The organism is Oceanobacillus sp. MO10714A (assembly GCF_037072045.1).
Taxonomy (GTDB): domain Bacteria; phylum Bacillota; class Bacilli; order Bacillales; family Amphibacillaceae; genus Oceanobacillus; species Oceanobacillus indicireducens.
In genome coordinates this window covers 1-57,671 of the sequence record NZ_JAXHDC010000012.1, presented here as the reverse complement: position 1 = coordinate 57,671, position 57,671 = coordinate 1, and the positions used below count along the sequence as shown (strand labels likewise).

Here is a 57,671-nt window from a genome sequence, read left to right as displayed (position 1 = left end):
CCAATCCCGTATAATCTCCGAGTGAGTGAAGAAGAAAAGATTTATGAAAAGATGATCATGGAAAGCGATATAGCAGATGTTCATATTGCTCCGCACGCATTAAGGGTTGCAGCCATTTTTTCCATACTGACTCGTTTGAAGGATTCGAAAAAGCAGGGAATCGATCTCGTGAAGAAAATGCGTCTTTATGATGGAGAAAATGTTGAAGGATTTAACCAAGTTGATATTGAAGAGCTCGGGCGTGAGCATCAAGATGAAGGGATGTCCGGAATTGATCCGCGCTATGTAATCAACAGAATCTCTTCTGCCATCATCCGTAAAGAAGTTCCGTCAATTAATGCGTTAGATGTACTTCGTTCCTTGAAAGATGGGCTTGATCAACATCCAGCGATTTCGAGGGAAGATGCGGAGAAATATATGAATTACATTGCTGTCGCCAGGAAGGAATACGATGAAATCGCAAAAAATGAAGTCCAAAAAGCATTTGTCTATTCTTATGAAGAATCAGCGAAATCTTTGCTTGATAACTATCTCGATAATGTCGAGGCCTATTGTAACAAGAATAAGCTGCGTGACCCATTGACAGGAGAAGAGATGAACCCAGATGAAAAGCTCATGCGATCGATTGAGGAGCAGATTGGAATTTCGGAAAATGCGAAGAAAGCCTTCCGTGAAGAAATTTTAATTCGTTTATCTGCCTATGCACGTAAAGGAAAACGATTTGATTATAGTTCGCATGAACGGCTCCGGGAAGCGATTCAGAAAAAATTGTTCGCAGATTTAAAAGACGTCGTGAAAATAACAACAACCTCCCAGACACCGGATGAAAATCAGCTGAAAAAAGTGAATGAAGTCATCGCGAGACTCATTGATGAATACGGCTATAACTCTACCTCTGCCAACGAACTGCTCCGATATGTCGGGAGCCTACTGAACCGTTAAGATTAAACTCTCATTCAGCATAAGTGTTTTAAACGTTCAATTATTCCGAAACTCTAATCGCCGTTCAGTTTCCCGGCGAACGGATGCTTTCCGTGGGCACGGCCTTAACCTCGACGCACAAGACGTGCTAATGCAGACGTTGCTACAGGACGTGGCGATCTAAGTCTGCCTCGGAAAAAGTTCGCTTCCTGCGGGGTCTTCGGACACGTGCTATTCCCGCAGGAGTCACCGTGCGCCGGTGCGAGAGGTGTCTGGACTGCGGACCTCCAGTTGAAAGCTGCACTTACGCTGAATGAGAGTGATATTTTTTGGATATGAAAGTTGGGTTATGGGGGGAAGCAATTGATCCTGAAGATGAATAGGATATAACAAGCAGTATTCATTTTGAAAGGGATATGAAGGAGGAGAAAGATGGGAGAAAAGCCAAATAAGCAGCAATTTATCGTTTCCAAGGAAAATTGGTCTCTCCATCGTAAAGGCAATCAGGATCAGCAACGTCATTTAGAAAAGGTCCGGGAAGCTATAAAAAACAACCTACCCGATTTAATCAGTCAGGAGAACATTATTCTTTCTGATGGTAAGAAGGTTGTAAAAATTCCAATCCGCTCCCTGGATGAATATAAAATCCGTTATAACCATGATAAAACAAAACATGTCGGCCAAGGGGATGGAGAGAGTCAGGTCGGTGATGTGATCGCCCGCTCAGGAAGTGAGGATGGAAAAGGCGGCGGGGAGAAACCAGGTGATCAGCCGGGAGAAGATTTTTATGAGATGGAGGTCTCCCTCGCTGATATTGAAGCTGCATTATTAAAAGAGCTGGAACTGCCGAACTTAGCGGAAAAAGAAACGGGAGAAATGGTAACGGAGAATATTGAGTTCAATGATATTCGAAAAAAAGGTCTCATGGGGAATATTGATAAGAAACGGACGATTTTATCTGCTTTGAAGCGGAATGCAACAGAAGGCGAGGCAAGTATCACGCCGATTCATCCGGATGATTTACGTTTTAAAACATGGTATGAAGAAGTGAAGCATGAATCGAAAGCGGTAGTCCTTGCGATGATGGATACAAGTGCGTCTATGGGAACATTTGAAAAGTATATGGCGCGTAGTTTCTTTTTCTGGATGAACCGCTTTTTAATTAAAAAATATCAGACGGTTGAATTTGAATTCATTGCGCACCATACGATGGCAAAAGTTGTGTCAAAGGATGACTTTTTCTCCAAGGGGGAGAGCGGTGGGACGATTTGTTCCTCCGCCTATATAAAAGCACTGGAATTGATTGAAGAGAAGTATCCGCCGTCCCGTTATAATATTTATCCGATTCATTTTTCGGACGGGGAGAATATCACATCAGATAATGTAAAGTGTCTGCAATTAGTTGATGAGTTACTGGATGTGTCGCAAATGTTCGGTTACGGGGAGGTAAATAGCTATAACCGTTATTCAACATTGATGAACACGTACCAGACGATAAAACATCCTAACTTCCGCTATTACCAGCTTCGGGAGAAACAAGATGTGTATCCCGCACTAAAAACCTTTTTCTCACGGGTGAAGACGAGGGAGGGGTCTCGTTGATAGAGAGTAAGGAATTGGAATATGCAATCCAGGAGATTACGGAAATTGCAGAAGGTTTCGGACTCGATTTTTACCCGATGCGTTATGAAGTTTGTCCGGCAGATATTATATATACCTTTGGCGCTTATGGGATGCCGACTCGTTTTAGTCACTGGAGTTTTGGTAAACAGTTTCATAAAATGAAGCTCCAATATGACCTCGGTTTAAGTAAAATTTATGAGCTTGTTATCAATTCTGATCCTTGTTATGCTTTTTTACTTGATACAAACTCACTTGTACAAAATAAAATGATAATTGCTCATGTTCTCGCCCACTGCGACTTTTTCAAGAACAATGTCAGGTTCTCTAATACACGCCGGGACATGGTGGAGAGTATGACTACGACAGCAGAGCGAATCGCAGCTTACGAGATGCGGTACGGCAAAAAAGAGGTCGAGGATTTCCTCGACCGGGTGCTCGCCATTCAGGAGCATATCGACCCGTCCTTGATGCGTGGGGAACAAGATTATGAAGAGGTAGAAACAAAACCAGAGCGAAAGCCTATACCCTATGATGATTTATGGGGACTAGATGAAGTAGAAAAAGAAAAGCCTATTGTTAGAAGGGAACGGAAGAAATTTCCGCCACAGCCTGAAAAGGATTTACTTTATTTTATCGAACAGCATAGCCGGGAACTCGATGATTGGCAGCGTGATATTTTAACGATGCTCCGGGAAGAGATGCTCTATTTCTGGCCGCAGCTTGAGACGAAAATCATGAATGAGGGCTGGGCATCGTATTGGCATCAGCGCATCATGCGCGAGCTTGACTTAACGAGCGCCGATACGATTGAATATGCAACATTAAATGCGGGAGTCCTGCAACCTTCTCGCACATCGATCAACCCGTATTATTTAGGAGTCAAAATGTTTGAAGATATTGAGGAAAGGTACAACAACCCGACGGAGAAGATGCTTGCCCGCGGTGTGAAACCTGGAAGCGGACGGGAGAAAATCTTTGAAGTTCGTGAAATAGAATCAGATATTTCCTTCATCCGCAATTATTTAACAAAGGAAATTGTGGAGCGCGAGGATATGTATCTGTTTGAGAAAAAGGGAAGGGATTACCGGGTTTCTACAAAGGAATATGAACAAGTCCGCAATCAACTTGTTTCTATGCGGGTCAATGGTGGATTTCCATATATCACAGTAGTGGATGGCGACTATAGCCGGAACGGAGAGCTATACCTTATGCACCACTACGAGGGAACCGAACTTGACCTACCTTATCTTGAACATGTATTACCTTATATTTATGAACTTTGGGGCAGACCTGTCCATCTTGAAACGATTGTAGAAGACCGTGATATCCGCTTCAGTTGTCACGGCGAAGATGTTAAAAAGAAATTTTTATAATGTTATTGTCAGTCAAGCCGGATTGCGAGATATGCAATTTCCGGCTTTGACTGTTCTGTTTTTGTGGTATAAGAAACTATAAAATAAAATGCTATGATTACTTAGGTATCCGGGGCTAGCCACGTCCGCTCTGCACCCAGCAACTAGCAGATCTTTTGGCGGGGCGAGAAGTGCGCAGTCCCAAACTTCACACTCCTCCAATCGATCATCTTACTTTAAAGGGAAAACAACTGGGTTTATTTTCCCATCAGCATGTTCATCTTACTTTAAAGGGAAAACAACTAGGGTTTATTCTCCCATCAGCATGTTCACCTTACTTCAAAGGGAAAACAACTAAGGTTTATTCTCCCATCATCACGTTCACCTTACTTTAATGGGAAAACAACTGAGTTTTATTCTCCCATCAGCATGTTCACCTTACATCAAAGGGAAAACAACTAAGGTTTATTCTCCCATCATCACGTTCACCTTACTTCAATCGGAAAACAACTGGGGTTAATTTTCCCATTAGCATATTCTTCTTACTTTAATAGGAAAACAACTAGGGAACTATTTTCCCATTAGGGCGCTTGCGCCTTTGTGTGGTATAATAATCCCCAACATTTAGGCAGGGGGGAGAAGGCAATGCGAGTTCAAGATATATATAATAATTTACCTACATTGGAAACAGAACGGCTTCGGTTAAGAAAAGTAAGATCAACGGACTTGCAAGCGATGAATGCTTACGGCGGTGATGCAGAAGTGAGCAAGTTTGTAACGTGGGAACGACATGAATCCCTTCAAGATACAGAGGCTTTTTTAAATTTTGTACTAGGGAGGTATGAAAAAGGGGAAATTGCTCCGTGGGCGATTGAATATAAGCCAAATAGCGAAATGATTGGTACCATCGACTTTGTTAATTGGAAACCGGCTAGCAGAGTAGCTGAAATCGGCTATGTGCTCCATCGTGATTATTGGGGGAAAGGGCTTATGACCGAAGCTGTGAAGCGTGTCATTCAATTCGGTTTCGAACAAATGAATCTCGTCCGTATCGAAGCAGTCTGCTTGCCGGAAAATGTCGGCTCCTACCGTGTTATGGAAAAGGCGGGATTACAATACGAAGGGACACTCCGGAAAGCACGAGTAATCAAGGGGAGAAATCGAGATATTAAAATGTATGCTATCATTCGTTAACTGTTTCAAGTGGAAAAAGAACTGGAGGCTGGGACATAAATCCATTAAGGCTAGTCCCAGCTACATTATAATTCCTTTAAGTACCAGCAATCACATGCATTATGTTCTGAGCCAGAGAGCGGTTTTTTAAGCTTCACAAAACCAAACTTTTCATATAAATGGTTTGCTGCGGAAAGGGATTTGAATGTCTCCAAATAGCATTGGGTGTAATGTTTGCTAGCAAATTCTAGCGCTGTTTGCATCAGTTTTTTTGCGAAACCTCGTCCTTGTGCAACTGGTGCAAGATAGAGCTTCTGAAGTTCCGCCACACCAACGTGGTTGCCAAAGGGGCCAATACCAATGCCGCCAAGTACCTCATCGTTTTCATCAACAACAACCCAATAATTTGCATTTGGCTCCGTTTGATAAAATTGGTAAAGCTCACCAAGGTGAGGGTCAAAATAAGCGGTTCCCGGAATATTTAAGTTCTCGGACTCGAGTGATTGCTTAATGATTGCTTCAATTTTTTTATTGTCTTTTGCCTGGATGGTGCGAATCTGCATAATTAACTCCTTTGCTTTTTTTCTTTAAAGAAATCATACAATGATCGAAGTGTCTTCGCATCAAGTTCCATATCATTTTCATAGGCATACTTTACAGCATATCCTAGGGCGAGTGTCATTCCGCCGGCAATACTTCCGCCAGCAACAGAGCCTGCACCTGGTACGAATTTAACGACTTGTCGGAACAATGTTTTTCCGATATTCCCGGTAATTGTCGCTAAGATTAATTCCTTTGCTTTCGCTTTTGATAGAGGCTTTTCATATAATGTAGCAAGCCTTACCATCAGTCCAACCTGGATACCAGTTAAAGGTACAAAGTCAGAACCAGGAATCGGCGCAGCTCCAACAGCTGTTGCTGAACCGGCTGCTGTGAGAATCCATTTATTTGCTGTTGACGCTTTTTCCTTGATTAGCCGCGCAAATTGGACTTCTTTATGCTTTTTTTGCAGGATATCCAAAATCTCATTACGCAGTTTGTCGATATTCTCTCCAGTCCTTGAGGAAATAGGCACCACCTTGGACCGGGAACCCGTATGCTTTTTAATATAGTTGACGAGTTCTGGAATATCGTCTGCTGCATCAATTTTATTTAGGACGAAAAGGATGTCTTTATTTGCTTTTCGAATGATTTCAAAGGATCGTAATTCCCCTTCAGAGAGGACCGTTCCTGCTGCGTTTAGAAAAAAGAGCACGACATCCGCTTCTTTATAAAATTTTAATGTTTCTTCCGAGTGCTTTGCTTCAATATCATCTAAACCAGGGGTATCGACAAAGATGATTTTATCACGGTATACATAGCGGTCGATTCCTGTTGTTTCGCCAGGTCTTGCGCCGACCTCGGCAACTTCATCACCAATCAGCTGATTAATGGTGGATGACTTACCCGTGTTTACATCACCGATCATTGCAAACAAAATCTCTTTCTCAAGTTCTGCATTGACCTTTTTTGTTTCATGTTCAAATGCTTGGTTAAAATCTTTTTCATTGTATTGCTGCAAGCAAATCACACTCCTTTGTATTATTTTATCACGTATTAACGGTCTGTAATACCCCTTCCTCTAAACATGAGGGAAACCCAATATGTGAAGGTGGGGGGATATACAGTCCGTGAATCCCTGATTCTGTTTAACTAACATTAAGTGGGGAGGTAAGGGAACCCACTGATGAAGTTTCACTTTATCAGACAATTAACTTTTTTGATAGAAAATAACTTTTCTTGTCGAATGCTCTATTCAGGTTTAAACTGGATGTACTATCGTTGAGAGGAGAGTAATAGTGAAAATTATCGATACCCATTGTGATGCCCTATTAAAATTGCAACATACGAAAAGACGTATTGATTGTGATACACCGCTTAACTTTCGCACATCTCCAGAACTGGAAACAAATATGCTGCGCTTAAAAAAGGGTGGAGTACGTGTACAATTTTTCGCTATATTTATTTACCCTGATATACCAACTGATGAACAATGGCAGCATGCGCTGGAACAGGCTGATATGTTCCATTCAGAAATTATCGGGAAAAATCCCGAAATGAAGCATATTAGAAGTTTTACCGAAATTGATAATTTAAAACCAGGGGAAATTGGTGCCGTTCTTACACTCGAAGGTGCTGAGTGCATCGGGAATGATTTGACGAAGCTGAGAACGCTTTACCGGCTTGGAGTATTATCCGTTGGACTAACATGGAATTATGCCAACCTTTGTGCTGATGGGGCAGGGGAAGTGCGCGGGGCTGGGCTGACTGCATTTGGAAAAGAGGTTGTTGCACTTAATAATGAGAACCGGATACTAACGGATGTTTCCCATTTATCTGATCAAGCTTTCTGGGATGTGTTGGAACATGCCGATTATCCATTTGCGAGCCATTCCAATGCCAGATCAATCTGTAATCATCCACGTAATCTTCCGGATGAAGCGATACAAGCGCTGATTGGAAAAGGCGGTTTTATCCATATAGTTTTCAATCCGCCATTTATCCGGGAAAATAGTGAAGAAGCATCAATCTTGGACTTGATCAGGCATATTGATCATATCTGCTCCCTTGGTGGTGAGAAATATCTTGGCTTTGGCTCGGATTTTGATGGAATAAGCAGCTTTGTCGATCGTCTCTCTCATGCTGGTGAATACCAGAATTTAATCAACGAACTACTTAAATCCTACCCGGAAGAAATCGTTAAGGGATTTGCCTATGATAACTTCATGAATCATACTAAAAAAATAGAAGCTCATGGGTAATCCCCTCGAGCTTCTATAATTTTTGTCCATAATATTTATCAATGGAAAAGCCGCGTCCAAGAATTTCAGAAGCATTCAGGAAGATGACAAATGCATTCGGTGTTTCTTTTTGCAAGATTTTCTTTAATTCGACAGCCTCATGTTGTTCTGTCACACAAAGCAGCATTGTTTTATCCTCGTTAGAATAACCGCCGACTGTACGGACTTTTGTTAGCCCCCGGTCAATTTCCTCTCTAATGATTTGCTGAATCTTTTCTTCTTCCTCACTAATGATAAGGATAAGCTTCGTTGCAGATGTACGCAGTTGTACAAAGTCGATTGCCTTGCTTGATATGAAAATTGTCATCAAAGCGAACAATGTTAGTTCGAGACTGAAGACGAATATGGAAGTAGTGACAACGAGACCATCAACGATTAATTGAGCATAGCCATCCGACAGATTCGTGAAGCGTTTCATAATTTGCGCGAGAGCAGCCGTCCCACCGGTAGAGCCATTTCCTTTATAAACAATTCCCAACCCAACGCCGAGAAGGAGCCCGCCATAAATGGCACCAAGTAAAGGGTTAGTAACCGTAATCGCGATATCTTGAGTCAAATAGATGATAAAAGGGACCCAAAATGTTCCGACCAACGTTTTTAACCCGAAGTCACTTCCCATCGTAAGCCAGCCAATCAGGAAAATTGGGATGTTGATTGCAAATTGGGTCAGGCCAGGACTGAGTTCGTACATTTCAAAAAGTAAAGTAGCTACCCCAGAAATTCCTCCGGCGGCAAGCTTTGCGGGTAGTAAGAACATATTGTACGTTACCCCGACAATAGTTGCCCCGAAAATAATATAGAAATACTGAATAAGTTGATTTTGATTTTGCATCAAAGTGTTTCCTTTCTAAATTATTATGACCGTATCTACTTTACCATTCACAGGCTAAGGCGTAAATAGTTGAAGGAAAGAAATAAAAAATCTCCAGCACAAAGGCGGCTGAAGAGTATATATCTTATTGATTTACTTTTGCTTTTTGTGTTACTGGTATGTTCCAGTTGAATGGATCTTCAAGTTTACCGTACTGGATTCCAGTTATCGTATCATATATTTTCTTAGAGAGTTCACCGGTTTCTCCGTTGTTGATAGGATAATCTTTACCATCCCAGCAAAGCAAACCAATCGGTGAAATAACTGCGGCTGTTCCAGAGCCAAATGCTTCTTCCAACGTTCCATCCGCGTGGGCATCTGCAAGTTCCTGCATGCTCACTCTTCGTTCAGATACTGGGATGTTCCAATGTTGGAGCAATTGAAGAACAGAATCACGGGTAACTCCAGGTAAAATACTGCCATTTAACGCAGGTGTGATGACTTCACCATTAATTTTGAAGAAGACGTTCATACTGCCGACTTCCTCAATATATTTCCTGTCAACCCCATCAAGCCAAAGTACCTGGGAATAGCCGTCTTTTGCTACATCCTCCTGACCTTTTAGCCCTGCTGCATAGTTTCCACCTGTCTTAGCCTCACCTGTTCCGCCTTTAACAGCACGGACAAATTTACTTTCAACTGCGATTTTCACGGGATTGATACCTTCTTTGTAATAGGAACCAACTGGTGAAAGAATGATGATGAATTTATAATTTCGGGATGGTGCGACACCTAGAAATGGTTCTGTTGCAATGATAAACGGGCGAATATAGAGGGAAGTACCATCTGCACCCGGCACCCAATCCTTATCGATTTCAACTAGTTTTATTAATGCATGCAAGACAAATTCTTCGTCAATTTCTGGAATAACAAGCCGTTCATTAGATTTATTCATGCGTTCAAAGTTTTTTGTAGGTCGGAACAGCTGGACCTCACCTGATTCGGTACGGAATGCTTTTAATCCTTCAAATACGGACTGGCCGTAATGGAATATCATTGCAGAAGGATCAATCGAAAGCGGCTGATATGGTTGAATTTTAGCATTATGCCATCCAAGCTCATCGGAATAATCCATTACAAACATGTGATCCGTAAAGGCTCTGCCAAATTCTAATTGATCAGTCATAGGTTTTTCCTTAGGTGCTGTATTTTTCTCGACTTGTATTGACTGTACTTCCATATCTCTATCTCCTTATTCAACAAAGTTTCCCTTAATGATAAGCGATTTTTCTGATTTTAGCAAGAGAATTTTTTGATTCTTTATTTTTTTGTGTTAACGTGGAAGTGTTATTTAGGCGTTCAATCGCAGTTTATATTTATTCGATAAAAAAATCACTGTTTTATCATCATCCAGTTGAACACATAACTCCCTGAATAAAGTTGCGTTTTATGCTAAAGTAAGGTTATCCAACCTTCGTAGCATGAAACAGTGGATTACTATCAATCAGCGTAAGTGCAACTTTCTTCTGGAAGTCCGCAGTCAGACACCCCTAGCTTTCCGCAGGCTGCCGGGTTACTCCTCGCACGCTTTGCATGCTGCGGGGTCTCACCTAGGCCTATCCTCCTGCTGGAGTCTCGAGGTGTCTGGACTGCTCCGGGGAAAGGCCAAATTTGGAGCACTATTTTTCATTTTAGTAAGAGGACACTATCATGGTGGGATATTTTCCATTAATAATAATTCTCTCTACCAGTTCAGTTGCCCGGTGGACGGTGACTTCAGCGGGAATAGCACGAATCCGGAGACCCCTTAGTTCTCAGCCCAAGGCAGACTAAGTTCGCTCTCGTATGTGGCAACGTCTGACATTAACGTCCTGTGCGTCGAGGCTTCGGCTGTGCCTTAGGATAGGATGCGCATCCGTCCACCGGGCAACTGAACGGCGATTAGAACGCCATAATTAGTTAACAAACCAGACACTTACGCTGAATGAAAGTAATTGGCAGGTTTGTAATTTGATTTTTAAGGTGTGAAAGTTGATTAAGATTAGCTTATTGATTTGAAGGGAGAACGAATGGTGATTAAGACGATTATATTTGACTTGGATGATACCTTACTCTGGGATGAGAAGAGTGTGCAAGATGCATTTGAAGCAACATGTAAGATGGCACAGGAAAAATATGACCTGGACTCCCTGGAATTGGAGAAACGTGTTCGGGCAAATGCACGAGAAATTTATGCATCTTATCCTACATATGAATTTACCCAAATGATTGGGATTAACCCATTTGAAGGCTTATGGGGGGAGTTTCCGGATGAAGGCGGCATGTTCCCGGAACTTTATAAGCTAGTCCCGGGGTACCGGAAAGAAGCCTGGACAAGAGGATTGAGCGACCTTGGAATTGATGACGCAAAACTTGGAGCAGAACTTGGTGAAGCATTCCCTGCCAACAGAAAGAAAACGGCAGCCCTCTATGACGATACATTACAGTTACTCGATGCTTTAAAAGGGAAATACCAACTTGTTTTATTAACAAATGGTTCGCCAGCTCTGCAAAATATTAAACTTGATTTGACACCGGTTCTTGTGCCGTATTTTGAACAGATTGTAATTTCCGGAGCGTTTGGCAAAGGAAAGCCGGATGTGGCAATATTTGAGCATGTATTGGAGCTTGTGCAGAAAGAGAAAGAAGAGGTTATCATGGTTGGTGATAACTTGAACACGGATATACTCGGTGCGTTACAAACGGGGATCACATCCATCTGGATCAACCGCAAAGATACGAAACCCGGTCAAGTTCAACCAGATCACGAAATCAACGCACTTATGGACCTTGTTCCGCTATTGGAGAAATTAAATAAATAAACGTTCACACATCAGCTTGGATATAACTATAATGGACTAGTTGTATCCTTGCTTTTTTATTTCTGAAAAATGTTTACAGAATTGTCGAAAATGTTAAGTTGTCCGCATTTTATGACTCTTTTCTATACATAAAAACAAATTTATACATTGAACTATTTGAAAGTTAGTCATATAATTATTCGAAAATGAAAGGTGGAGAGGGAATGTCAAAGGATCTAAGAATTAAAAGTCAGGCATTTGATGGAAAAACGCGTGCACCGAACCGGGCGATGCTTCGTGCGGTAGGTTTAACCGATGAAGATTTTAAAAAACCGATGGTCGGGGTTGCTGATACAGAAAGTGATGTCACACCATGTAACGTACACCTCGGAGCATTAGCTAAAGAAGCAAGAGAGGGTGTTCGGGAAGCAGGAGCAGTTCCGTTCTTATTCCATACGATTACCGTTTCAGACGGAATATCCATGGGAACACAAGGGATGCGCTACTCGCTTCCAAGCCGGGAAATTATTGCAGACTCGATTGAAACAGTTGTAGGAGCGGAAAATATGGACGGACTTGTCGCGTTTGGAGGATGTGATAAGAACATTCCAGGATGTATGATCGCAATAGCAAATGCGGAAATCCCATCTGTTTTCGTGTATGGAGGTACGATTGCACCGGGTAATCTGAACGGAAAAGACATTGACCTCGTATCTGTTTTTGAAGGTGTTGGAAAAAATAATAAAGGGGATGTCAGTGACGAGGAGCTAAAACAGATTGAATGTGCTGCTTGTCCGGGAGCCGGTTCCTGTGGCGGAATGTATACTGCCAACACGATGGCATCAGCAGTTGAAGCGCTCGGTATGAGTTTACCAGGTAGCTCTTCCCATCCTGCAGTATCTAAAGAGAAAGGAATCGACTCGAAGGAAGCAGGACGAGCTGTATATAATTTGATTGAAAAACGGATTTACCCGAAAGACATTATGACGAAAGAAGCATTCGAAAATGCAATTACAATCGTTATGGCACTTGGTGGCTCAACGAACGCAATTCTCCACTTACTTGCGATTGCTCATGCGATTGAAGTTGACCTTACGATTGATGACTTCGCACGTATTCAGAAAAAAGTACCTCATCTTGCCGACTTGAAACCGAGCGGAAGATTTGTATTTCAGGATTTATATAACGTGGGCGGTGTACAGGCAGTAATGAAGTTGCTTCTTGAAAATGGTTATCTGCACGGAGATTGTCTCACCGTAACTGGAAAAACATTAGCGGAAAACTTAAAAGATGTTCCAGATTTGTCAGAAGGACAAGAAGTTATTATGCCACTAGACAATCCAAAGCGAAAAGACGGACCATTAGTCGTCCTAAAAGGGAATCTCTCTCCAGAAGGTTCGGTTGCGAAATTGTCAGGAGTTAAAGTAAAACAACATACTGGTCCAGCACGTGTATTTAACACGGAAGAAGAGGCAACTCAAGCCGTAATGGACGATAAAATTAAAGAAGGTGACGTACTAATTATCCGTTATGTCGGACCAAAAGGCGGTCCAGGAATGCCGGAGATGCTATCGCTATCTAGTATTCTAGTTGGGAAAGGCCTCGGTGAAAAAGTTGCCCTCTTAACGGATGGACGTTTCTCAGGAGGTACTCATGGGCTTGTAGTTGGTCACATTGCGCCAGAAGCACAAGTTGGTGGACCAATTGCGCTAGTTGAAGAAGGCGATTCCGTTACAGTTGATACGGTGAACATGGAGCTTACGTTCGAAGTGAGCGAAGAAGAACTCGAGGCCCGTCGCAGCAAGTGGGTTGCACCGCCTCTTTACAAAAAAGGTGCACTAGGGAAATACGCACATAATGTTACAAGTGCCTCTCGAGGTGCCGTTACCGATTACCTAAATAGATAACCCACCTGAAAAGATAACCCACCTGAAAATGATCCGGGAATTCCCGGATCATTTTTTTCGTATTGGGGGACAGAGGGTCGGAGCACTTGTCCTATGTGGGACAAGTGCTCTGACCCTCTGTCCCGTTTTAAATTTTTATCAGAAAAAAATAAAATATTTTTTAAAAATATAAAAGTTGATTGAATCAATAATGTAAGCGCAATCAAAATGTTTGATTTATCAAAAGTGTCGAATAACTTTACAAAAAGCTGTTGACCTTTTAAAAAATACGTTGTATGATAAACGGCAACATCATAAAGCACAACCGCTTAAGGCATGAAGCCGAGCGAAATGGAATTAATAGTGCACAATGAAATGCTAAATCTAATACTTAAAAATCGATGACGAGAATAAAGGAACATGGTCCTGGTACTCACAGAGATCTGGGGTTGCTGGAAGCCCAGAAGTACCAATTGTTCTGACATCATCTCCGAGTGCCCAGCCGAACGATCTTGCTTTAAAAGATTCATTAAGCTGTGCCAGGTGCATCCTATTGCACCTGTTATCCAATCAAGCTGCTATTAGCTTGATGAGACAGTATCCGTAAGGGTGCTGTGAATATGGGTGGTACCGTGAAGAGTAGACGCTTTTCTCCCCAGTATACATGCAAGTAGGCGTGTTGTGGGGTGAATAGCGTCTTTTTTAATATTAAAATATCTAATTCTTTAAAAAATAAGGGAGGTATACGAATGGCGGTTGAAGCTAGGCAGAAGACGGAAGCAGGAAAGGAGTTCGTGACGGGGGCTGATTTACTCATTGAAGCCCTAGTGGAAGCAAAAGTTGAAAAAGTTTTTGGGTATCCAGGTGGTGCAGTATTACCGATTTATGACGCGATGTTTCGCCACGAATTTCCCTTTGAACACGTACTCTGCCGCCATGAGCAAGGCTCCATCCATGCAGCAGAAGGGTATGCAAGAGTAACAGGAAAGCCGGGAGTAGTCGTTGCAACGTCAGGTCCTGGAGCGACTAACCTGATCACAGGAATTACGGATGCGATGATGGATTCCTTGCCACTAGTTATCATTACGGGGCAAGTCGCGCAAGGAGTGATTGGAACAGATGCTTTCCAAGAAGCAGATGTATTAGGTCTTACAACCCCAATTACGAAATACAATTATCAAATCCAGGATGCAAAGGAATTACCACGAGTCATCAATGAAGCATTCTACATTGCAACAACAGGACGTCCAGGGCCGGTTCTCATCGATATTCCGAAAAATATCTCAGCGGAACTGGCTGTCCGGAATGAGAGCAACGCGATTGAATTACCAGGCTACCAGCCGAATGTTAAACCGAATGCATTACAGCTGCAGAAGTTAGCAAGCTTGCTTGAAAAAGCGGAACGACCAGTCCTCTTGGCAGGAGCAGGCGTGTTACTTTCAGATGGAGCAACATATTTACAGGAATTTGTCGAAAAATATGAACTTCCAGTTGTAAATACCTTACTTGGACTTGGAAGTTTCCCTGGCGAACATGAGCTATTCCTTGGAATGGGCGGGATGCATGGAACATACACTGCGAACATGGCGATTTATGAAGCGGACTTTCTTATCAATATCGGAGCAAGGTTTGATGATCGTTTAACCGGAAAAGTCGCAAACTTTGCACCAGGGGCAAAAGTTGCACATATTGACATTGACCCGGCAGAAATTGGGAAAATTATCCGCACAGACGTACCGATTGTAGGTGACGCGAAAACAGCCTTACAAGCATTACTCGCTATGGATATTAAAAAACCGGAAACGACAGAGTGGGTAACGCGGCTGATGGAAAACAAAGTCAACTACCCATATTGGTATAACCGGAGCGAGAAGCAGGTTTCTCCGCAATGGCTGATTGAACAAATCTGTGAAAAGTCAAAAGGAGAAGCAATTGTCGCGACGGATGTTGGACAGCATCAAATGTGGGCCGCGCAGTTCTACGCTTTTAATAAGCCGCATAATTGGCTTACGTCCGGCGGGTTAGGGACGATGGGCTTCGGCTTACCAGCAGCAATCGGTGCACAACTTGGTAGACCAGATGATTTAGTTGTGGCGATTGTCGGTGACGGCGGCATTCAGATGACCATCCAGGAACTAGCTGTTATTCATGAACGTAATTTGCCGGTTAAAGTATTTATCGTGAATAATGAAGCACTTGGAATGGTAAGGCAGTGGCAGGAGGAGTTCCATGGCGAGCGTTATTCCAGTTCATTATTAACTCAAAATCCAGACTTTTTGAAAATAGCAGAAGGTTACGGTATCCGTAGCGTACTCGTCGATAAAGAAAAAGATGTGCCAGGTGTACTGGAAGAGGTTTTCGCCCATGACGGTCCAGTACTTGTTGATTTCAGAATTCATTGGAAAGAAAAAGTATTTCCAATGGTGGCACCTGGAAAAGGTATTAACGAAATGGTGGGGGTGAAGCCGTGAAGCGGATTATAAGTTGTACCGTTCAAAATCGCGGTGGAGTTTTAAATAGAATTACCGGAATGTTTTCAAAGCGACATTTCAATATCGAAAGCATTACCGTTGGCGAATCAGAAACAGAAGGAATGGCGAAAATGACTTTCGTCGTTAATGTGGAAGATGAGCATAAGCTTGAACAGCTGACGAAACAGCTTCACAAACAAATTGACGTTATTAAAGTATCCGATATTACAGAGAAATCTGTCGTTGCTCGCGAACTAGCATTAGTGAAAGTGACAGCGACCAGCCAATTGCGAGCTGAAATACAAGGACTGATTGATCCATTCCGTGGGACGGTTGTTGATATCAGTAAGGAAACGATGACCATCCAAGTAACTGGAAAAACAGATAAGATTGACGCGTTCATCTTGTTATTAAAACCATTCGGTATTAAAGAAATTGCTAGAACAGGAGTAACAGCATTACTTAGAGGCCAACAAGCGAAAGCCTATGTGGCTGAAGTAAGCTCACTTACAATATAAAAAAACAAATCAAATCAGGAGAGGGAGATTTAAAAATGGCAAAATTATTATACGAAAAGGACATCAATAATCAAGTATTAGAAGGGAAAAAAGTTGCAGTTGTAGGATACGGTTCCCAAGGTCATGCACATGCACAAAACTTACGTGACAGCGGATATGAAGTAGTGATTGGATTACGTAAAGGTAAATCCCAGGAGCAAGCAGAAGAAGATGGATTCAACGTATTCCCGGTTGAAGAAGCAGTAAAACAGGCAGACGTTGTTATGGTTTTACTTCCAGATGAAACGCAGCAAAAAGTATATGAAGCAAGCATTAAAGAAAACTTGAAACCCGGCAGCGCGTTAGCATTCGCTCATGGATTCAACATCCATTATTCACAAATCGTTCCACCACAAGACGTTGACGTGTTCCTAGTTGCTCCAAAAGGACCGGGTCACTTAGTTAGAAGAACATATGAAGAAGGTGCAGGTGTACCAGCATTATACGGAGTGTATCAGGACGTAACTGGTAAAGCGAAAGATGTTGCCCTTGCGTATGCACAAGGAATTGGAGCTGCTCGCGCTGGAGTACTAGAAACTTCCTTCCAAGAAGAAACAGAAACAGATCTATTTGGAGAACAGGCAGTTCTTTGCGGTGGGGTAACAAGCTTAATCAAAGCTGGATTTGAAACGCTAACGGAAGCGGGATACCAACCAGAAGTTGCGTACTTTGAGTGTCTCCATGAAATGAAACTAATCGTTGACTTGCTCTATGAAGGTGGACTCGAGAACATGCGTTATTCCATTTCTGACACAGCACAGTGGGGTGACTTCGTATCTGGAGAACGCGTCATCAATGACGAAACGAAAGAGCGTATGCAAGAAATCCTAAAAGAAGTTCAAAACGGTGCATTCGCTAAAGGCTGGATTCTTGAAAACCAGGCAGGACGCCCGCAGTTCAATGCAATCAACCGCGCGGAAAATAATCATCCGATTGAAAAAGTTGGAAGGGAGTTACGTAACCTAATGCCATTTGTTAAACAGCCTATTCAAGAAAAACAAAAGGATGTGAAAGAATATGTCCAGAATTAAAATATTTGATACAACACTACGAGACGGTGAACAGTCACCTGGAGTAAATCTAAATAAATTAGAAAAATTAGAGATCGCTAAACAACTTGAACGTCTTGGTGTAGACCGGATAGAAGCAGGATTTCCTGCTTCTTCCAAAGGTGAATTCGAGGCAGTGAAAGAAATTGCGGACACGATTGAAACAACATCTGTAATTGCCTTAGCAAGAACCGTAAAATCGGATATAGATGCGGCTTGGGAAGCTTTAAAAGGAGCTAAAAAGCCAGCAATTCATATGTTCTTGGCAACCTCACCAATCCATATGGAATATAAATTACGTAAAACCCCAGAAGAAGTAATCGAAACCTCGGTTGAAATGGTTCGCTATGCGAAGCGGAAATTTACGGAAGTGCAATGGTCAGCTGAAGACGCATCCCGTTCCGACTTGAATTTCTTAGCAAAAATCATTGAAAAAGTGATCGATGCTGGGGCAACGGTCGTAAATCTTCCAGATACGGTAGGCTATGCGACGCCAGAAGAATACGGAAAAATGTTCAAGTATATGAAGGATAACGTACCAAATATTGATCAAGTAAGCCTGTCTTGTCATTGTCATGATGATCTTGGAATGGCAGTAGCGAACTCGATTGCAGCGGTAGAGAATGGTGCAACCCAGGTGGAAGGTGCAATTAATGGTATCGGCGAACGGGCAGGAAACGCTGCACTGGAAGAAGTAGCTGTCGCACTGAAAGTCCGTTCTGACTTTTACCCTTATGAAACAAGACTTGTCTTAAATGAAATTAAACGGACGAGTGACCTTGTGGCGAAGTTAACTGGAATGCATGTTCAGGCAAATAAGGCAATTGTCGGACGAAATGCCTATAGTCATGAATCAGGCATCCACCAAGACGGTGTACTAAAAAATGTGGAAACATACGAAATCATCACGCCAGCAATGGTTGGAGTCCAAGAAGCGAATACGTTATTCCTTGGTAAACACTCCGGCAGACATGCATTTAAAGAGAAAATACAGGAGTTTGGTGTCGAATTATCGGATACAGAGCTACAACAGGCCTTCAAGAAGTTTAAAGCATTAACCGATCATAATAAAGAAGTGACGGATGATGATATTTACACGATTATTATGGAAATCAAAACAGACTCAGATGAAATGAATAAATACGAGATTGAAAGTTTCCAAGTGTACTATGGGACAGAAAATTCACCAACCGCAGTTGTGCGGTTGATATCACCGGATAAAGAACAATTTGAAGCGGCGTTAACAGGAAATGGGAGTGTGGAAGCACTTTACAAAGCGATTGAAAGTTTAATTGGAGAAGAATTGAAACTCATCGATTACCAATTAAATTCAGTTGGCGGCGGACAAGACGCATTGGCAGAAGCGTACGTCCAATTGAGTGTGAATGGTGAGGTAATGAATGGTCGCAGCTCAAATCAGGACGTATTAATGGCATCAGCCAACGCATATATTAATGCGGTAAACCGCTATTTCTTAAAACATAGCCCGGTGAATCAGAAACGAGCAGTCAGCCACTAAAGTAAGAAAAAAGAGTATGTAAACTACAGGAAGGGGAACCAATCATGAAAAAACAAATTACTTTGCTTCCAGGTGACGGTATCGGCCCAGAAATTATGGAGAGTGCGAAAGAAGTATTACAAGTCATTGCTGAAGAGTTCAATCATGACTTTATATTTCATGAACATGCCATTGGTGGAAATGCAGTTGACGCCTATGGTGAGCCCCTCCCGGAAGAGACATTGAAAGCTGCTGAAGAAGGCGATGCAATATTACTCGGTGCGGTAGGTGGCCCAAAATGGGAAAACCATCCGGTGTATCAGCGACCTGAACAGGGGCTGCTCAAAATCCGTAAGAGCTTGGGTTTATTTGCAAACTTACGCCCGATTAAATTAATCCCTGCGTTAATTCATGCCTCACCATTAAAAGAGGAGATTGTGGCAGCAAGTGATATTGTCATTATCCGTGAATTGACCGGGGGATTATATTTCGGAAAACCAAGTGAACGCCGGAATAACGGGAATTCTGTAGTAGATACTCTAAGCTATGAACGCTACGAAATGGAGCGGATTATTGAAAAAGGCTTCGAAACAGCAATGTCCCGCAGAAAGCATCTGACATCTGTTGATAAAGCCAATGTGCTTGAATCCAGTAGAATGTGGCGGGAAATTGTGGAAGAAAAGGCAAAAGATTATCCGGAAGTAACCGTTGAGCATGTCCTTGTCGATGCCGCGGCGATGAAGTTAATCACAAACCCAGCTTCCTTTGACACGATTGTGACGGAAAATTTATTTGGTGATATTTTAAGCGATGAAGCATCTGTCATTACTGGTTCATTAGGTATGTTGCCATCAGCAAGTGTCAGGGAAGATGGATTAGGGTTATATGAACCAATCCATGGTTCTGCACCTGATATTGCTGGTAAAGGAATTGCTAATCCATTAGGGATGATTTTGTCTGCAAGCTTTATGCTAAGAGATTCATTTGGACTTGAAGTGGAAGCAAATGCAATGGAACAAGCGGTGAATGAAGCTTTAGAGCAAGGCTATCATACAGCAGATCTGGACGTGAAAGATGGAACTTTAGTTTCAACGAGGGAAATGACGGATGTTGTAATAGGCAGTCTATCTGCACGAAGTATTTCAGACGATATTTGTTATATGTATGTGTAAGAGTGTATTCAAAAGGGAGGATAAAAAGGACCGAGGTCGGCTAAGCTCGCGATCATCTTTGCAACGCCGACACTAGCACGTCCTGTGCGTCGAAGTTCGAGGCGGCGAAAGTTCTCGGCACCGGAATGTACGTTTTAGGTACACGAGGAGCGGAAACGCGAGCAAACGAGCTTCTCGCGTGTGTGGTGAGTTCTACGTTGTCCACAGGACGTGGACGGTTTTAGTAGAACCTCCTCTTTCTCGGAGTGTCCTTTTTACCGGACTTTTTGAATATCCCCCTATAAGAGAAAACGTAAGAGGTGAGGAAGATGGGAAAGCCGAAAACAATTATTGAAAAAGTTTGGGAACAGCATGTCGTTCATCGAGAAGAAGGGAAGCCTGATCTTTTATATATTGACCAGCATTTAGTGCACGAGGTAACATCTCCTCAAGCTTTTGAAGGTCTGCGCCTTGCAAATCGCAAGGTCCGTAGACCAGATTTAACCTACGCGACGATGGACCATAACGTACCAACAAAAAATCGGGATGTCGTGAAAGATGAAATCTCCCGTAAGCAAATGGAAACACTACGCAAGAATTGCGAGGATTTCGGAATCAAGCTTGCGGATATGTTTCACCCGGATCAGGGAATTGTGCATGTCATCGGTCCACAACTTGGTCTAACGCAGCCAGGTAAAACAATTGTCTGCGGGGACAGTCATACATCTACGCACGGTGCCTTTGGAGCACTTGCTTTCGGAATTGGTACAAGTGAAGTGGAGCATGTTCTTGCAACACAAACAATCTGGCAAGACCGCCCGAAAACATTGAATGTAAAAGTTGAAGGCGATCTCGGGCCAGGTGTTACAGCAAAGGACCTTATTTTAGCGATTATTGCAAAATTTGGTGTCCGGTTCGGTACAGGTTATGTAATGGAATATACTGGTGAGGCAATACGTAAACTATCTATGGAAGAACGGATGACGATTTGTAATATGTCAATTGAAGGTGGTGCGAGAGCTGGTTTAATCAGTCCGGATGAGACAACTGTTGAATTCTTAAGAGGCAGAGAGTATGTTCCGAAAGATGAAGAGTTTGATAGAGTAAGTGAGGAATGGCTTGCCTTAGCAACCGACGAAGGAGCAGTTTACGACCATACGGTTACAATCAATGCAGCAGAAGTTGAACCACAGGTCACTTGGGGAACAAACCCAGGAATGGGGGTTCCAGTTAGTGGTGCAACCCCACGTGTTGCGGAATCGGATAACCCGTACGAGGTAGAACGTGCGCTAGAATATATGGGACTTGAAGAAAATCAGCCGATTACCTCCATTGAAATCGATCATGTCTTTATTGGTTCTTGTACGAACTCGCGCCTTAGCGATTTGAAGAAAGCGGCGGCGATTGTAGAAGGGAAACAAGTAAAAGACACGATTAAAGCAATTGTTGTTCCAGGATCCTTCAGCGTTAAGCTTCAAGCTGAAAAAGAAGGCATTGACAAAATATTCAAAGAGGCAGGTTTTGAATGGCGTGACTCCGGTTGTAGTATGTGTCTAGGAATGAACGATGATATCGTCCCGGTCGGTGGCCGTTGTGCATCCACTTCTAACCGTAACTTTGAAGGAAGACAGGGGAACGGCGCACGAACGCACCTTGTTAGTCCGGAGATGGCTGCAGCAGCTGCTATTGAAGGTCGTTTTGTCGATGTCCGTCATTTTGCAGGTGTAGCGCAATAGGAAGGGAGATATTATAATGGAAGCAATTGAACAGCATGAAGGATTGGTTTACCCACTAAACCGCGCCAATATTGACACCGATCAAATAATCCCAAAGCAATTTTTAAAGCGGATTGAACGAACAGGCTTTGGTCAATTCCTCTTTTATAATTGGCGTTTTAACGAAGATGGAAGCTTAAGAGAAGATTTTAGTATGAATGATCCGAAATATGAAGGAGCATCTATCTTACTTGCCGGAGAGAATTTCGGTTGTGGTTCTTCAAGAGAACATGCACCATGGGCGCTTGAAGATTATGGTTTCAAAGTGATCATCGCTCCGAGCTTTGCTGATATATTCTACAATAATGCGCTGAAGAATGGAATTATCCTTATCAAGCTGGATGAAGCGCAAATAAAAGAGTGGCAGAATCAGTCGGAAGATGGCGAATTGAAGTTGAGTGTGGATTTGCCAAATCAGACGATTACAGATGAAGCCGGTAAAGTTGTTGGATTTGAAATTCCAGCCTATCATAAAGAAAAGCTAATCAATGGTTGGGATGACATAGCTCTAACTTTATTAATGGAAGAAAAGATTTCAGAGTTTGAAAATGGTGCCCAAGCCTAATCATGAGATAGAATTGGAAATAGAGTAGTAACGTAAAGTGAAACTTCATTCAGTGGGGGTTTCCTTACCTTCCCACTGAATGTTAGTTGAACAGAATCAGGTATTTACGGACTGTAAATCCCCGCTTCATATACTGGGTTTCCCTCATGTTTAGAGATGGGGATGTTACAGACCGTTAATGCGTGATAAAGGAAGATATGGAAGATTGTAAATGTATATAGAAGGAAACTGATAATAAGGAGTGTGGCTTTCTTTGGGGATTTAGTAGGAGATTTATTAACTGGTGAGAAAATTTATCAAGCATGGAAGCGGTTGGCACCGATCGTGCATCGAACACCATTGCTTACCTCCCATACAATTGATGATATGGTTGGCAGAAAAGTGTATTGCAAGATGGAGAATCAGCAAAAGACAGGTGCCTTTAAGTTTCGCGGGGCAACATTCAAGCTCATGCAACTGACGAAAGAAGAATTGCAAAGAGGTGTAATAACCGCTTCAGCTGGTAATCATGCACAGGGAGTTGCCTATGCAGCAAGAAAGCTCGGCGCCAATGCAAAGATTTTCATGCCTGAAGGAACACCGCTTGCTAAAGTACATGCAACAAGAAATTACGGAGCAGATGTTGTACTTACTGGTGAAAGTTTCCAAGAGGCTTATCAAGCATCGATGGAATATGAAAAGGAAAGCGGAAGTGTATATGTCCATCCCTTTGATGACTATGATGTGATGGCAGGACAAGGAACGATTGCTATGGAGCTGCTGCGGCAAGAAGACCGGATTGACACTGTCTTTGTACCAATTGGCGGCGGCGGTCTCATTGCTGGAATTGCAGTTGCCTGTAAACACATCAACCGTAATATCCAAGTAATCGGTGTCCAAGCAAGCGGGGCAGATGCAATGTATCAAAGCTACCATTCGAAAGAGATGCGGCATTCGACCGAGGTAAACACGCTTGCAGACGGAATTGCTGTAAAAGAACCTGGGAAATCAACATTTCCGATCATTAGAGATTATGTTGATGATATTGTTACAGTTACCGATGAACAGATTGCTGCAAGTATTTTATTTATGCTGGAACGGAATAAAACCCTTACGGAAGGTGCGGGAGCGACTGCATTAGCTGGATTATTCGCTTATCATAAAGAGATTCCGAGCAGGCACACTGGTGTCATTATAAGTGGCGGAAACTTCGATATTAAACGAATGGCCGAAATACAAGATCTGGCAGAAGGTTTTTTTCCCGTTGATGTAAAGGAAAAGGAACAAATGGCTTATTAACATGAAGTGAAAAATATAAAGTGAAACTTCATTCAGTGGGGGTTTCTTTCCTTCCCCCACTGAATGTTAGTTGAACAGAATCAGGTATTTACGGACTGTATAACCCCCACCTTAACATTTTGGTTTACTCTCTTATTTAGGGTTGGGGGGTATTACAGACCGTTAGTACGTGATAAAGTGAAACTTCATTCAGTGGGGAATTCCTTTCCTCCCCACTGAATGTTAGTTGAACAGAATCAGGTATTTACGGACTGTATAACCCCCACCTTAGCATTTAGGTTTACCCTCTTATTTAGGGTTGGGGGGTATTACAGACCGTTAGTACGTGATAAAGTGAAACTTCATTCAGTGGGGAATTCCTTTCCTCCCCACTGAATGTTAGTTGAACAGAATCAGGTATTTACGGACTGTATAACCCCCACCTTAACATTTAGGTTTATCCTCTTTTTTAGAGTTGGGGGTATTACAGACCGTTAATACGTGATAAAAATACGCAAATCCGAACAATTCGAAGTGTCATTTTCCAATGATCGAGATAATTGTTCGGATTTATTTTTATTTAGGCTGAATGAAGGCTTAACTGTACTATTACTATAGTAGGAAATGATTATTACAGATGCATTTCGGTGGGAAATGAAATACATAAAAAGGAAAGAAACAATTGAAAAGAACATTCGTTATCTAGTCTTAAAGAGCAATTTCCAACGTTTTTAGTAAAGAAATAAACTATTCCATATTTAGGCGGAGTGATAAGAAAGGTTATCCTAGCAAGGCTTTTTATCTTTGGTTGCTGAGTTTTGGAAAAATACTGGAATTAAATTGATTTTATAATATTGCTTTTTTCAAATAATTCCATTATAATCACATTACTATAATTTTTCACTCCTATTACGAAAGTTACAGAGGTGCTAATATTATGTAACAAAAGCCAAAAATGAACTCTTTTTCTTGTATCAGCTGAATGATGATTCAGAAGGAATGAAAAATAGTTGCAAAAATTGTTAAAAATGATAAAATAATATACAACTAAATCAAAATTGTCTGAACTTTACGATATTACGTGTGATTGAAAAGCTCTTAGAAGGACATCTATTCATTAGAAATTTGCTACGTAAGAGGGGATAAATTTGAGCAGAAAACTACTAGAAATAGAAAATCTAACCACTTCATTCCAAATCGGTGATGCGTACTATGCTGCAGTGGATGATGTGTCATTAACCGTTAATAGAAATGAAGTTTTAGGAATTGTTGGTGAATCCGGTTCGGGAAAGAGTGCACTGGCATTTTCCATAATGAGATTACATAATCGTGCAAAGATTGAAGGAAAAATACAACTTGAAGGAATTGATTTGGCAAAAGCGTCAACGAGTGATTTGAATAAGCTTCGCGGGGATAAACTTTCCATGATATTCCAAGACCCGTTAACTGCACTTAATCCATTAATGGAAATTGGTGCACAAATCGATGAAACGCTCATTCTCCATCGACCGAAAATGTCAAAACAAGAACGCTATGATCGCGTGATTGAATTATTGGATTTAGTAGGCATTACAGGACCGGAATACGTCTACCAGCAATATCCACATGAACTTTCGGGTGGAATGAGGCAACGTGTCATCATCGCTATTGCGATTGCGAACAAACCGCAATTACTTATAGCTGACGAGCCGACAACAGCGCTCGATGTGACCATTCAAGCGCAAATACTTGATTTGATTCGGGAATTGCGGGATGAAATGGACGCAGGAATTATCTTAATTACCCATGACCTCGGTGTTGTTGCAGAAATGGCAGACCGAGTTGCTGTCATGTATGCAGGTCAAATTGTGGAAATTGCTGGTGTACATACATTATTTGAAAACCCTTTACACCCATATACAAGATCATTACTTAATTCGGTACCAACTGAAGGGCAAGATAGGCTTCACGTCATTCAAGGAATTGTACCAGGCTTACAACACTTACCTCGAACAGGTTGTCGCTTTGCCGCACGGATTCCATGGATTGATGAATCTGTTCATGAAGAAAACCCGTTATTACACGAAGTGACACCAGGGCATTTCGTCCGCTGCACTTGTCACAGTTATTTCTACTTCCCAGAAAAAGGTAAGGAGGAAATCACACATGGCGATACTTGATGTTAGCGGATTAAAAGTACATTTCCCGATTAAAGGTGGAATATTCAATCGTACAATCGGGCATATCAAAGCCGTCGATGATGTCTCCTTCTCGATCGAGCAAGGTAAAACATATGGGCTTGTAGGTGAATCTGGTTCAGGTAAATCGACGACTGGAAGAGCAATTGTTGGATTAGAGAACATCACAGCCGGCAAAATCCTTTTCGAAGGAGAAGATATCACCTCACGAGAAAGTAAAACAAAAGATATGAGAAAAGATATTCAGATGATTTTCCAAGATCCGTATTCATCATTGAATCCGCGTAAAAGAGTACGCGATATTATTGCAGAACCACTACGAAACTATGAAAAGTTAACAAAAAATGAAGAAAAGCAACGAGTATATGAATTATTAGAATTAGTAGGGTTGAACCCGGAAAGTATATGGAAATTCCCACACCAATTCTCTGGTGGACAAAGACAGCGGATCGGAGTTGCACGGGCAATCGCTTTAAAACCGAAGCTGATTATTGCAGATGAACCGGTTTCTGCACTTGATGTATCCGTACAAGCACAGGTGTTGAACTTTATGCAGGATATTCAAAAAGAACTTGATTTAACGTATTTATTTATTAGCCATGACTTAGGTGTCGTTGAGCATATGTGTGATGAAATCGCAATCATGTATAGGGGACGCTACGTTGAACAAGGTACACGTGAAGATATATTTGAAAATCCGCAGCATATTTACACGAAGCGGCTCATTGCGGCAATTCCGGATATCAATCCGCGTAACAGGGATGCACAATATGCATTTCGCCAAGAAGTTAAGAAAGAGTATGAAGACTCATACGATGACTACTTCGATGCGGAAGGGTTAGCGTATAACTTACAGAATATCTCTGAAACCCATAGAGTCGCATTACCGGAGAGAGGTTGATTCGATATGTGGAAATTTATCGTTAGAAGACTATTAATCACATTCCCACAAATTGTATTACTAAGTATATTAATCTTCTTAATGGCGCAGTTTATGCCTGGTGATGCATTAACTGGAATGCTAGATCCGAACGTGGATCAATCAACCATTCAAGAGCAGCGTGAAAGAATGGGGCTAAACGATCCATGGCATATTAAATATGCAAATTGGATTAGTGGTGTAGTACAAGGGGATTTAGGGAAATCCTTCCGTTTTAAAATGGATGTGTCCGAACTTATTTCACAACGAATGCAAAATACAATTATACTTTCTTTTGTGACATTAATATTTACATATCTCTTAGCAATACCTTTAGGAATTACCAGTGGGCGTTATAATGATACGTTACTGGACCAAGCAATAACAGGCTATACGTACGTTGGTTTTGCTACACCGTTATTTATATTCGGGCTTATCATGTTATTTGTTTTTGGTTATCAATTAGGATGGTTTCCGACAAGTGGAAGTGTTGCACCTGGCATGGTTCCGGGCACATTCGAGTACTGGGTAAGTAAATTAAAACACGTGATGTTACCAGCGCTTTCCATGGCATTAATCCAAACGGTATCAACGGTCCAATATTTAAGAAGCGAAATCGTTGATACGAAGCAGAAAGATTTTATTATTACCGCAAGAGCGAAAGGGGCTTCTGAATCCCGGGTCTATAATAGGCATATTTTTAGAAACTCATTACTGCCGATTGCAGCATTTATCGGTTGGGAGATTACGACTCTTATTGTTGGAACAGTATTTATTGAACGTATATTCAGTTATCCTGGTATGGGTCTACTGTTTTTAGAGTCTATTAATATGCGTGATTACAGTGTAGTAACTGCACTCGTCTTATTATTTGGTATTGCACAGATCTTAGGTGCTCTGCTATCGGATATTATTTTAAGTATTGTTGACCCGCGTATTCGCATAAAATAGAAGTCGAACAACTCTGAGGTGAATATAAAATGGAAATAAAAAATGTTCAGATGGAGGCCGCGAAGGCGGAGAACCCTACTGCAATCCGGATACTCTGGCGCGAGATATTCAGGGATAAACTAGCATTAATTTCATTAATATTTTTAGTATTAGTCACAGCCTTAGTATATGGAATTTCAATTGTCCTGGATCAAGATGAAATTGTTAAAGTAGATTTGTTCGCGATCCACCAACCGCCCAATGATGAGTTTATATTAGGAACAGATTACGGGGGGCGTGATGTGTTTGGGCAACTTATTATCGGAACCCGAAATTCTCTGACGATTGGTTTTCTAGTGACGTTAATGAGTGGAATAATCGGAATTGTCTTCGGTCTCGTTTCCGGTTATTTTGGCGGACATGTCGATAACGTGATGATGCGTATTTTGGATTTTTTCAATATCCTTCCTTTCCTGATGATCGTTATTGTGTTTGTTTCACTTGTTCCAAAGTATAATACGCTCACGTTCTCGTTAATTATGACAATATTTTTATGGATGGGAATCGCCAGATTGATCCGGTCAAAAGCTTTGCAGGAAAAAGAGCTTGATTATGTACAGGCATCGAGAACTCTCGGTTCATCGCATTTTAAAATCATATTCAAAGAAGTGATGCCGAATATTACTTCACTTATCGTCGTAACGATGACGCTTAACTTGGCTGCAAATATTGGGATTGAATCCGGATTGTCCTTCTTAGGATTTGGTTTACCCGAAAGTACGCCAAGTTTAGGTACACTCTTAAGTTATGCAACGAATCCGCAAACGCTTGAATCAAGATGGTGGATTTGGATCCCTGCAGCCATCTTGATTCTGCTGCTCATGCTAGCGGTAAGAAACGTTGGCGAAGCATTAAGACGAGCAGCTGATTCAAGGCAGAGAAGAGGATAGTTTTTAAAAAGTCTTTATTTATTCCATTACTTACATCAATATCAATCCTTGTATTGGTGTTTAGTATAAGCTGTCCGCGCCAATGGGATGGACAGCAAAAAAAATAAAAGAATTAAAGGGGAGGTTAAAAGGATGAAGAAGGCAAGTTTTAGTAAATGGCTAGTAGCTATGATGTTACTGTTACTCTTAGTACTGGCGGCTTGTAGCGGAGATTCTGATGATGAATCGGGCGATACAGGTACCGGTTCTGATACAGATACTACCGGAGAGGAAACGGATGATGAAGAAGGCACAGAAGATGAAGGTGACGATTCTGCTGAAGGTGGAGACGACGTTTTCTCTATCGATGATTTCGCTACAGAAAAAACAAATGAGGGGGAAGCTATCGATGGCGGTACGCTGAACTTTGGCCTGGTATCATCTTCCGTATTTGAAGGAACACTTAACTATAATTTCTATTCAGGAGTACCTGACGCTGAGGTTCTTAGTTGGTTTGATGAGCCATTACTTGCAACGGATGAGAACTTCTACTATACAAACGACGGTGCTGTTACGTTTGAAACAAACGAAGAGGGTGACGTATTCACATTCACAATCCGTGATGATGTTTACTGGCATGACGGCGAGCCTCTAACGGCAGAAGATTGGGTATATGCCTTTGAAGTAATTGGTCACCCAGACTATGACGGAGTTCGTTTCGGTGATATTACGAACGTAGTCGGTGCGAGAGAATATCGTGAGGCAGAAGAGGAAGCGGAAACAACGTATGCAGCTGAAGCAGGTACAATTGAAGGGCTGAATATTATTGATGATAAAACATTAGAAATTACATTTACTCATGCGACACCATCCTTACTTGCTAGTGGTATTTGGTCTTATGCTCTACCAAAGCATATTTTTGAAGAAATTCCAGTAGCGGAAATGTCTGAATCGGATGCGGTTCGTGTGAATCCAATCGGAATCGGGCCGTTTAAAGTCGAGTCTGTTGTTCCTGGGGAATCTGTAACTTATACAGCGAATGAGGACTACTGGCAAGGTGCACCGAAACTTGATGGTGTGACATTAAAAGTAGTTAGTCCACAAACGGCTGCTGAAGCACTCGAAACTGGAGAAATCGACTTAGTTGATAGCTTCCCAGCGGACCAATATGTTGACGTGCATGATCAGTTAACAAACGTGGAATTCTTAGGTCAAACCGATCTATCCTACACGTATATTGGATTTAAATTAGGTTCATGGGATGCGGAAAACAAACGTGTCCAGATGGATCCGGATTCAAAAGTGGCAGATGTAGAATTACGTCGTGCAATGTGGTATGCAGTGGATAATGATGCTATTGGCGAACGTTTCTATAATGGATTACGTTGGAATGCAACAACACTTATTCCACCATCACATGGTTTGTTCCATGACCCATCAATTGAAGCACCAACCTATGATCCAGATGAAGCGAATCGTATTTTAGATGAAGCTGGCTACGAAGATGTAGATGGTGATGGCATACGTGAAACTCCGGACGGGGAAGAGTTAGTACTCAATTTTGCTTCCATGGAAGGTAGTGACGTAGCTGAGCCAATCGTTAACTATTACATCCAAGCTTGGAGTGATATTGGAATTAAAGTGGAATTACTTGATGGGCGTTTACAAGAGTTCAACGCATTCTATGACCGTGTCGGTCAAAACGGTGAAGATGATCCGGAAATCGACATCTATCAAGGTGCTTGGAGTACAGGATTTGATGTTGACCCGACAGGTCTATATGGACCGGAAGAATTATTTAACTTCCCTCGCTATGAGAGTGACGAGAACACCCGTCTACTAGAAGAAGGGGTTTCTGCTGAGGCGCTTGATGATGATTACCGCTTTGATGTTTACAAAGAATGGCAAGAATTGATGGTGGAAGAGGTTCCAGTATTCCCGACGAATTACCGTGCGGAGCTAGTCCCTGTTAATAACCGTGTGCTTAACTACAACATTGAGCCACATATTAATCCATTTATACGACATGAAATTGCTGTAACTCAGGAAGATCCTATATTGCCTTAATAACAGGAAATGCCAGCAACAATAAAAAAGTTCCGAGTATCAATCATGATATTCGGAACTTTTTTTAAATTACCCAACAAGACCTAACTGCTTTAAGCCGTTAAATATTCCTGAGTCGCTCACCGTAGTCGTCCGGTGTGTTGCGTATTGGAAGAGCTCAGGGTCGGCATTCCCCATTGCAAAGCTAGTTCCAACGGTTGAAAACATTTCTTTATCATTCATTCCGTCTCCAAAAGCAATTGTTTCTTCTTTATCGATTCCCAAATGATCAAGAACTTGCTTAATTGCTTTTCCTTTATTTACATTTGTACGAATGACATCGTAAGCATGCTGCATACCAGGAACGTTCACTTGAGAGAGGTGAATGTTTTTATCCGATTGATATGTATTGACTTCTGACTCTTTAAGTTTCATCAATGTCATTCCTAAAATGTTGTCATATTTAGGGGCTATTAGCTCCACATTTATTTTCATTTCAAAAGTTTTAATAAATCCTTGTGCGAAGGGGTCATCGATGGCCGTGAAATAGTTCTCGCCATTCGCATAGAGGACCATTTCATTCTTTTTCTCTTCAGCTGTTTTTCTGAAACGCTCTACTGTTTCTGGTGCGAATGGTTCGTTTACAATTTCTTTCCCTTGAACAATCCCGTATGCCCCGTTATAGCCAATTAGGTTCGTAATATTCAGCTCTTCCGTCAGTCCCTTAATTTCATGCAGAGGGCGCCCAGTTGCAATGAATGTATGTATATTTTGCGCTTGCAACTGCTTGATTGCTTCTACGGTAGAGGAAGAGTAGGTATGGTCCGGCATTAATATAGTGCCGTCAATATCTAGAAATACTGCTTTATATCTCATGTTATTCTCCTTTATTACCCATATTCCTATCTTATTATACCATATTTAGTTTCATTTCCATGCATCTTAACGAAAGGATAATATTTTATATGAAATTTCGTCATTCTAATGAATTGACTTTAATTCTCTTTGGATATAGTCTATAATAAGAACTATATCAATATATGGGGTGAAAGCATGGTACAAACAGTTATTTTAGCAGGAATTATTCTTACAGTAGTAACCCTTGTCGTTAACGCTGTTATTCTGCGAGCAAACAAAAGTTCACAGGCCTGCTATTATTTAAGTTTCTTCTTTGTTATCGTAGGTTTGCTACTATTAGCAATTGCTTCCGTAGCTCCAAAAGTTGATCTGCTTGGTGCAGGATTTGGAGGCTGGGGAATTGCATCCTTATTCGCAGCAGCAGTCAGCTTCATGATTACATCGATCCTTGATGCATATCAGAACGTTGAAGCATAAAAAGTTAACAATGTAAAAGCAAAAAACATAAAACATTTCATCGAAGAAATGTTTTATGTTTTTTATTTTAAAGTAAAAATGTTTTCCCGTCGCGTTGTTCAATCTTTCCTTCTTTCATTAACTTCCCTAGTGCGCGTTTAAAAGCAGCCTTGCTTATATTGAATGTTGCGCGGATTTCTTCAGGATCACTCTTATCGTTGAATGGAATAACGCCACCGCTTGCTTCAAGATGCTCTAAAATATCTTCTGCATCAAGTGGGATGCTCTCTTTCTTTACTGGACGAAGGGAGATGTTTATCGTGCCATCTTCTTTTACATCGATGACCCGACCAGTTACGAGTTCTCCTAATCGTGGTTCTGTTTTACGTTCCGTGTGATGGATAAACCCACGATAATTATCTTCTGTGAAGACTTCGGAACCTTCTCTACTCGAGTAATAAACTCTCCCGGATACCGTTTTATTTAATAAATGTTCTGGTGCTGCTTCATAATATTCAGCGATAACATTTCCTGTAGCGAGAAGGCCTATGAGACGATTTTTATAATCTAAGTCAAGACGGACAAAAAGCTTGTCTCCTGTCTTTGGCCAAACCGAGCGAAATTTAGGGAGGTCATCATTTGAAATGAGTATCTCTTTAGCGATTCCGATATTGATAAAGACGCCAAGCCTTGGGACGACCTCGACAACTTCTGCCCAGCCATAATTAATGGTCGTTACGGTTGGCAGTGAAGTTGTTGCTGCAATGTTCCCCTTTTTATCACGATAAAGAAATACTTCCACTTCTTCGTTTTCTTCTAATTCTCTATCTGTCTCATTGTGATGAAGAAGGGCTTCACTATCATCCTTTACAAGCACATAGCCGGTTTCAATTTTCCTGAGTACGGTCATCGTTATATGATTACCTAATGGAAGATGCATCTTTCACACTTCTTTCTTTAAGCTTTTGTTCATCCTTTTTGAACATCTATTTTTAGCTGTTTTTCTCATCGTATCACAGTACAGAAAAAAGCAGAAGAGATTCATCCTATCCTATACTGTGGTAAAATAGAAGAGGTGACTAAAAAATACTGGAGCGATGAGTTTTGGCTTTATTTATTCAAGTTATTATCCCAATTATGCTAGTCTTTTTATCAGGCTTTATCCTGCAGCGATTACGCCCGATGAGTGTGCGTTCTGTTTCGGCAGTGACGATTTATATTTTGTCACCGGCGCTTGTTTTTATTACATTGTATGATACGGATTTTGACAGTGGCTATTTAGTAATTATTATTTATATGCTCGTCTTATTTGGAATCATGGTTATTTTAAATAAAATTTTAGGTAAAATATTCAAATGGCCAGATAAAACGGAAAGTGCAGCAATCCTTGCGACAGGATTTATGAATTCGGGGAACTACGGGTTGCCGGTTGTTCTCTTTAGTGTCGGAACGGTTGCTCTTCCATATGCCGTATTCATTATGGTTATTCAAGGGTTGATGAATAACTTCTTCGGGATCTATTATGCTTCCCGGGGAAGGGACGGAGTGAAGACGGCATTTCTTAATGTGATGAAAATGCCGACTACATATGCAGCAATACTTGGTGTTGCCTTTCAATATCTGAAGGTACCAATCTCGGAATCGATCCATTCCATGCTCTCGATGGTCGGGGAGGCTTCAATCCCAGTGATGATGGTTGTGCTTGGCATGCAGCTCGGATCTATGACCTCTTTACGTTTGAATTGGCAAGTGATTGCTTCCAGTGTAACGCTGAAAATGGTCGGGGCACCAGTTATTGCTTATCTGTTCGTGAAACTGTTTCATATCGATCCACTTGTCGGGGTAGTGTTAATCATTATTTCTGCAATGCCAACTGCAGCAACGACGACGATGTATGCAATTGAGTTCGATAGTGAACCAGAACTCGTTTCAAGTATGACCTTTATAGCGACGGTCGTCAGTGTCATCTCTATTTCCGTCGTATTGAATTTATTGCAATTGTAAAAACAGGTGCAGGAACCGGATGGGGTTGCTGCTAGCAATTCCAGTTATCCAGTGTATCTTAATTTAATTCACTTATGTTAATAAAAGCTAGGATTCTTTTGAATAAGAAAATCCTAGCTTTTTAGATTTCATGTTATTAAATTGAATAATCCGATGCCAATTAAGAGGAGGGATGGGAGTAGGGTGAAGAATTGGATGTCTTCGTATTTCGATAGAAGCAGCCCGATCTTTAATCCGACGATGAGAAAAATCCCACTCATCATTGCGACGAGCACAGCTGTAAGGAATGCCGAATAGTGCAGCAGACTTGCTGCAAACCCTGCCCCGAAAGCATCGAGTGAGAGCGCCATGCCAAGAAGGATTGCTTCTGGCTTTGAAATTGTTCCGGAACGGTCCAAGTCAGCTTGCTTAGGTGAACGAAACACTTTTTTTACATTTGTAAGCATCGAATTATTTTGGGTTTCTTCTTGTTTTGTTTTATTTTTCCGGATTATATTGTATAAGGTAAAAATACCTAGGGAAATTAGTATTAGTGCCCCAATATTTTCAGAAACAGTTGGTGGAATGATAACTTTTAACCCCTCACCAATTGACATCGCGGCAAAAACGGTAACCCCTGAACAAAGCATAATAATCGTTATTGCAAACATCGGGACGCGGGTTTTCTGAATTCCATAACTTATGCCAACCCCAAGTCCATCAAGACTTACTGCAATAATTAATAAAAATAAACCAGTATAATAAAGCATCGCATCCATTCCTTTTTCATATCTAAAGTATTGTATGAAAATAGAGGAGGGATGTGCGGAGAAAGCTACGTGGGGGAATTCCGACAATTGATAACGTTACCCCCTTTTTTGATTATAAATATGGTGAAATATAACTAGTAATATAGGGGGGCGACATGCGTGTTGCTTATATTGATGATGAACAGTTAGCCTTAAGTTACCTGAAACGGCAGTTAGTAAAAATAGCAGGAGTTGAAGTAATTGTTCAGTCATTAACCCGCTGGAAGGGAAAAGTTTATTTTACGCGAAGAACCGGATGATATTTTTCTAGATATTGATATGACACCCATTTTGATGCGAAACCAAGCGACCATATTATCGAATGGTATGTGGACATATGAAATAAGTAATGTGGGGCTGACTCAAATCAGTCTCTTATTTTTCTAATGATTGCCTGCGTGTTGGAGAGGGTGGTTTCAATAGGCAGAATAATAAAACATGCAATATAATTAGACATAGATATGAGTTATTTTTAATAAGAAGGAGATGAAAAATGAGTACTGCAATTGTTAGAAAACCAAAGGAATTAAATTTCTTGGAAACTTTAAGTAAAAGGAAAAGGTTAACGAGTAAGGAAAAGAGATATTATTTCAACCTCCAACGAGGCTTTGAAGGTGAGTTGTTATTTTCTCAATCCATAGGGAAATTAAAGAATGATTCTATTATTCTAACGGACTTGCTTCTTGAGTACAATCAAACAACTTTCCAGGTGGATTGTTTGTTAATCACACGAAGTAAAATTTATTTATATGAAGTGAAGAATTTTGAAGGGGATTATTATTTTGATAATGATAAGTTTTATAAAATACCCCGCCAGGAAATAATCAATCCGTTTCACCAATTAAGTCGAGCTGAATCAATTCTGCGGCAAATGCTTTTAAGTATCGGTTCGAATACTCCCATTGAATCCCATGTTGTCTTCGTCCATCCGACATTCTTTCTTTATCAATCCCCACTCGATATCCCTGCTATTTTTCCTAATCAGATTGAAAGACATGTCTCATTTCTTATGCACGAGGCTGGGAATGTGACGGCTTCTGAAAGAAGATTAGCTTCCCGGTTAGTGGAACTTGCAAAAAAAGAATCACCATTTCAGAAATTACCTGAGGTGGAATATGCCGAATTGGATAAAGGAATAACTTGTACAGCCTGTGAAGGCTTATCGATGAGATTAGTAAAAAGAACTTGTGTATGCGGAGTTTGCGGTTATAAGGAATCTGTGACAACAGCCGTGCTGCGTTCGATCAGCGAATTTCAACTATTGTTTCCAAATGAAAGGCTAACAACACACCAGATTTTTCACTGGTGCGGAGAGCTTGTACCTAAGAACATCATTTACAGAGTATTATCAACGAATTTTAAATCGGTTGGGACAAAAAAATGGACTCACTATGTTTGATAGATTTGTATTCGGCCGAATGCATAGAGAAGTTTATCCATTCGGATGAAAAGGAACTTCCTAATTTCATGAACGGTTTGGTTTTCCGTTTGCTCGCATGATAAGGGGTCTCCTAATTTCATGAACGGTTTGATTTTCCGTTTGTTCGCATGATAAGGGGTCTCCTAATTTCATGAACGGTTTGATTTTCCGTTTGCTCGCATGATAAGAAGCTCTCTAATCCCTTGAAAAGTTGATCTTTATGTTCGTTCGTATGATAAAGAGCTCCCAAACCTTTCGGGTAAGTTAAATTTTATACCCATTCGATCGATAAGAAGCCTCCTAACTCTTCGAATTTTACTTTACAGATGTACTGTAGGTATTTGGCTACTCAAAATTCATCCTTGCAATCAATCGATTTTATTTACATTCATTAAATAAAGTTCTATCATAAATAGAAGAGAGACTATAGCTATTAAGGAGGTAGAAAATAAATGGCTTTTGTTATTCTAGAAGCATGTCAGTCGGAAAAAGCTGCAGAGTGTGTAAGCGTATGTCCGGTTGATTGTATTGAAGAAGGTCCCGATCAGTTTTATATAGATCCTGATGTATGTATTGACTGTGCAGCTTGTAAAGCGGTGTGCCCAGTTGATGCGATTGAGGAAGAATACGATCTATCACCAGATCAGGAAGTATTCCTCCAGCGCGCAGAAGAATTTTTCGCAAATCGATAATTAGACAAGCCGTATGCAAGGTAAAGAGCATACGGCTGTTTCATATAAGGGGGATTTATTCTTCTTCTCGGTGCTCCTGCATCGCTATTTCCTTTGTCTGATGCACCGTTCCTTTTGGGTGCTCTGGAGGTGCATAAATGGAATAAAGGAGTAGAGGCTTTCTTCCGGTATTTATAATGTTATGCCATGTACCGGCTGGAACTAAAATTGCGTCATCCTCACGAACCCGCCGTTCGAATGTTAATTGATTATGCTGGGGCCCCATTTGCACAACTCCGCGTCCATCTTCTATTCGTAAAAACTGGTCTGTATCTGGGTGAATTTCAAGCCCGATGTCTTCTCCCGGCATAATCCGCATCAGGGTGAGCTGGAGATGAGTACCAGTCCAAATTGCCCGCCGGAATGCCCGGTTCCGCTCGGTTGCATGTTCAATATTAAATACGTACGGCTGCCCACCTTGGTCCCCCTGCCTTTCCATATCCTCTTCAGGTAACGGATAATAATCCCTGTCTTCGTCCATATCTGAATAAACCGGTTGTTCATAAGGGTAAGGGTATGGATAGTAGCCTTGAGGATAGTTGGGGTATGGATAGTAACCATAGTACATTTCTATCATTTCCTTTCAATTATACTTTTCTTGTTATCCTATGCAGGCGGTGCCTATTTTGTTTTTCGATAAAGTGAAACTCATTCAGCGGGAGTATCCTTCCCCCACTGAATGTTAGTTGAACAGAATCAGGTATTTACGGACTGTTTATCCCCGGCCTTTACATAATGGTTTTCCCTCGTGTTTAGGGAAGGGGTATTACAGGCCGTTAATACGTGATAAAAACTTTGCGTAAAGGGGGCCAGAATAAAAAGCAATCCGAAAGATAGTCTGAATATGGTATAGTATGTGCAAAGGTATAATCGGAAAAGGGGGATTAGGTCTTGAAGCAGACGATTCGGTGGGCTTTTTTCCTTGTCGGGGTTATGATATTCAGTATGGGAATTACATTAACGATTAATGTGCAGCATCTTGGGATTCACCCGTGGGATGTTCTAAATGTTGCATTTTTCCATCATTTTGGCTTATCGATCGGTTCATGGGCGATTATCGTTTCCGGATTACTGATCCTGATTACCCTCATAATGGACCGGGGGTATATCCGGTTAGGAACATTTTTTAATGCTTTTCTCGTTGGATTATTTGTAGACTTTTATATGTGGCTGGATTTTCTACCCGCAGCAACGAATCGCTGGATAGACATTCTGATTATTTTAGCCGGAATTGTTGTGATGGGTTTCGGTGGTGGTATGTATAATGCTGGTGGAGTCGGTTCAGGTCCGAGGGACGGCTTTATGCTTTCATTGTCGGATAAAACGGGAATCTCAATCAGTCGGGTGCGAATTATCGTGGAGACACTCGTTCTTGTACTTGGTATTGCTGTAGGTGGTCCGGTGTTTATCTTCACTTTCCTGTTCACGTTTATCCAAAGCCCAATATTTCAGCAATCTTACCTCTTTTTTAAGTCATTGATTAAAAAGATCGAAGGGAAATTAGATAGGGAAGGGCAAGTTCCTGTAAAGAAAGAATTGAGCTAATCTCGTTGTATGCTCAAGACAAATCTTACTGGAAGATGGGATAATGTTTAACTGACTTTAAATGCGATAGATGAGTGGGGGATTCCATTCGCGTGAGAGATGCAGACAAATTTTCCAGTATTTATTTGTCAAATAAAAAATGTGGGCCAACTTTAAGGACCCACATTTTTCTATAGGTGATAATCTTCCAAGTTTAGATCAGTTTCTTCCCCAAGGGCAAGTTTAGCAAGTTGCTGGCCCATCAGGGGACCGGCAGTAAGTCCGGAAGCACCGAGACCATTTGCATAGAGTAAACCGTCTAGACCTTGTAATGAACCAATTACTGGAAGTGATCCTTCTGTCATTGGCCTAAAGCCAACCCGTGCTTCAATAATTGCGCTATCCTTTAGAGCGGGGGCAACTTCCAAGCCTTTCGTTAAAATCTCATGGATTCCAGCTGCAGTTACATCTGTATTATAACCCACCTTGCTTTCAGTAGTAGCGCCCATGACGAAGCGGTGATCGTCAAAGCTCAGTAAATACTGATTCGTTGGTGGCTTAATGACTGGTAGATTACCTGTTTCCAATTTGTCGTAATGAAGATGTAGGATTTGCGCTTTTTGCGGCCTTACATATAATCCTTCCACACCAAAAGGTTCCAGTAGTTCATTCATCCAGGCTCCCGTTGTTGCAATTACTTGATCAGCTGCTAGCTTTTCACCGTTCACATGGACACCGCGGACGCGCGTTCCTTCTACTAAAAGCTCAGCGTTTCCTTGAATGAGTTTCATGCCATTTTTCCTCGCGCGGCGGATCAATGCATCTCTTAATTTACGACCATCTACTCGGGCAGCACCACTGACAAATATGGCATGATATCCGTCGTTCAGAAGCGGGAATTTCTCTTTTGCAGCAGCTTCATCGAGCAGTTCGATCGCTCCAATTTCGGGGGCTTCTTCCCGGCGCTTTGATACGCGCTCGATTGTTGCGTGCAATTTTTTCTCATCATTGTGAAGGCTTAAGGCACCGACCTGTTTATAACCGGTATCGGTTTCGCCGGCCGCTTCCAGTTCTTTAATTAAATCTGGATACATTTTCGCAGCCATCCTCACTAGCCGGTACCATGCTTTATTCCTGCGCTGGGCAAGCCAGGGGCAAATGATTCCTGCTGCGGCATCGGTTGCCTGTCCAGTATCGCTACGGTCTATAAGCGTTACGTCTACTCCTTCTTTAGAAAGGTAATAGGCTGAGCTTGCACCGGCGATACCGCCTCCGATTATAATTATTTTCTTCGTCATACTTCCGCATTCACAACTTGAAGCATGGCTTTCATTTTTCCAAGATGCTCCGTTTCATGATGGCCGAGCATGATGAGCAAGTCACCAAATGTTTCAATACTGCCGAATGGTACTTTAAAGGTTACATTTGTTTTCCAGAACAGGTCATCGAAATTATTCACTCGCTCCTGCTGGTCTAGTAAATGTTTCTTCAATTCTTCCAATGTTGGAGCTGCTTCTGTCCAATCACTCGGTTTTGTACCTGGGCCAAATAGATCCGCATAATTTTCCGGAATGTTGTCTGATTTCTTCGGATAGCGGAATAACAATTTTTCTGTAAAGGTGAGAACATGGCCGATGTGCCAGCGTAATGTATTGTTGAACGGTTTTGCCTGAACGTCTGCCGTTTCCTCATTTATATGATCCATAAAATTAATTAAAGCAGTTCTTGCCAAGTTGAATTGTTTTCTTGACATTGTACATCCTCCTTGTAAAAAATAAGTTCTTCACGTTGTACGTACTCTTAACCTAGTTTAGCCTTTCACAAATAAAATGTAAAATATTGTGCTGGGTTCCGCCTGAATTTCGTTAAACTCCTATTTGTCGATAATTGAAAGAGGGAGGTTCGTGTGATAGAATTTGATTAGATTTCAAACGAAATTACATAATGAATACGTGTATAAAGGAGAAGACGTCATGACGAAATTAGTTTTTGGACATAAAAATCCAGATACCGATACGATTTGCTCGGCACTGGTTTATGCAGATTTAAAAGGAAAACTTGGTGAAAAAGTGGAAGCCCGCAGATTAGGAGAAGTGAGTAAAGAAACCGAGTATGCACTTGAGTTTTTCAAAGTGGATGCACCAGCATTACTAGAAAGGCTAGAGGATGGTGCAGAAGTCGTATTAGTCGACCATAATGAGTTCCAGCAAAGTGCAGACAACATTGAACATGCGAAAATTGTAGAAGTGGTAGACCACCACCGCGTTGCTAACTTCGAAACGAAAGAGCCGCTTTATTTCCGCGCTGAACCAGTTGGGTGTACGGCAACGATTCTAAATAAAATGTACAAAGAAAATAATGTGGAACTTTCTAAAGAAATGGCAGGTTTACTACTGTCAGCAATCATTTCAGATTCGCTACTGCTTAAATCACCGACATGTACAGAGGAAGATGTAGCCGCTGCAAGAGAATTAGCTGAGATTGCGGAAGTGAATCTAGAAACTTATGGCTTGAACATGTTGAAGGCTGGAGCGGACTTAAGTGATAAATCGATTGTTGATCTGCTTACAATGGATGCAAAAGAATTTACAATGGGGGATTCGAAAGTTGAAATCGCCCAGATTAACACGGTTGATTTAAATGCAATTTATGAAAAACAAGGTGAGATTGAGGCTGAAATCAATAACATCATTGAGGAGAAAAATCTCGATCTTTTCTTATTCGTCGTAACGGATATTTTAAATAATGATTCAGAAGTCCTTGCACTTGGAAACGGACAAGCGAATGTCGCAACCGGATTCAACGTGAACCTCGAAAATAACCGTGCCTTACTAAGAGGTGTCGTCTCTCGTAAGAAACAAATCGTCACCACATTAACAGATGAATACACGAAGTAATGGGACGGTGGGGTCAGAGGTTTTGTCCCACTTAAAACAAAAATGAAACATAAAAAAAGCCTTCCCGAAATTCGGAAAGGCTTTTTTTAGCGCGTCTTATAATTTAACAACGTTTGCTGCTTGTGGTCCACGGTTACCTTCTTCAATATCGAAAGAAACAGATTGACCTTCTTCTAAAGTTTTGAATCCTTCGCCTTGAATTGCTGAGAAATGTACGAATACATCGTCTCCACCTTCAACTTCGATAAAACCGAAACCTTTGTCTGCGTTAAACCATTTTACTGAACCTGTGTTCATTAAAATACCTCCATGTGCGTGTTGCACGTTTATTACTATTTTGTTCAAGTTGCCAATTCAAGACGATAACAACCAGTGTTATTTTCTATCCTTATAATCACCGAACCAAAATAATTACCATTAGTATAGCACTATTATTTACTAATTGCAAACTTATTTTAATTTTTTTCGAAAAACCGAAATTGGGACAAATGCTCTGACCCCAGTGTCCCGCTATGAAGATTGGAGTTTTTGGCTTTCTTGGAAGACTTGACAGGCGGTTGCTCCTTTTTTACCGCAGCGGGAACATTTTGGTACGTTGATGATATGCAGTGCGTAGTCGACTGCTTTGCTTGCGTCATTGAAGATATGATCAGAACCAATTTCTTCATATAATCCACTTACCTTCATTGCTTCGAGCACATCAGGATTGACTTCTGCAAGTAAAGTAGTCCCCCCGGTTTTCCGGAAGTCGCGGATAAGGCTAGTGAAGTTATTGCCGCCTGTTGCATCTATATAGGAAACATGCTTCATTTTCAAAATGAGTACTTCCGGTTTCTGGTTGATCGAGCGGGTGATCGTGGATTCAAATTTATCAGCCGCTCCAAAGAACAATGGACCTTCAATGGTGAAAAATGCAAGCTGTGGACATTTGGCAGCCAATTTCTCGTCTTCTAAAGCCTGCTCATCTTTCAAATGACTCGGAATGACTTTCTCTACACCAAGCACTTCACTCATCCGTTTCACAAAGGAAACCATTGCAAGCAGTAAACCGAACTGTACTGCAACCGTCAAATTAACGAATACCGTAAGCAAAAACGTAACCGCTAAGACTAAAGAGTCACTCGATCTCAAGCGAATAATATGGGCGAACGATTTATATTCACTCATATTAAGAGCAACCCGCATAAGGATCGGTGCCATACTGGCAAGCGGAATATGGGAGGCGAAAGGGGCAAAGGCAAGAATCGTAGCCAAGACAAATACACCCTGAAACACCCCGGATAATGGACTGACTGCACCGCTATTAATATTTGTCGCGGTCCGGGCAATCGCACCTGTTGCCGGTATCCCACCAAACAAAGGTGTGATGACGTTGGCAAGACCTTGCCCGACAAGCTCCCGATTCGAATTATGCCGTTTACCGGTCATTCCATCGGCGACAACAGCAGATAGTAAGGACTCAATCCCGCCAAGCATCGCAATAACAAACGCTGGTTGCAGGAGATTAATGATTTTATTCCACGTAATTTCCGGAAGGTGCAAGCTTGGTAAGCTTTGCGAAATTCCTCCAAAAGCTGTTCCAATCGTATCAACTTTTCCAGGGAAAAATATATACGCAACTAGTGCTGGAATAATGAGTGCTACTAGCAATACTGGTACACGCGGGAAAATACGAGGCACGAAAACAAGAATAACAACCCCAAGAACGGCGATTAAAATACTGTACCAATTCATCGTCGGCAACTTATCAAAAATCTGCAGCATTGTTTCATGAAAATATTCTTTCTTCTCCATGCCTGCTAAACCGAGGAAGTTTTCAATCTGTCCTGAAAATATGATGACGGCAATTCCGGCAGTAAACCCAATCGTGACAGAACGAGGAATAAATTTTATCAGATTCCCTAGCTTGAAAAAACCCATAATCAAGAGGATGATTCCGGCCATAAATCCTGCAATCAGCAAATCCTCATAACCGAATTCTAAAACAATCGCAAGCAGGATAGGGATAAAGGCTCCTGTTGGACCGGCAATCTGGTATCTTGACCCCCCGAACAATGCAACAAGAATCCCCGCAATGACCGTCGTATACAAGCCATATTCCGGTTTCACTCCTGACGCAATTGCAAATGCCATTCCAAGAGGGATTGCTACGATGCCAACTGTAATACCAGCAATCACATCCTGCTTGATATCATTGGCAGTTAACCCTTTGAATCGATTGTCTTTCAACAATTTTACTTCAGCTCCTATTTCATGCTACTAACTATGATACCATAGAAGATGGGGAGTACTTAAATAAGTGCATTTTTCATTGAATGATTATTTGAACCTCTCATGTGCGATTCACGTTTTTTGTTGTATAGCTTTACGCCGGATTGTTTTTACTTTTGAAGTTTGATTTGTTGTTTTGTTTCTTAAAGAAACGGGAGGAAGAATCAGCGAGGTTTCTGATGAAAGATTGAAGGGCAATGCTGCCCGACTTCATTTAGCTTCTTCCCGTTTCATTTTTGGGAGCATAGCCGAACAAGCGTTGTAGGATAAGCCTTTTTGAGCTTATTCCACTTACAAAGGACAAGAAAGTGGTGATATACAAATCTGGAACAACCCATTGTTTTAGCAATTAAAAATTGTTAAGCTTGATTTGGATACATTCGAAACTTATATGTTTAATGTCTTAACACGACATCACCTTACTTTATTTACTAGTATACAGGACGTAGAAAAAGTGAGAAAAAGTCAAAACCAAACCAATTCATCTCATGGCTGAAGTCACGAGTGTTCTTGGTTTATTCGATTTAGTCTTAAGGAATTGGAGAGAGTTTAGATGTGGAAAGAATTTAAAGAATTTGCTTTTCAGGGAAATGTCGTTGATTTGGCGGTAGCAGTTGTGATTGGAGCTGCATTTAACGCAATCGTAACTTCTTTTGTTGATCATATTATTACACCACTGATTGGTATGCTTGCGGGAGGAATTGATTTCACTGGTTTGAAAATAACCGTAGGGAATGCTGAAGTGATGTATGGAAGTTTCATCCAGTCATTTGTTGACTTTTTAATCATTGCCTTCTCTATCTTCATGGCAATCCGGATTTTGAATAAATTTAGGCGGAAAGAAGAAGAGGAAGAAGATGAAGTTGATGCACAGGAACAATTACTTACCGAAATCCGCGATTTGTTAAAAGAGCAAAATGGACAAAACTAACAAACAAACAGGCAGTTAGATACCGCCTGCCTGTTTGTTTCTGAAAAGAAAATATAGAAATACCTATATTTTACAAGGAACGAGATCGATCCATTTCTCGTTCCTTTTTGTTGTCCATTTTTTCATCCCACATTTTGTAGAATAAATTTAAACACGTGTAAATAAATTGTCGATTTAGGTAAACTCATCCTCGCTTTTTGCGTAAACAACCCGTATCTTAAGCCTAAGAAAGGGGGTGTGATCATGAATGAGCTGAGGAAGTTATCAAATGGCGGTCTTGTTTGCGCTTATAACAAAGCCAAAAAACTGGATCTGGACCCGCATTTTATTTATCAACTAGAAGAGGAACTGAAAAGGCGCTCCAGCTCTAAACAAAAGAGGCGTAAAAGTTCCTGGCAAGAATAACATTTAATTGGTTACTCTTGCCAAGAGGGGGGAGGGTTTATCTATAAAATCTCTTGCCCCCTCACCTTTATCCCGTATTAAAGGTCTGTAATACCCCCATTGAATGAATTTCACTTTTTTTAATCCATCACCAGAGCTAAATTTTTGGCCGGGATGTAATTGATTAATTAGGTTAATTTTGCCATTATAGGAGAAATAATAATTTTTCTATATATTTAGCGGGAATGGAGGAATAAAATATTTATTCTTTCGCCTATATCCTTGTATTCATCCCCTACCGAAAAATATAGTGGGGGCTGGTGAACAGTAATATACCGATCGGGAAGGGAATCGATATTTCTTGTAGAATAGGTAATATAACGGAAAGGAGAAAGAAAAAATGACAAATACAGTATTATCTTTTAGTGGTGGGAAAGATTCTATGTTTGCCCTGCACCGGATGATAGAACAAGGGATTACGGTCGTTTGCCTTATGACGACTGTGTGGAACGAGAGCGGGGAAACAGTTGCTCACGGCGAGAAATTAAAGCGGCTGGAAGATCAGGCGGCACGTTTAAATATACCAATCGAATGGGTCGTTACCGATTTTGAAAATTACACCACAGATTATAAACGAAGACTTGAAGAAATAAAGGAAACGTATCAGTTGGACGGAATTGCTTTTGGTGATATTTATCTGGAAGGGCACCGTAAGTGGGGGGAAGAACTTGCACAATCGGTAAATCTCGAAGCAATCTATCCGTTATGGACGAAGAAGGAGCGTTCGATTGATTTGCTCCATGACTTTGTAAAGACCGGCTATAAAAGTGAAATCATAAAGCTGGATGAAGAAAAGCTTCCAAAAGATTGGCTTGGAAGAGAGATAGATCAACATTTTATCGAGGACATTGTGAAGCTTGATGTTTGTCCACTTGGTGAATCGGGCGAGTACCATACGTACGTATATGACGGTCCGTTATTTCAAAAGAACAAATTTCAGTCTTAAGGCTGAGAAGTGTTCCTGCTAAGGAGTGTATTCGTAGATGTTTTCTTATCTTACAATACATGTAAATGATACGAAAAGGGGATGGAAGGATGGAGCCGATTGTCGAGGTACATAATCTCCATAAACAATACAAGAAGCGGAAGACAAATGAATTCACCCAAGCGGTGTCAGATGTTTCCTTTGCCGTGTATCCTGGTGAAATACTTGGGTTGCTCGGTCCGAACGGGGCGGGGAAGACGACAACAATTAAAATGATTTGTGGTCTGCTGCGTCAGGATGAAGGGACAATTACCATCAAGGGGATTGATAACAAAAAGAATCGGTTGAAAGCTCTCCGGCATATTAGTGCTGTGCTCGAAGGAAACCGTAATTTGTATTGGCGCTTGACAGTAAGAGAAAATCTGGAATACTTTGCAGGGAACCGCGGAAAGAGTAACCGGGAAGTACGGGGAAAAATTGAGAGATTCTTGCGTGACTTCCATCTGAAAGAGAAGGAACATGAACTCGTCAATAGATTGTCCCGCGGCATGCAGCAAAAACTGGCGATTGCAGTGGCGATGCTTGCTGATACGGAGGTCATTTTACTTGATGAGCCTACCCTTGGAATCGATATAGAAACAAGCTATGAGGTCCGGGAAATTTTAAAACAGATTGTGAAGGATGCTAAGAAAACGATTATTATCAGTTCCCACGATATGGATGTGATCCAGGATATTTGTGAACGCACGGTTATTATCAATCAAGGACAAATTGTCATTGATGAAAAAATCGATAATTTATTAAAACTTTTTGCCGTGAGGAACTATAAGCTCACATTAGGTGCGCCGCTTACTACGGAACAGCAACGTCTTTTACGTGAGAAATTCCCAGCTCATCAATATGAAGAAACAGACCATTTACAAGCAGTCATTGAAGTGGATTTAGCAGGAAATGAGGAATTCTATGATCTATTTGATCTATTAAAGCTGGCGAAAACACCGGTGGAGTCCATTGACAGGGAAATGGTGAACTTCGAGCAGATCTTTATGAAAATAGTAAAGGGGGAAGGCGGAAATGGCTTGGCTCAACCTTCTTAAGGCAAATTTGAAAAAAGAGTATCTGGAATTAAAACGTTATTTACCAAATACAATTGCGATGATTTTAACCTTTTACATTATTTTTCTAGGTTTGTTCGGAGTGATCCAGATGGTTGGCGATCCGACAACCCAGGATGCGAATACGCAATATGTAATTGTGAATTACATTTTTTGGTTTTTAACAATTACAATTATCAATAGTATCGGATACGAAGTCATTAATGAGGCAATGCGGGGAACGCTGGAGCAGCTATCGATGTCGCCAATGGGGATCTGGCGAATAATGGCAGCACGGCTCCTATCGACGACGGTCATCAATTTAACGATTGTTATTGCTTTGCTTTACGTGTCGATGGCAACTGCCGGTCAATGGTTGAATATAGATGTAGTAACACTGGTGCCGATTATGCTGCTCACCCTTGTTGGTATGTTTGGCATCAGTTTCATCATCGCAGGTATTTCCATTATATTGAAGCAGGTGCAAGCATTTTTGCAAATTCTGCAGTTCATCTTAATGGCACTCGCCTTTATCCCGTTATCCTTGTCACCAATCATCCAGTTCCTGCCATTTGTTAAAGGGTTCGATATGGTCCGGGAAGTGATGATTCATGGTGTCAGCCTCAGTCAATTTGCCATGAATGATTTCCTTGTTCTGCTTGCAAGTGCCTTGTTCTATTTCGCTCTTGGACTTGGCGTATTCATTTATTGTGAAAGAGTGGCGATGGAAAAAGGATTACTTGCCCATTATTGAATCATGATTTGGCGAAACGGGCGAACATATATATTTTCCTGAAAGCTGGGTACTTGCTTATACACTCTGCCGGCTACTGTCATAGGTTAGTAGTGAATCTATAACAGAAAGGGGATTAAATCATGTGGCATCATCACGGGCAGCATTGTGGCTGTCATGCATGTAAAACGATTGTATATCCAACAAAGCATAACTGTGTCAACAAATTCTCTGAGAGTACAGTAAACCATGTGCATCCATCGCACACCACTGTTATGAAGCATCATCTTGTGAAAAATAAGCATTTTTATCCGCATTCAACTTCCGTGCAAAACACTTGCAGCAGTGTAGACCAATTCGGCGGAGCTTTCGAAACCCCACCAAGACCAAATCAAGTAGCGGGTGCGTATAGTCCACCGGGAGGCCCAGGTGGGTATGGCATGGGACCTGGATATGGCATGGGTCCTGGTGCAGGACCAGGCCAGGTCATGGGGGCAACTCAGCCGGGTTATGGAATGCATCAGGGTCATCATTGGCATAAGCACGGTAAGTGGTGTTAAGATAGTAGCGAAGTCAGGCTGGAACTTAATCGTTTCAGCCTATTTTTAATTAGTGGACTATTTGATAAGAGGTGAATAAATGAAAGTATTACATGTAAGTGGCTATAAATCACTTGAAATGGGAATTTTTAAAGAGAATGATCCGAAAGTTCATATTATCAAAGCAGCGATAAGGAAGAGAATTATCGGATTTATCGAAGAGGGACTGGAATGGGTGATCGTATCCGGTCAGATGGGGGTGGAGCTCTGGACAGCTGAAGTTGTGCTTGATTTAAAAGAAGAGGAGTATGAAGTTCAGCTGGCGATCTTCCCTGCTTTTGAAAATCAGGACAAGCGCTGGCCTGAAATGCTTCAGGAGAAATATCAGGAAATGGTGATGACAGCAGACTTTTATAAGCCGTTATATGTTGGCGACTACAAAGGTCCTTACCAATTCCGAGCACGGGATGCATGGTTTGTTGAGAAAAGTGATGCGAGCCTTTTGCTGATGGATGAAGAGTACCCTGGGAGCGTCCGTTATTTTTATGAGGCGGCAAAGAAAACAAACGAAGATTATCCGATTTATTTCATTACACCGATGGATCTTGATGACATTGTAGAAGAAATTCAAATGACTGACCCGGATTACTGGATTAACTTGCAAAACAATCAAGGATAGAAATAGATGGAACAGAGCTGGAGAAATAAGTATAATAATAGAGAGGGGGTAAGCTTGTGAATGTTTTGGCATCGTTATTAAATTTGTTTGTATTTGTTGCCCCATTTATTATTTTATACTTTGTTATCGCTGCTGGGGTGAAGAAAGGAATTGAGGCCTCAACAGTCGGCCAGGCCATACTTGAAGAGCATCACGAACGGAAAGCGAAACGGAAATGAAGAAGAACGAGGAAATAAATGGCAAGGTGAGTAGGATGGACTTAACGATTCGGAAGATGAAGAGAAAAGATATTCCGGCAATCCAGGATATTGCTAAAATCAGCTGGAATTCTACTTATACAGGAATTATTCCGTCACAAATTCAGGAAAGTTTCTTGAATCAGGCTTACAGCGTGAAGATGTTGAAAAAGCAGCGGAGAAATTCGAACTTTTATGTAGCATTAATCAATCAAGAACTTATTGGGTTTGCTAATTATTCGCAAGTATACTCAGATGACAGCGTTCACTTACACGCGATCTATCTACATCCGGAATACCAGGGAAAGGGAATCGGCAGTGCCCTATTAGAGATTGGGAGCGATCAATTAGCTGCGGACAAGATTTCCCTTCATGTGGAACGTCAGAACATAAAAGCAATCCAGTTCTACAAACGGAAAGGATTTTATAAGATTTCTGAATTTGATGATGAATTAGAAGGACATACTATACATACAATTCGAATGATATGGAATATACATGAATAAATACTGCTAATTGCTTATATTCAGCAGTGAAAATAACTTCGCCCGTTTCTTTTTTTAGAGCCATAATAGCGATTCGGTTGCTCGGTTAACGGATGCGCATCCTAGGGATAAAAGTAATCCAATTTGAGTAATAAAAAATAGTTAGCAAGGTTGATTATAAAGGAGGAGTAAGCAGATGACCTATCAAACAGATATTGAAATTGCAGAATCTGTTGAAATGGAGCCGATAACGAAAATTGCCGATCAAGCAGGATTTGACAAGAGTGATATTGAATTGTATGGGAAGTATAAGGCGAAAGTAAATTTTACCGCTTTACAAAAAATGCGCGAAGCTCCCGACGGCAAGCTCATTCTTGTGTCGGCAATCAACCCGACGGCCGCAGGTGAAGGAAAGACGACGACTGTAGTTGGTCTCGGTGACGGCTTAAAGCGAATCGGTAAAAAAGCAATGCTCGCTTTAAGGGAACCATCACTTGGTCCGGTTTTCGGAATAAAGGGCGGTGCTGCCGGTGGTGGATATGCGCAAGTTGTCCCGATGCAAGATATAAATCTGCATTTTACAGGAGACTTTCACGCAATCGGAGCTGCTAATAATCTCCTTGCTGCACTTATCGACAACCACATCCATCAAGGAAATAAATTGAATATTGATACCCGGAAAATCACTTGGAAGCGTGTAGTCGATATGAATGATAGACAACTCCGCCATATCGTGAATGGTCTCGGTGGGGAGAAGAATGGGGTGCCACGGGAAGATGGGTTCGATATTACAGTCGCTTCCGAAATTATGGCTATCCTTTGTCTTTCCAATGATCTAAACGAACTAAAGGAAAAACTAAGAGAAATTATTATCGGTTACAATTACGATGATGAACCGGTGAAAGCTGGCGAACTCAAGGCTCACGGAGCGATGGCTGCCTTACTTAAGGATGCATTAAAGCCGAATCTTGTGCAAACCTTGGAAAAAACACCAGCCCTTATCCATGGTGGACCGTTTGCAAATATTGCCCATGGCTGTAATAGTATTATGGCGACAAAACTTGCATTGAAATATGCGGATTATACGGTGACCGAGGCTGGATTCGGGGCGGACCTGGGTGCAGAGAAATTTATTGATATTAAAAGCCGGATGGCTAATATCGCACCTGATGCGGCTGTAATTGTGGCAACTGTCCGCGCCTTGAAACTGCACGGAGGAATAGCTGCCTCTGATTTGAATGAAGAAAATATTCAAGCAGTTGAAGAAGGTCTGCCTAATTTGCTTAAGCATATTGAAAACATGCAGGATGTTTTCGGTATTCCTTCCGTTGTCGCGATTAATAAATTCCCGACAGATACAGAGGAAGAACTTCATGTGATAAGGAAAAAATGTGAAGAAATCGGTGTGAATGTAGTTCTTTCCGATGTCTGGGCAAAAGGCGGAAAAGGGGCGGAAGACCTTGCTCGGGAAGTCGTAAAGCTTTGTGAAACGGAGAGCACCTTGCGTCATCCATATAGTCTGGAAGATCCCATCCCAACAAAGATTGAAAAGCTTGTGCAGAAAGTGTACGGTGGAAGGGGAATTGAGATTTCAGCGGAGGCGGAGCGGGAGATTACAAGGCTTGTTAAGCTTGGGTATGATAAGCTCCCGATTTGTGTGGCAAAGACACAGTACTCTTTATCAGATGACCCTGCATTACGAGGGGCGCCGAAGGATTTTCATATTACTATCCAACAAGTGAAAGTATCTGCGGGAGCGGGCTTCCTTGTTGTCTTGACGGGAAGAGTCATGACAATGCCGGGCTTGCCGAAGATCCCGGCAGCTGAAAATATTGATGTTACACCGGAAGGGAAAATTGTTGGTTTATTTTAATGATAAAGAGGGGGCGAGATGTTGGATAAGCTCAATTTAAGGAATCTTGCAAAGGATAGATTAACGAACCTCAGCTGCGTGGAAAGAGCGGAAATTGAGGAGAAAATAGTTCAAAATCTCACTTCCTCTGACCTTTGGAATCAGGCCAGTACCGTCGGGGTCACGGTTTCCGGTGGTTTGGAATGGGATACGGAACCCCTGATTAGAAAGGGATGGCAAGAAGGAAAAACGGTCACGGTTCCGAAGTGTGTCCCTGAGGAGAGAAGGCTTGATTTTTATCAGCTTGATGATTTTGAACAATTGGAAGCAAGTTACTTCAATCTCCGTGAACCGAATCCGCATGAGACAGTAAAGGTGGAAAAGCGGGAAATTGATCTACTTATCGTTCCGGGCCTTATATTTGATAAGCGCGGCTATCGGGTTGGATTTGGTGGGGGATATTATGACCGTTTCCTTACAGATTTCCCTAACCGAACCGTTTCGGTACTATATTCAGGCCAATTAGTGGAGGAAGTACCAGCTGAGCCATTTGATATCCCCGTCGATTATCTGGTTACGGAGAATGGTTTTTTATAATAAATCGACAAAAACAATCGCACCGCCCTTCCCAGAGCACCGTGCGATTGTTTTATCACGTATTAACGGTCTGTAATACCCCCCCTCTAAACATGAGGGAAGCCCAATATGTGAAGGGAGGGGGTAAACAGTCCGTAAATACCTGATTCTGTTCAACTAACATTCAGTGGGGAGGTAAGGATACCCCACTGAATGAAGTTTCACTTTATCACGTATTAACGGTCTGTAATACCCCCCCTCTAAACATGAGGGAAGCCCAATATGTGAAGGGAGGGGGTAAACAGTCCGTAAATACCTGATTCTGTTCAACTAACATTCAGTGGGGAGGTAAGGGAACCCCCACTGAATGAGTTTCACTTTATTATTTCTTATCTTCTATATTCTTTTTCCACATTATCTCCATATTCAATTTCCAAATCGACTTTGGCAGCATCTTCTGGGATGTTGAAAGCTTGGAGCACTTCGTTGATCACTTCTTCATCTGGTGTATTTTCATCAAACTGGAAGGAAGTGAAGATGTTGTCAAGCTCTTCCATTGCTTCGTTTCCACGTAAATTGATGTTTTCAGGTTTGTTCTCATAAGATGCTTCGGTTTCATTCTCATCTATGTCCACTTCATAATCAACATCGATTGCATCATCGTTATTTTCAATATCAACTTCTAAATCGAAACTCGTAAAGACGTAATCATTTGAGAAATCGGCCTGATCACTGTCTCCCTTCGTTTGGTTATTATTGGCTCCGTTGTTATCATCTGTTTGATTATCATCATTTATGTCTCCACCAGCTGCACCATCATTTGGTTCTTCCGTTGTTGTATCGTTATTCGGTGTTTCTGTCGCTTTATTACTATTCCCACAAGCTGCAAGAACAGCGGATAGCAGCAGAATCAAAAATAATGTCATTATTTTCTTCATAGAGGCTTAACTCCTTTTCATCGTGATATCTATTAACTTATCCAAAAATGGGAAGAACTAAACTAACTACTTCAATACAGCGTAAGTTTTTAAGAAAGTAAAAAGGGTTAGTGGTCGTTAAGATTGTTTCTAAAGAAAAATAATGCTAAAATATAAAGTTACGTGTAGCTATTCGTATGAGGAAAGAAGGAATAAATATATGGGAGAAAATTTAACAAAGGATCAAAGTGTCCAAAATTTCAATCGTGTACCATTGGTTATTGTGCTTATTTCTGGTGCCTTTGTAGCAATTTTAAACCAGACATTACTTGGAACGGCATTACCTAAAATAATGATTGATCTCGATTTGACGGAGAATACTGTTCAGTGGTTGCAATCCGTTTTCATGCTTGTAAATGGGATTATGATTCCGATTACTGCGTTTCTTATCGGACGGTTTACAACCCGCAGTTTATTTTTAACAGCGATGAGTTTATTCTCATTAGGGACATTAACAGCTGCAATATCAGGAAGCTTTGAAGTACTGTTGTTAGGGAGGATTTTACAAGCAGCAGGTGCTGGAATTATGATGCCGCTTATGCAGACGATTCTCATGCTTATCTTCCCGATTGAAAAACGGGGAACAGCAATGGGAATGTTCGGGCTTGTTATTGCGTTTGCACCGGCAATCGGACCATCTCTTTCCGGCTATATTGTAGAAGCAGCATCCTGGCGTTGGCTGTTCTGGATGATTCTTCCAATCGCAATAGTTGACATCATTCTCGCATATTTTATATTAAAAAATGTAACGAAGCAGACGAAGCCCAAGTTGGATGTGCTTTCGATTATTCTGTCGACATTCGGTTTCGGAGGAATTCTTTATGCATTCAGTATTGCTGGAAGTGCCGGATGGGGAAGCATGGAAGTCCTGATTGGCTTTGGAGTAGGGATTACCACGCTCGCTTGGTTCATTACCCGTCAGTTCAAGTTAGATCAACCGATTTTAGAATTCCGGGTAATGAAATATAAAATGTTTACTCTTTCGACAATCCTCGGGATGATTACGTTCATCGCAGTAATCGGAGCAGCAATTGTATTACCATTATATATGCAGACGATGCTCGGATTTACGGCGTTTGAATCAGGACTTGCTCTCCTTGCTGGAGCGGTCATTCAAGGGTTGTTAAATCCGATTACAGGTCGGCTGTTTGACAGATACGGAGCAAGATGGCTGGCGATTTCAGGGATGGTCATCTTAACTGTTTCGACATTTATGTTTGCAGTTTTAACACCAGAAACGTCATTTACGTACATTGCGGTCACGCATGCTTTACGTATGGTTGGTATTTCGATGGTGATGATGCCAGTCACAACGGCTGGACTTAACGTATTGCCTACGGACCTTATATCCCACGGAACGGCAGTTAATAATACACTCCGTCAGGTATCAGGTTCAATAGGAACAGCACTTCCGGTAACGATTATGACAACATTCACGATACCCGAAGAGGGGATTGAAGGAATGATTCATGGGGTAAATATCTCCTTTATCTTCTCAGGAATTATATCCTTAATCGGCCTTATCATGTCGTTCTATATTAAAGATCGGAGAGTATAAAATGCAAAGGCGAAAGCGCCCGTTTAGCAACGTACAAACTGGAGCACTCCGGAATGAGATAAAGGAAACACAACGAACGGCAGTGAGTTGATGTTGACTTATCGATTGGAGGAGTGTGAAGTTTGATAGTTGTTGGGCGCTGGAGCCGGACGTGGCTAGCCCTAGATACCCATGTTATCACAGCATTTTTATTTTATAGTTTCTTATACAAATAAAAAGACTGAGTTGAAATGTTAACTTCAACTCAGTCTTTTTATTATTCTTCATCCCGTGTCACTACATCAACTTTACCTGTGTCAGGGTCAATGACGAGGCCGTGCACTTTGATACCTTCAGGCAGTAAGGGATGATTACGGATAATTTCTGTACTTTGCATTACTGATTCTTCTACCGTCGTAAAACCGTGAAATTCTTCTTCTAAATGGATACCGCTATGTTCTAACGTTTGAATACGATCTTCACTAATTCCGCGATCAATCATACTTTGTTTTAACGCCTCAATATTTACATCAGACATGCCACAGTCATGGTGCCCGATGACGATTACTTCCTCCGCTTTTAATTTATAAATAGCGACAAGAATGCTCTTTGTAATGCTATCGAAGGGTTTACGGATAATTGCGCCGGCATTTTTAACGATTTTCGCATCACCGTTCTCCAAGTTAAGTGCCCGGTGTAAAAGCTCTAGTAACCTTGATTCCATACAAGTGAAAATAACCATCTTCTTGTTCGGGAATGTATCTGTTCGGTAAGGCTCATAACTTTTTTCTTCTACAAATTTTTTATTGAAATCAAGTAAATCTTGTAAACTCATATACCATTCTCCTTCACTCTAAAATTCTTTCTTTAAAATATATCATATTTTTGGAGAAAAGAAATAAAAATGAAGGATGAAGGTGAAGGTTAAAAGCTTAACGATTGATGAATCCGTTCGTCGATTCCAACTTACCCTTGATTTGTTTCGCATTTATATCGGCTCCAGCAAGCCATTTCTTGAAATCAAAAATAAGTGGCAAGCGATCATGGCCAAAGGAGATCCAAGCTTGCATATGCACTGGTAAATAGGCTGCTGTATGAATCGTCCCTGCCCAAGCGCCGTAATTCTTCGAGAAAACCCCTTTATCGGCATCATTTAATATGCGAAACGCATCATATACATTGTCGATATTTGCTTGTTGATCGACCATTGCTTCGTAACGGCGCAAGGAATCGTCCATCCGGTAACGATTCTCCTTTGTTAATTTCTCGAAGTGGTTCGTACAGATTGTACCTTCCCTTGTTACGACTTCATTTGAAGAAGCTTCAACGACGAGTGTTTTTCCGGTTGCGTCGACGAGGGAATAACTGAAGGAGTGACGGTGGGGAATTTCCTTTAGCAGTTCAATTGCTTCATCAACGGTTGCGCAATTTTCCAGTACGAGTCTGCCAATCATATTGCAAACAAATCCATCATCTGAGCGGAGGCGATTAATAAAGTTATAGCCCATGGCGAGTCCTTTTTCATTCAGACCATCCGTCCGGCCAGTAATTTGCATGGATGGACCAATCGTTGCATATCCGCCATCAGTTGGTGCATAAAGGACGTAACGCCCTTCATAGGTGATGGGGTCATTGTCATAGTTTCGAATCATAAACTGATTACCAGTCAATATTGAGCAGCCGCTCTTCCCGTATTCAAAATAATAACCGCCAAACTCTCGGAGGGCCTCTTCAGTAGATAGTTCGAGGGCATCGGCAAGCCCGAGTAATTCATTCCAGATGCCGGGACTAAAATATTGGATGATTGGCCTGATTTTTTCTTCATCCACGATATAATGGTGTTTTGCCCGGCTGCTCAATTGTCTTCTGCGGGCTTTTAAAATGGGAGAGTCCTGTAATTCTTTTCCTTGAAATCGACCAAAATCATCATGGCTTCCCCGAAATTGAATGACATCGCTAACTACCTGTCTCACGTTATCCCTCCATTCTGATGGTTGTGTGTAGTATACATGAAGCATACTAGAAGCAAGGGAAATAAGAAAATGAATTGCATTTTTAGTACCAGTGTAGTTATTGTAAGAATGTCTAATTGTTTGGTAAGATAAAGAGACGGAAGGGAGAGAAGTCCATGGGCCGGAAAATCCTTGTTGCTTATGATACATCTCTATTAAGTAGAAAAGCAATTGATGAAGCAAAAATCCAAGCGAAATTAGTTGAAGATTCCCATCTTTATATTGTGACGGTAGTAACCCCGGGGATTACGAGTAATAGCACGGCTGCAAGTGGTAATTTATCGATGAATGATGCCGAGCTCATCTATCCGAAACTGGAAGAAATAAAAAAAGAGTTACAAGGTAACGGATTTAATGTGCACACCGAAATCATAACCGATTTTTCCCAACGAAACCCGGGAGTTGCAATCTGTGATTATGTAGAAGAACATGCGATTGATATGGTAGTTGTTGGTCATCGTGGACTCAGCAATTTAAAAAGACTCTTTCTCGGGAGCGTCAGCAGCACGATTGTACAACGAGCAGCAAGTCAAGTTTTAGTAATTAAATAGGAAAGAGGTAGAAGAATAATGGCTATCCAATATGAAATCATTGAAAATATTGCCGTCCTATCCGAATCACCAAAAGGCTGGACGAAAGAGCTCAATCTCGTCAGCTGGAATGGAAGGGATCCGAAATATGATCTTAGAGACTGGGCCCCAGATCACGAAAAAATGGGCAAAGGCATCACATTGACAAAAGAAGAAGTACTTAAACTAAAAGAAAGCTTGGGAAGTTTCAATTGAATAATAACTGAATATACGCTGCCTGAACAGTGGATTCCGTTCATACAGGGTAAGTGTTTGCTCTTTCACTAATTAAGGCGCTCTAATCGCCGTTCAGTTGCCCGCTGGACGGATGCTTTCCCAATTAAGTAAGATAAACATGTGAAT

Annotated in this window: 56 protein-coding genes and 1 pseudogene (1 of these 57 running past the window's edge); 41 read left to right on the top strand and 16 right to left on the bottom strand. The window is 41.4% G+C overall.

What is annotated here, in order from left to right; translation table 11 throughout:
* The 4 genes from SPD53_RS09090 to SPD53_RS09075 form a co-directional block, all read left to right on the top strand.
* Positions 1 to 942 carry the 3' end of a PrkA family serine protein kinase gene (locus tag SPD53_RS09090; RefSeq protein WP_156854828.1) on the top strand. The gene continues 954 nt to the left of window position 1, outside the view, so the window shows 942 of its 1,896 coding nt (coding positions 955-1,896); the start codon falls outside the window, past its left edge; the stop codon is at positions 940 to 942.
* Between the two features lie 411 nt (positions 943 to 1,353).
* Positions 1,354 to 2,523, top strand: coding sequence for a sporulation protein YhbH (gene yhbH, locus SPD53_RS09085; RefSeq protein ID WP_336252341.1), 1,170 nt, complete (start codon positions 1,354 to 1,356; stop codon positions 2,521 to 2,523).
* A complete protein-coding gene (locus tag SPD53_RS09080) occupies positions 2,520 to 3,917 on the top strand; it encodes a SpoVR family protein (protein WP_336252340.1) in 1,398 nt (465 codons plus the stop codon). Before yhbH ends, SPD53_RS09080 begins: the two co-directional genes overlap by 4 nt.
* A gap of 624 nt (positions 3,918 to 4,541) precedes the next feature.
* Positions 4,542 to 5,090, top strand: coding sequence for a GNAT family N-acetyltransferase (locus tag SPD53_RS09075; protein WP_336252339.1), 549 nt, complete (start codon positions 4,542 to 4,544; stop codon positions 5,088 to 5,090).
* A gap of 65 nt (positions 5,091 to 5,155) precedes the next feature.
* On the opposite strand, the gene SPD53_RS09070 is transcribed toward SPD53_RS09075, so the two are convergent.
* Together SPD53_RS09070 and SPD53_RS09065 are read right to left on the bottom strand one after the other, a co-directional pair.
* Positions 5,156 to 5,632 (bottom strand): GNAT family N-acetyltransferase, encoded by a 477-nt coding sequence (locus tag SPD53_RS09070; RefSeq protein ID WP_156854820.1) that lies wholly within the window; start codon positions 5,630 to 5,632, stop codon positions 5,156 to 5,158.
* Positions 5,633 to 5,634: 2 nt separating this feature from the next.
* Positions 5,635 to 6,630: a YcjF family protein gene (locus SPD53_RS09065; RefSeq protein ID WP_156854818.1), complete on the bottom strand. Its 996-nt coding sequence runs from the start codon at positions 6,628 to 6,630 to the stop codon at positions 5,635 to 5,637.
* 277 nt (positions 6,631 to 6,907) lie between these two features.
* Here SPD53_RS09065 and SPD53_RS09060 point away from each other — a divergent pair, with 277 nt between their 5' ends.
* On the top strand, positions 6,908 to 7,870 hold the full coding sequence (locus SPD53_RS09060) for a dipeptidase (protein WP_336252338.1): 963 nt from the start codon (positions 6,908 to 6,910) through the stop codon (positions 7,868 to 7,870).
* Between the two features lie 13 nt (positions 7,871 to 7,883).
* Here SPD53_RS09060 and SPD53_RS09055 read toward each other — a convergent pair whose 3' ends face one another.
* Positions 7,884 to 8,741, bottom strand: a complete 858-nt coding sequence (locus tag SPD53_RS09055; protein ID WP_336252337.1) for a YitT family protein — start codon at positions 8,739 to 8,741, stop codon at positions 7,884 to 7,886.
* 124 nt (positions 8,742 to 8,865) lie between these two features.
* A complete protein-coding gene (locus tag SPD53_RS09050) occupies positions 8,866 to 9,960 on the bottom strand; it encodes a branched-chain amino acid aminotransferase (RefSeq protein ID WP_336252336.1) in 1,095 nt (364 codons plus the stop codon).
* Between the two features lie 832 nt (positions 9,961 to 10,792).
* Here SPD53_RS09050 and SPD53_RS09045 point away from each other — a divergent pair.
* From SPD53_RS09045 to SPD53_RS08975, 15 genes are all read left to right on the top strand, one after another.
* Positions 10,793 to 11,581: an HAD family hydrolase gene (locus tag SPD53_RS09045; protein WP_156855017.1), complete on the top strand. Its 789-nt coding sequence runs from the start codon at positions 10,793 to 10,795 to the stop codon at positions 11,579 to 11,581.
* A 203-nt stretch (positions 11,582 to 11,784) separates the two neighbouring features.
* On the top strand, positions 11,785 to 13,467 hold the full coding sequence (gene ilvD / locus SPD53_RS09040; RefSeq protein ID WP_336252335.1) for a dihydroxy-acid dehydratase: 1,683 nt from the start codon (positions 11,785 to 11,787) through the stop codon (positions 13,465 to 13,467).
* A 728-nt stretch (positions 13,468 to 14,195) separates the two neighbouring features.
* Positions 14,196 to 15,917 carry a biosynthetic-type acetolactate synthase large subunit gene (gene ilvB / locus SPD53_RS09035; RefSeq protein WP_336252334.1) on the top strand — a complete coding sequence of 574 codons (1,722 nt, stop codon included), beginning with the start codon at positions 14,196 to 14,198 and terminating at the stop codon, positions 15,915 to 15,917.
* Positions 15,914 to 16,435: an acetolactate synthase small subunit gene (ilvN, locus tag SPD53_RS09030; RefSeq protein ID WP_336252333.1), complete on the top strand. Its 522-nt coding sequence runs from the start codon at positions 15,914 to 15,916 to the stop codon at positions 16,433 to 16,435. Before ilvB ends, ilvN begins: the two co-directional genes overlap by 4 nt.
* An 8-nt stretch (positions 16,436 to 16,443) precedes the next feature.
* On the top strand, positions 16,444 to 17,505 hold the full coding sequence (ilvC, locus tag SPD53_RS09025; protein ID WP_336252355.1) for a ketol-acid reductoisomerase: 1,062 nt from the start codon (positions 16,444 to 16,446) through the stop codon (positions 17,503 to 17,505).
* Positions 17,492 to 19,042, top strand: coding sequence for a 2-isopropylmalate synthase (locus SPD53_RS09020; RefSeq protein ID WP_336252332.1), 1,551 nt, complete (start codon positions 17,492 to 17,494; stop codon positions 19,040 to 19,042). Before ilvC ends, SPD53_RS09020 begins: the two co-directional genes overlap by 14 nt.
* Before the next feature lie 44 nt (positions 19,043 to 19,086).
* Positions 19,087 to 20,193: a 3-isopropylmalate dehydrogenase gene (gene leuB / locus SPD53_RS09015; protein WP_336252331.1), complete on the top strand. Its 1,107-nt coding sequence runs from the start codon at positions 19,087 to 19,089 to the stop codon at positions 20,191 to 20,193.
* Positions 20,194 to 20,501: 308 nt separating this feature from the next.
* The gene (gene leuC, locus SPD53_RS09010; RefSeq protein WP_156854796.1) at positions 20,502 to 21,908 is read left to right on the top strand and encodes a 3-isopropylmalate dehydratase large subunit; all 1,407 of its coding nucleotides are present in this window, start codon (positions 20,502 to 20,504) and stop codon (positions 21,906 to 21,908) included.
* Between the two features lie 16 nt (positions 21,909 to 21,924).
* A complete protein-coding gene (gene leuD / locus SPD53_RS09005; RefSeq protein ID WP_336252330.1) occupies positions 21,925 to 22,512 on the top strand; it encodes a 3-isopropylmalate dehydratase small subunit in 588 nt (195 codons plus the stop codon).
* A gap of 243 nt (positions 22,513 to 22,755) precedes the next feature.
* Complete coding sequence (gene ilvA / locus SPD53_RS09000; protein WP_336252329.1) at positions 22,756 to 23,790, top strand: threonine ammonia-lyase; 1,035 nt, start codon at positions 22,756 to 22,758, stop codon at positions 23,788 to 23,790.
* Between the two features lie 1,127 nt (positions 23,791 to 24,917).
* Positions 24,918 to 25,928 (top strand): ABC transporter ATP-binding protein, encoded by a 1,011-nt coding sequence (locus tag SPD53_RS08995; protein WP_336252328.1) that lies wholly within the window; start codon positions 24,918 to 24,920, stop codon positions 25,926 to 25,928.
* The gene (locus SPD53_RS08990; RefSeq protein WP_336252327.1) at positions 25,915 to 26,847 is read left to right on the top strand and encodes an ABC transporter ATP-binding protein; all 933 of its coding nucleotides are present in this window, start codon (positions 25,915 to 25,917) and stop codon (positions 26,845 to 26,847) included. Before SPD53_RS08995 ends, SPD53_RS08990 begins: the two co-directional genes overlap by 14 nt.
* Before the next feature lie 6 nt (positions 26,848 to 26,853).
* On the top strand, positions 26,854 to 27,816 hold the full coding sequence (opp4B, locus tag SPD53_RS08985) for an oligopeptide ABC transporter permease (protein ID WP_336252326.1): 963 nt from the start codon (positions 26,854 to 26,856) through the stop codon (positions 27,814 to 27,816).
* 29 nt (positions 27,817 to 27,845) lie between these two features.
* Positions 27,846 to 28,745: an ABC transporter permease gene (locus tag SPD53_RS08980; protein ID WP_336252325.1), complete on the top strand. Its 900-nt coding sequence runs from the start codon at positions 27,846 to 27,848 to the stop codon at positions 28,743 to 28,745.
* 132 nt (positions 28,746 to 28,877) lie between these two features.
* Positions 28,878 to 30,791 carry an oligopeptide ABC transporter substrate-binding protein gene (locus tag SPD53_RS08975; protein ID WP_336252324.1) on the top strand — a complete coding sequence of 638 codons (1,914 nt, stop codon included), beginning with the start codon at positions 28,878 to 28,880 and terminating at the stop codon, positions 30,789 to 30,791.
* Between the two features lie 69 nt (positions 30,792 to 30,860).
* Here the strand turns inward: SPD53_RS08975 and SPD53_RS08970 are convergent, their stop codons facing one another.
* Positions 30,861 to 31,646, bottom strand: a complete 786-nt coding sequence (locus SPD53_RS08970) for an HAD family hydrolase (protein ID WP_336252323.1) — start codon at positions 31,644 to 31,646, stop codon at positions 30,861 to 30,863.
* A gap of 177 nt (positions 31,647 to 31,823) precedes the next feature.
* Here SPD53_RS08970 and SPD53_RS08965 point away from each other — a divergent pair, with 177 nt between their 5' ends.
* Entirely contained in the window at positions 31,824 to 32,105 is a 282-nt protein-coding gene (locus SPD53_RS08965; RefSeq protein ID WP_156854782.1) for a hypothetical protein, read from the top strand.
* A gap of 67 nt (positions 32,106 to 32,172) precedes the next feature.
* On the opposite strand, the gene SPD53_RS08960 is transcribed toward SPD53_RS08965, so the two are convergent.
* Positions 32,173 to 33,024, bottom strand: a complete 852-nt coding sequence (locus SPD53_RS08960; RefSeq protein WP_336252322.1) for a CvfB family protein — start codon at positions 33,022 to 33,024, stop codon at positions 32,173 to 32,175.
* 164 nt (positions 33,025 to 33,188) lie between these two features.
* On the opposite strand from SPD53_RS08960, the gene SPD53_RS08955 reads away from it, so the two are divergent.
* Positions 33,189 to 34,088: an AEC family transporter gene (locus SPD53_RS08955; RefSeq protein ID WP_336252321.1), complete on the top strand. Its 900-nt coding sequence runs from the start codon at positions 33,189 to 33,191 to the stop codon at positions 34,086 to 34,088.
* Positions 34,089 to 34,216: 128 nt separating this feature from the next.
* On the opposite strand, the gene ytaF is transcribed toward SPD53_RS08955, so the two are convergent.
* Positions 34,217 to 34,837: a sporulation membrane protein YtaF gene (ytaF, locus tag SPD53_RS08950; RefSeq protein ID WP_336252320.1), complete on the bottom strand. Its 621-nt coding sequence runs from the start codon at positions 34,835 to 34,837 to the stop codon at positions 34,217 to 34,219.
* Positions 34,838 to 34,992: 155 nt separating this feature from the next.
* Here ytaF and SPD53_RS08945 point away from each other — a divergent pair, with 155 nt between their 5' ends.
* The 3 genes from SPD53_RS08945 to SPD53_RS08935 all read left to right on the top strand — a co-directional run bounded on the left by SPD53_RS08945 (position 34,993) and on the right by SPD53_RS08935 (position 36,988).
* Entirely contained in the window at positions 34,993 to 35,136 is a 144-nt protein-coding gene (locus SPD53_RS08945; protein WP_336252319.1) for a hypothetical protein, read from the top strand.
* Between the two features lie 233 nt (positions 35,137 to 35,369).
* The gene (locus SPD53_RS08940; protein ID WP_336252318.1) at positions 35,370 to 36,275 is read left to right on the top strand and encodes a nuclease-related domain-containing protein; all 906 of its coding nucleotides are present in this window, start codon (positions 35,370 to 35,372) and stop codon (positions 36,273 to 36,275) included.
* 473 nt (positions 36,276 to 36,748) lie between these two features.
* The gene (locus tag SPD53_RS08935; protein ID WP_188855943.1) at positions 36,749 to 36,988 is read left to right on the top strand and encodes a DUF362 domain-containing protein; all 240 of its coding nucleotides are present in this window, start codon (positions 36,749 to 36,751) and stop codon (positions 36,986 to 36,988) included.
* Between the two features lie 55 nt (positions 36,989 to 37,043).
* On the opposite strand, the gene SPD53_RS08930 is transcribed toward SPD53_RS08935, so the two are convergent.
* Positions 37,044 to 37,595, bottom strand: coding sequence for a cupin domain-containing protein (locus SPD53_RS08930; RefSeq protein WP_336252354.1), 552 nt, complete (start codon positions 37,593 to 37,595; stop codon positions 37,044 to 37,046).
* A gap of 323 nt (positions 37,596 to 37,918) precedes the next feature.
* On the opposite strand from SPD53_RS08930, the gene SPD53_RS08925 reads away from it, so the two are divergent.
* Positions 37,919 to 38,572 (top strand): YczE/YyaS/YitT family protein, encoded by a 654-nt coding sequence (locus SPD53_RS08925; protein ID WP_336252317.1) that lies wholly within the window; start codon positions 37,919 to 37,921, stop codon positions 38,570 to 38,572.
* A 170-nt stretch (positions 38,573 to 38,742) separates the two neighbouring features.
* Here SPD53_RS08925 and SPD53_RS08920 read toward each other — a convergent pair whose 3' ends face one another.
* The gene (locus SPD53_RS08920; protein ID WP_336252316.1) at positions 38,743 to 39,849 is read right to left on the bottom strand and encodes an NAD(P)/FAD-dependent oxidoreductase; all 1,107 of its coding nucleotides are present in this window, start codon (positions 39,847 to 39,849) and stop codon (positions 38,743 to 38,745) included.
* Complete coding sequence (locus SPD53_RS08915; RefSeq protein ID WP_336252315.1) at positions 39,846 to 40,304, bottom strand: DinB family protein; 459 nt, start codon at positions 40,302 to 40,304, stop codon at positions 39,846 to 39,848. The genes SPD53_RS08920 and SPD53_RS08915 overlap by 4 nt, the downstream gene beginning before the upstream one ends.
* A 220-nt stretch (positions 40,305 to 40,524) precedes the next feature.
* Here SPD53_RS08915 and SPD53_RS08910 point away from each other — a divergent pair, with 220 nt between their 5' ends.
* A complete protein-coding gene (locus tag SPD53_RS08910) occupies positions 40,525 to 41,448 on the top strand; it encodes a manganese-dependent inorganic pyrophosphatase (RefSeq protein ID WP_336252314.1) in 924 nt (307 codons plus the stop codon).
* A 96-nt stretch (positions 41,449 to 41,544) separates the two neighbouring features.
* Here the strand turns inward: SPD53_RS08910 and SPD53_RS08905 are convergent, their stop codons facing one another.
* The 3 genes and pseudogenes from SPD53_RS08905 to SPD53_RS19820 form a co-directional block, all read right to left on the bottom strand.
* Entirely contained in the window at positions 41,545 to 41,745 is a 201-nt protein-coding gene (locus tag SPD53_RS08905; RefSeq protein WP_156854769.1) for a cold-shock protein, read from the bottom strand.
* A gap of 213 nt (positions 41,746 to 41,958) precedes the next feature.
* Positions 41,959 to 43,680 (bottom strand): SulP family inorganic anion transporter, encoded by a 1,722-nt coding sequence (locus tag SPD53_RS08900; RefSeq protein WP_336252313.1) that lies wholly within the window; start codon positions 43,678 to 43,680, stop codon positions 41,959 to 41,961.
* A 136-nt stretch (positions 43,681 to 43,816) separates the two neighbouring features.
* Positions 43,817 to 44,069: pseudogene (locus SPD53_RS19820) on the bottom strand (IS200/IS605 family element RNA-guided endonuclease TnpB); the annotation flags it as partial.
* A gap of 203 nt (positions 44,070 to 44,272) precedes the next feature.
* On the opposite strand from SPD53_RS19820, the gene mscL reads away from it, so the two are divergent.
* The 11 genes from mscL to SPD53_RS08840 all read left to right on the top strand — a co-directional run bounded on the left by mscL (position 44,273) and on the right by SPD53_RS08840 (position 52,234).
* The gene (mscL, locus tag SPD53_RS08890) at positions 44,273 to 44,650 is read left to right on the top strand and encodes a large conductance mechanosensitive channel protein MscL (RefSeq protein WP_156854767.1); all 378 of its coding nucleotides are present in this window, start codon (positions 44,273 to 44,275) and stop codon (positions 44,648 to 44,650) included.
* A gap of 243 nt (positions 44,651 to 44,893) precedes the next feature.
* A complete protein-coding gene (sda, locus tag SPD53_RS08885; RefSeq protein WP_156854765.1) occupies positions 44,894 to 45,055 on the top strand; it encodes a sporulation histidine kinase inhibitor Sda in 162 nt (53 codons plus the stop codon).
* Positions 45,056 to 45,434: 379 nt separating this feature from the next.
* Positions 45,435 to 46,040: an adenine nucleotide alpha hydrolase gene (locus SPD53_RS08880; protein WP_188855938.1), complete on the top strand. Its 606-nt coding sequence runs from the start codon at positions 45,435 to 45,437 to the stop codon at positions 46,038 to 46,040.
* Positions 46,041 to 46,129: 89 nt separating this feature from the next.
* Complete coding sequence (locus SPD53_RS08875) at positions 46,130 to 47,116, top strand: ABC transporter ATP-binding protein (RefSeq protein ID WP_336252312.1); 987 nt, start codon at positions 46,130 to 46,132, stop codon at positions 47,114 to 47,116.
* Positions 47,094 to 47,867 carry an ABC transporter permease gene (locus tag SPD53_RS08870; protein WP_156854759.1) on the top strand — a complete coding sequence of 258 codons (774 nt, stop codon included), beginning with the start codon at positions 47,094 to 47,096 and terminating at the stop codon, positions 47,865 to 47,867. Before SPD53_RS08875 ends, SPD53_RS08870 begins: the two co-directional genes overlap by 23 nt.
* Positions 47,868 to 47,989: 122 nt before the next feature.
* Positions 47,990 to 48,406 carry a spore coat protein gene (locus tag SPD53_RS08865; RefSeq protein WP_156854757.1) on the top strand — a complete coding sequence of 139 codons (417 nt, stop codon included), beginning with the start codon at positions 47,990 to 47,992 and terminating at the stop codon, positions 48,404 to 48,406.
* A gap of 79 nt (positions 48,407 to 48,485) precedes the next feature.
* Positions 48,486 to 49,064 (top strand): SLOG family protein, encoded by a 579-nt coding sequence (locus tag SPD53_RS08860; protein ID WP_156854755.1) that lies wholly within the window; start codon positions 48,486 to 48,488, stop codon positions 49,062 to 49,064.
* A gap of 56 nt (positions 49,065 to 49,120) precedes the next feature.
* Positions 49,121 to 49,282, top strand: a complete 162-nt coding sequence (locus SPD53_RS08855) for a hypothetical protein (RefSeq protein WP_336252311.1) — start codon at positions 49,121 to 49,123, stop codon at positions 49,280 to 49,282.
* A gap of 35 nt (positions 49,283 to 49,317) precedes the next feature.
* Positions 49,318 to 49,806, top strand: coding sequence for a GNAT family N-acetyltransferase (locus SPD53_RS08850; RefSeq protein ID WP_336252310.1), 489 nt, complete (start codon positions 49,318 to 49,320; stop codon positions 49,804 to 49,806).
* 175 nt (positions 49,807 to 49,981) lie between these two features.
* Complete coding sequence (locus SPD53_RS08845) at positions 49,982 to 51,658, top strand: formate--tetrahydrofolate ligase (protein ID WP_156854751.1); 1,677 nt, start codon at positions 49,982 to 49,984, stop codon at positions 51,656 to 51,658.
* Between the two features lie 18 nt (positions 51,659 to 51,676).
* Positions 51,677 to 52,234 (top strand): 5-formyltetrahydrofolate cyclo-ligase, encoded by a 558-nt coding sequence (locus SPD53_RS08840; RefSeq protein ID WP_336253624.1) that lies wholly within the window; start codon positions 51,677 to 51,679, stop codon positions 52,232 to 52,234.
* 368 nt (positions 52,235 to 52,602) lie between these two features.
* Here the strand turns inward: SPD53_RS08840 and SPD53_RS08835 are convergent, their stop codons facing one another.
* On the bottom strand, positions 52,603 to 53,151 hold the full coding sequence (locus SPD53_RS08835) for a YusW family protein (RefSeq protein WP_156854747.1): 549 nt from the start codon (positions 53,149 to 53,151) through the stop codon (positions 52,603 to 52,605).
* A gap of 199 nt (positions 53,152 to 53,350) precedes the next feature.
* Here SPD53_RS08835 and SPD53_RS08830 point away from each other — a divergent pair, with 199 nt between their 5' ends.
* Entirely contained in the window at positions 53,351 to 54,748 is a 1,398-nt protein-coding gene (locus SPD53_RS08830; RefSeq protein ID WP_336252308.1) for an MDR family MFS transporter, read from the top strand.
* A 256-nt stretch (positions 54,749 to 55,004) separates the two neighbouring features.
* Here the strand turns inward: SPD53_RS08830 and SPD53_RS08825 are convergent, their stop codons facing one another.
* Entirely contained in the window at positions 55,005 to 55,562 is a 558-nt protein-coding gene (locus tag SPD53_RS08825) for a beta-class carbonic anhydrase (RefSeq protein WP_156854743.1), read from the bottom strand.
* A 97-nt stretch (positions 55,563 to 55,659) separates the two neighbouring features.
* Positions 55,660 to 56,700 carry a C45 family peptidase gene (locus SPD53_RS08820; RefSeq protein WP_336252307.1) on the bottom strand — a complete coding sequence of 347 codons (1,041 nt, stop codon included), beginning with the start codon at positions 56,698 to 56,700 and terminating at the stop codon, positions 55,660 to 55,662.
* 155 nt (positions 56,701 to 56,855) lie between these two features.
* On the opposite strand from SPD53_RS08820, the gene SPD53_RS08815 reads away from it, so the two are divergent.
* Together SPD53_RS08815 and SPD53_RS08810 are read left to right on the top strand one after the other, a co-directional pair.
* Positions 56,856 to 57,290, top strand: a complete 435-nt coding sequence (locus SPD53_RS08815; protein WP_336252306.1) for a universal stress protein — start codon at positions 56,856 to 56,858, stop codon at positions 57,288 to 57,290.
* Positions 57,291 to 57,305: 15 nt separating this feature from the next.
* Entirely contained in the window at positions 57,306 to 57,524 is a 219-nt protein-coding gene (locus SPD53_RS08810; RefSeq protein WP_336252353.1) for a YdbC family protein, read from the top strand.
* Positions 57,525 to 57,671: the final 147 nt, after the last annotated feature.

Excerpts from the sequence above, each read along its gene's own strand:
- SPD53_RS08960 (WP_336252322.1), bottom strand. The coding sequence starts at position 33,024 with ATGCATCTTCCATTAGGTAATCATATAACGATGACCGTACTCAGGAAA.
- ilvD (WP_336252335.1), top strand. The coding sequence starts at position 11,785 with ATGTCAAAGGATCTAAGAATTAAAAGTCAGGCATTTGATGGAAAAACG.
- SPD53_RS08830 (WP_336252308.1), top strand. The coding sequence starts at position 53,351 with ATGGGAGAAAATTTAACAAAGGATCAAAGTGTCCAAAATTTCAATCGT.
- SPD53_RS08850 (WP_336252310.1), top strand. The coding sequence starts at position 49,318 with ATGGACTTAACGATTCGGAAGATGAAGAGAAAAGATATTCCGGCAATC.
- leuB (WP_336252331.1), top strand. The coding sequence starts at position 19,087 with ATGAAAAAACAAATTACTTTGCTTCCAGGTGACGGTATCGGCCCAGAA.
- SPD53_RS08990 (WP_336252327.1), top strand. The coding sequence starts at position 25,915 with ATGGCGATACTTGATGTTAGCGGATTAAAAGTACATTTCCCGATTAAA.
- SPD53_RS08845 (WP_156854751.1), top strand. The coding sequence starts at position 49,982 with ATGACCTATCAAACAGATATTGAAATTGCAGAATCTGTTGAAATGGAG.
- SPD53_RS08915 (WP_336252315.1), bottom strand. The coding sequence starts at position 40,304 with ATGTCAAGAAAACAATTCAACTTGGCAAGAACTGCTTTAATTAATTTT.
- SPD53_RS08875 (WP_336252312.1), top strand. The coding sequence starts at position 46,130 with ATGGAGCCGATTGTCGAGGTACATAATCTCCATAAACAATACAAGAAG.
- SPD53_RS08970 (WP_336252323.1), bottom strand. The coding sequence starts at position 31,646 with ATGAGATATAAAGCAGTATTTCTAGATATTGACGGCACTATATTAATG.
- SPD53_RS08930 (WP_336252354.1), bottom strand. The coding sequence starts at position 37,595 with ATGTACTATGGTTACTATCCATACCCCAACTATCCTCAAGGCTACTAT.
- SPD53_RS09020 (WP_336252332.1), top strand. The coding sequence starts at position 17,492 with ATGTCCAGAATTAAAATATTTGATACAACACTACGAGACGGTGAACAG.
- SPD53_RS08870 (WP_156854759.1), top strand. The coding sequence starts at position 47,094 with ATGGCTTGGCTCAACCTTCTTAAGGCAAATTTGAAAAAAGAGTATCTG.
- SPD53_RS09055 (WP_336252337.1), bottom strand. The coding sequence starts at position 8,741 with ATGCAAAATCAAAATCAACTTATTCAGTATTTCTATATTATTTTCGGG.
- SPD53_RS08940 (WP_336252318.1), top strand. The coding sequence starts at position 35,370 with ATGAGTACTGCAATTGTTAGAAAACCAAAGGAATTAAATTTCTTGGAA.
- ilvB (WP_336252334.1), top strand. The coding sequence starts at position 14,196 with ATGGCGGTTGAAGCTAGGCAGAAGACGGAAGCAGGAAAGGAGTTCGTG.
- SPD53_RS09050 (WP_336252336.1), bottom strand. The coding sequence starts at position 9,960 with ATGGAAGTACAGTCAATACAAGTCGAGAAAAATACAGCACCTAAGGAA.
- SPD53_RS08860 (WP_156854755.1), top strand. The coding sequence starts at position 48,486 with ATGAAAGTATTACATGTAAGTGGCTATAAATCACTTGAAATGGGAATT.
- SPD53_RS09070 (WP_156854820.1), bottom strand. The coding sequence starts at position 5,632 with ATGCAGATTCGCACCATCCAGGCAAAAGACAATAAAAAAATTGAAGCA.
- SPD53_RS08945 (WP_336252319.1), top strand. The coding sequence starts at position 34,993 with ATGCGTGTTGCTTATATTGATGATGAACAGTTAGCCTTAAGTTACCTG.
- ytaF (WP_336252320.1), bottom strand. The coding sequence starts at position 34,837 with ATGCTTTATTATACTGGTTTATTTTTATTAATTATTGCAGTAAGTCTT.
- leuC (WP_156854796.1), top strand. The coding sequence starts at position 20,502 with ATGGGAAAGCCGAAAACAATTATTGAAAAAGTTTGGGAACAGCATGTC.
- SPD53_RS08815 (WP_336252306.1), top strand. The coding sequence starts at position 56,856 with ATGGGCCGGAAAATCCTTGTTGCTTATGATACATCTCTATTAAGTAGA.
- SPD53_RS08920 (WP_336252316.1), bottom strand. The coding sequence starts at position 39,849 with ATGACGAAGAAAATAATTATAATCGGAGGCGGTATCGCCGGTGCAAGC.
- SPD53_RS08935 (WP_188855943.1), top strand. The coding sequence starts at position 36,749 with ATGGCTTTTGTTATTCTAGAAGCATGTCAGTCGGAAAAAGCTGCAGAG.
- SPD53_RS08880 (WP_188855938.1), top strand. The coding sequence starts at position 45,435 with ATGACAAATACAGTATTATCTTTTAGTGGTGGGAAAGATTCTATGTTT.
- SPD53_RS08865 (WP_156854757.1), top strand. The coding sequence starts at position 47,990 with ATGTGGCATCATCACGGGCAGCATTGTGGCTGTCATGCATGTAAAACG.
- SPD53_RS08840 (WP_336253624.1), top strand. The coding sequence starts at position 51,677 with ATGTTGGATAAGCTCAATTTAAGGAATCTTGCAAAGGATAGATTAACG.
- sda (WP_156854765.1), top strand. The coding sequence starts at position 44,894 with ATGAATGAGCTGAGGAAGTTATCAAATGGCGGTCTTGTTTGCGCTTAT.
- SPD53_RS08910 (WP_336252314.1), top strand. The coding sequence starts at position 40,525 with ATGACGAAATTAGTTTTTGGACATAAAAATCCAGATACCGATACGATT.
- mscL (WP_156854767.1), top strand. The coding sequence starts at position 44,273 with ATGTGGAAAGAATTTAAAGAATTTGCTTTTCAGGGAAATGTCGTTGAT.
- SPD53_RS08975 (WP_336252324.1), top strand. The coding sequence starts at position 28,878 with ATGAAGAAGGCAAGTTTTAGTAAATGGCTAGTAGCTATGATGTTACTG.
- SPD53_RS08905 (WP_156854769.1), bottom strand. The coding sequence starts at position 41,745 with ATGAACACAGGTTCAGTAAAATGGTTTAACGCAGACAAAGGTTTCGGT.
- SPD53_RS08835 (WP_156854747.1), bottom strand. The coding sequence starts at position 53,151 with ATGAAGAAAATAATGACATTATTTTTGATTCTGCTGCTATCCGCTGTT.
- SPD53_RS08825 (WP_156854743.1), bottom strand. The coding sequence starts at position 55,562 with ATGAGTTTACAAGATTTACTTGATTTCAATAAAAAATTTGTAGAAGAA.
- opp4B (WP_336252326.1), top strand. The coding sequence starts at position 26,854 with ATGTGGAAATTTATCGTTAGAAGACTATTAATCACATTCCCACAAATT.
- SPD53_RS08980 (WP_336252325.1), top strand. The coding sequence starts at position 27,846 with ATGGAAATAAAAAATGTTCAGATGGAGGCCGCGAAGGCGGAGAACCCT.
- leuD (WP_336252330.1), top strand. The coding sequence starts at position 21,925 with ATGGAAGCAATTGAACAGCATGAAGGATTGGTTTACCCACTAAACCGC.
- yhbH (WP_336252341.1), top strand. The coding sequence starts at position 1,354 with ATGGGAGAAAAGCCAAATAAGCAGCAATTTATCGTTTCCAAGGAAAAT.
- SPD53_RS09075 (WP_336252339.1), top strand. The coding sequence starts at position 4,542 with ATGCGAGTTCAAGATATATATAATAATTTACCTACATTGGAAACAGAA.
- SPD53_RS08965 (WP_156854782.1), top strand. The coding sequence starts at position 31,824 with ATGGTACAAACAGTTATTTTAGCAGGAATTATTCTTACAGTAGTAACC.